This window comes from Bacillus sp. AFS031507 (assembly GCF_002584635.1).
Lineage (GTDB): Bacteria > Bacillota > Bacilli > Bacillales > Cytobacillaceae > Neobacillus.
The window spans coordinates 1-57,671 of the sequence record NZ_NUOW01000018.1 but is presented as its reverse complement, the minus strand read 5'-3'; the positions used below and the strand labels follow the sequence as shown (position 1 = coordinate 57,671).

46 protein-coding genes (1 of these 46 running past the window's edge) are annotated in these 57,671 nt (G+C 38.4%); 30 read left to right on the top strand and 16 right to left on the bottom strand.

All coding sequences use genetic code 11. The features are described 5' to 3' along the window. The 6 genes from COE25_RS18135 to COE25_RS18110 all read right to left on the bottom strand — a co-directional run. Positions 1-1,214 carry the 5' portion of a TRAFAC clade GTPase domain-containing protein gene (locus COE25_RS18135; protein WP_088089666.1) on the bottom strand. Its footprint begins 55 nt before the window's first position, so only the first 1,214 of its 1,269 coding nucleotides appear in the window; it begins with the start codon at positions 1,212-1,214; its stop codon lies off the left edge, out of view. Positions 1,215-1,227: 13 nt separating this feature from the next. Then, positions 1,228-1,866 (bottom strand): beta-mannanase, encoded by a 639-nt coding sequence (locus COE25_RS18130; protein ID WP_088089665.1) that lies wholly within the window; start codon positions 1,864-1,866, stop codon positions 1,228-1,230. A 66-nt stretch (positions 1,867-1,932) separates the two neighbouring features. Then, positions 1,933-3,207: a vWA domain-containing protein gene (locus tag COE25_RS18125; RefSeq protein WP_098933597.1), complete on the bottom strand. Its 1,275-nt coding sequence runs from the start codon at positions 3,205-3,207 to the stop codon at positions 1,933-1,935. Positions 3,208-3,398: 191 nt separating this feature from the next. After that, entirely contained in the window at positions 3,399-5,744 is a 2,346-nt protein-coding gene (locus COE25_RS18120) for a hypothetical protein (RefSeq protein ID WP_098933596.1), read from the bottom strand. A 265-nt stretch (positions 5,745-6,009) separates the two neighbouring features. After that, positions 6,010-9,402: a tubulin-like doman-containing protein gene (locus tag COE25_RS18115; protein ID WP_098933595.1), complete on the bottom strand. Its 3,393-nt coding sequence runs from the start codon at positions 9,400-9,402 to the stop codon at positions 6,010-6,012. Positions 9,403-9,657: 255 nt separating this feature from the next. Further along, positions 9,658-11,421 (bottom strand): VWA domain-containing protein, encoded by a 1,764-nt coding sequence (locus COE25_RS18110; RefSeq protein ID WP_098933594.1) that lies wholly within the window; start codon positions 11,419-11,421, stop codon positions 9,658-9,660. Positions 11,422-11,646: 225 nt separating this feature from the next. Between COE25_RS18110 and COE25_RS30840 the strand changes: the two genes are divergently transcribed. From COE25_RS30840 to COE25_RS18100, 3 genes are read left to right on the top strand one after another with little or no spacing between them, the layout of a single operon-like run. Beyond that, positions 11,647-11,796, top strand: a complete 150-nt coding sequence (locus COE25_RS30840) for a hypothetical protein (protein WP_168245755.1) — start codon at positions 11,647-11,649, stop codon at positions 11,794-11,796. Further along, positions 11,789-12,721, top strand: coding sequence for a hypothetical protein (locus COE25_RS18105; RefSeq protein ID WP_088089660.1), 933 nt, complete (start codon positions 11,789-11,791; stop codon positions 12,719-12,721). The genes COE25_RS30840 and COE25_RS18105 overlap by 8 nt, the downstream gene beginning before the upstream one ends. Before the next feature lie 17 nt (positions 12,722-12,738). Next, the gene (locus COE25_RS18100; RefSeq protein ID WP_142354485.1) at positions 12,739-14,520 is read left to right on the top strand and encodes a hypothetical protein; all 1,782 of its coding nucleotides are present in this window, start codon (positions 12,739-12,741) and stop codon (positions 14,518-14,520) included. 92 nt (positions 14,521-14,612) lie between these two features. Here the strand turns inward: COE25_RS18100 and COE25_RS18095 are convergent, their stop codons facing one another. Beyond that, positions 14,613-14,912: a DUF4359 domain-containing protein gene (locus COE25_RS18095; RefSeq protein ID WP_088089658.1), complete on the bottom strand. Its 300-nt coding sequence runs from the start codon at positions 14,910-14,912 to the stop codon at positions 14,613-14,615. Between the two features lie 428 nt (positions 14,913-15,340). Between COE25_RS18095 and COE25_RS18090 the strand changes: the two genes are divergently transcribed. Then, complete coding sequence (locus COE25_RS18090) at positions 15,341-16,267, top strand: CPBP family intramembrane glutamic endopeptidase (protein WP_180247539.1); 927 nt, start codon at positions 15,341-15,343, stop codon at positions 16,265-16,267. A 40-nt stretch (positions 16,268-16,307) separates the two neighbouring features. On the opposite strand, the gene COE25_RS18085 is transcribed toward COE25_RS18090, so the two are convergent. Then, a complete protein-coding gene (locus tag COE25_RS18085) occupies positions 16,308-16,916 on the bottom strand; it encodes a hypothetical protein (RefSeq protein WP_098933591.1) in 609 nt (202 codons plus the stop codon). 355 nt (positions 16,917-17,271) lie between these two features. Between COE25_RS18085 and COE25_RS18080 the strand changes: the two genes are divergently transcribed. Further along, positions 17,272-18,675, top strand: a complete 1,404-nt coding sequence (locus COE25_RS18080; RefSeq protein WP_180247538.1) for a L,D-transpeptidase family protein — start codon at positions 17,272-17,274, stop codon at positions 18,673-18,675. A 46-nt stretch (positions 18,676-18,721) separates the two neighbouring features. Here COE25_RS18080 and COE25_RS18075 read toward each other — a convergent pair whose 3' ends face one another. From COE25_RS18075 to COE25_RS18065, 3 genes are all read right to left on the bottom strand, one after another. Then, complete coding sequence (locus COE25_RS18075) at positions 18,722-19,297, bottom strand: 3D domain-containing protein (RefSeq protein WP_088089655.1); 576 nt, start codon at positions 19,295-19,297, stop codon at positions 18,722-18,724. 269 nt (positions 19,298-19,566) lie between these two features. Then, on the bottom strand, positions 19,567-20,496 hold the full coding sequence (gene tagU / locus COE25_RS18070; RefSeq protein WP_098933590.1) for a polyisoprenyl-teichoic acid--peptidoglycan teichoic acid transferase TagU: 930 nt from the start codon (positions 20,494-20,496) through the stop codon (positions 19,567-19,569). A gap of 109 nt (positions 20,497-20,605) precedes the next feature. Continuing rightward, positions 20,606-21,676: a HupE/UreJ family protein gene (locus COE25_RS18065; RefSeq protein ID WP_098933602.1), complete on the bottom strand. Its 1,071-nt coding sequence runs from the start codon at positions 21,674-21,676 to the stop codon at positions 20,606-20,608. Positions 21,677-21,738: 62 nt separating this feature from the next. Between COE25_RS18065 and COE25_RS18060 the strand changes: the two genes are divergently transcribed. From COE25_RS18060 to COE25_RS18035, 6 genes are all read left to right on the top strand, one after another. Beyond that, positions 21,739-24,558 (top strand): Ig-like domain-containing protein, encoded by a 2,820-nt coding sequence (locus COE25_RS18060; RefSeq protein WP_098933589.1) that lies wholly within the window; start codon positions 21,739-21,741, stop codon positions 24,556-24,558. A 199-nt stretch (positions 24,559-24,757) separates the two neighbouring features. Continuing rightward, entirely contained in the window at positions 24,758-26,029 is a 1,272-nt protein-coding gene (locus tag COE25_RS18055; protein WP_180247537.1) for a serine hydrolase, read from the top strand. Between the two features lie 371 nt (positions 26,030-26,400). Then, complete coding sequence (locus COE25_RS18050; RefSeq protein ID WP_098933587.1) at positions 26,401-27,819, top strand: MBOAT family O-acyltransferase; 1,419 nt, start codon at positions 26,401-26,403, stop codon at positions 27,817-27,819. Positions 27,820-27,836: 17 nt separating this feature from the next. Then, positions 27,837-29,039: a DHHW family protein gene (locus COE25_RS18045; RefSeq protein WP_180247536.1), complete on the top strand. Its 1,203-nt coding sequence runs from the start codon at positions 27,837-27,839 to the stop codon at positions 29,037-29,039. 212 nt (positions 29,040-29,251) lie between these two features. After that, positions 29,252-30,430: a C39 family peptidase gene (locus tag COE25_RS32295; protein WP_098933585.1), complete on the top strand. Its 1,179-nt coding sequence runs from the start codon at positions 29,252-29,254 to the stop codon at positions 30,428-30,430. A gap of 273 nt (positions 30,431-30,703) precedes the next feature. After that, entirely contained in the window at positions 30,704-31,675 is a 972-nt protein-coding gene (locus COE25_RS18035; RefSeq protein ID WP_180247535.1) for a glycosyltransferase family 2 protein, read from the top strand. 403 nt (positions 31,676-32,078) lie between these two features. Here the strand turns inward: COE25_RS18035 and COE25_RS18025 are convergent, their stop codons facing one another. Beyond that, positions 32,079-32,273 (bottom strand): hypothetical protein, encoded by a 195-nt coding sequence (locus tag COE25_RS18025; protein ID WP_098933582.1) that lies wholly within the window; start codon positions 32,271-32,273, stop codon positions 32,079-32,081. Positions 32,274-32,346: 73 nt separating this feature from the next. Next, the gene (locus COE25_RS18020; protein WP_098933581.1) at positions 32,347-32,595 is read right to left on the bottom strand and encodes a hypothetical protein; all 249 of its coding nucleotides are present in this window, start codon (positions 32,593-32,595) and stop codon (positions 32,347-32,349) included. A gap of 251 nt (positions 32,596-32,846) precedes the next feature. On the opposite strand from COE25_RS18020, the gene COE25_RS18015 reads away from it, so the two are divergent. From COE25_RS18015 to COE25_RS17960, 12 genes are all read left to right on the top strand, one after another. Continuing rightward, a complete protein-coding gene (locus COE25_RS18015; protein ID WP_180247534.1) occupies positions 32,847-35,822 on the top strand; it encodes a PA14 domain-containing protein in 2,976 nt (991 codons plus the stop codon). A gap of 241 nt (positions 35,823-36,063) precedes the next feature. Further along, positions 36,064-36,777 (top strand): IspD/TarI family cytidylyltransferase, encoded by a 714-nt coding sequence (locus COE25_RS18010; RefSeq protein WP_098933579.1) that lies wholly within the window; start codon positions 36,064-36,066, stop codon positions 36,775-36,777. Beyond that, positions 36,774-37,799: a ribitol-5-phosphate dehydrogenase gene (locus COE25_RS18005; RefSeq protein ID WP_098933578.1), complete on the top strand. Its 1,026-nt coding sequence runs from the start codon at positions 36,774-36,776 to the stop codon at positions 37,797-37,799. Before COE25_RS18010 ends, COE25_RS18005 begins: the two co-directional genes overlap by 4 nt. A gap of 22 nt (positions 37,800-37,821) precedes the next feature. Next, on the top strand, positions 37,822-38,988 hold the full coding sequence (locus COE25_RS18000; RefSeq protein WP_180247533.1) for a CDP-glycerol glycerophosphotransferase family protein: 1,167 nt from the start codon (positions 37,822-37,824) through the stop codon (positions 38,986-38,988). Between the two features lie 31 nt (positions 38,989-39,019). Next, positions 39,020-40,216 (top strand): CDP-glycerol glycerophosphotransferase family protein, encoded by a 1,197-nt coding sequence (locus COE25_RS17995; protein WP_098933576.1) that lies wholly within the window; start codon positions 39,020-39,022, stop codon positions 40,214-40,216. Between the two features lie 126 nt (positions 40,217-40,342). Beyond that, positions 40,343-42,649: a bifunctional glycosyltransferase/CDP-glycerol:glycerophosphate glycerophosphotransferase gene (locus COE25_RS17990; protein ID WP_098933575.1), complete on the top strand. Its 2,307-nt coding sequence runs from the start codon at positions 40,343-40,345 to the stop codon at positions 42,647-42,649. Positions 42,650-42,817: 168 nt separating this feature from the next. Continuing rightward, positions 42,818-43,216, top strand: coding sequence for a glycerol-3-phosphate cytidylyltransferase (tagD, locus tag COE25_RS17985; RefSeq protein WP_098933574.1), 399 nt, complete (start codon positions 42,818-42,820; stop codon positions 43,214-43,216). A 46-nt stretch (positions 43,217-43,262) separates the two neighbouring features. Continuing rightward, complete coding sequence (locus COE25_RS17980; RefSeq protein ID WP_257208874.1) at positions 43,263-44,411, top strand: CDP-glycerol glycerophosphotransferase family protein; 1,149 nt, start codon at positions 43,263-43,265, stop codon at positions 44,409-44,411. 136 nt (positions 44,412-44,547) lie between these two features. Continuing rightward, positions 44,548-45,351 (top strand): ABC transporter permease, encoded by an 804-nt coding sequence (locus tag COE25_RS17975; protein WP_246869604.1) that lies wholly within the window; start codon positions 44,548-44,550, stop codon positions 45,349-45,351. A gap of 16 nt (positions 45,352-45,367) precedes the next feature. Further along, on the top strand, positions 45,368-46,177 hold the full coding sequence (gene tagH / locus COE25_RS17970) for a teichoic acids export ABC transporter ATP-binding subunit TagH (RefSeq protein ID WP_088089635.1): 810 nt from the start codon (positions 45,368-45,370) through the stop codon (positions 46,175-46,177). Between the two features lie 86 nt (positions 46,178-46,263). Further along, positions 46,264-46,995, top strand: coding sequence for a WecB/TagA/CpsF family glycosyltransferase (locus COE25_RS17965; RefSeq protein WP_098933572.1), 732 nt, complete (start codon positions 46,264-46,266; stop codon positions 46,993-46,995). Between the two features lie 235 nt (positions 46,996-47,230). Then, positions 47,231-48,280, top strand: coding sequence for a glycosyltransferase family 4 protein (locus COE25_RS17960; RefSeq protein WP_098933571.1), 1,050 nt, complete (start codon positions 47,231-47,233; stop codon positions 48,278-48,280). A 114-nt stretch (positions 48,281-48,394) separates the two neighbouring features. Here COE25_RS17960 and COE25_RS17955 read toward each other — a convergent pair whose 3' ends face one another. Then, positions 48,395-49,405, bottom strand: a complete 1,011-nt coding sequence (locus tag COE25_RS17955; RefSeq protein ID WP_098933570.1) for an LCP family protein — start codon at positions 49,403-49,405, stop codon at positions 48,395-48,397. Positions 49,406-49,551: 146 nt separating this feature from the next. Continuing rightward, entirely contained in the window at positions 49,552-50,184 is a 633-nt protein-coding gene (locus COE25_RS17950; protein ID WP_098933569.1) for a YigZ family protein, read from the bottom strand. A gap of 329 nt (positions 50,185-50,513) precedes the next feature. Here COE25_RS17950 and COE25_RS17945 point away from each other — a divergent pair, with 329 nt between their 5' ends. The 4 genes from COE25_RS17945 to COE25_RS30835 all read left to right on the top strand — a co-directional run bounded on the left by COE25_RS17945 (position 50,514) and on the right by COE25_RS30835 (position 53,711). Continuing rightward, on the top strand, positions 50,514-51,656 hold the full coding sequence (locus COE25_RS17945; RefSeq protein ID WP_088089629.1) for a sensor histidine kinase: 1,143 nt from the start codon (positions 50,514-50,516) through the stop codon (positions 51,654-51,656). A 69-nt stretch (positions 51,657-51,725) separates the two neighbouring features. Further along, positions 51,726-52,409: a response regulator gene (locus COE25_RS17940; protein WP_180247540.1), complete on the top strand. Its 684-nt coding sequence runs from the start codon at positions 51,726-51,728 to the stop codon at positions 52,407-52,409. Between the two features lie 243 nt (positions 52,410-52,652). Beyond that, complete coding sequence (locus COE25_RS17935) at positions 52,653-53,501, top strand: DegV family protein (RefSeq protein WP_098933567.1); 849 nt, start codon at positions 52,653-52,655, stop codon at positions 53,499-53,501. Between the two features lie 63 nt (positions 53,502-53,564). Further along, positions 53,565-53,711, top strand: a complete 147-nt coding sequence (locus tag COE25_RS30835; protein WP_180247532.1) for a hypothetical protein — start codon at positions 53,565-53,567, stop codon at positions 53,709-53,711. Between the two features lie 181 nt (positions 53,712-53,892). Here the strand turns inward: COE25_RS30835 and COE25_RS17925 are convergent, their stop codons facing one another. Continuing rightward, entirely contained in the window at positions 53,893-54,273 is a 381-nt protein-coding gene (locus COE25_RS17925; protein WP_142354484.1) for a hypothetical protein, read from the bottom strand. Positions 54,274-54,399: 126 nt separating this feature from the next. Between COE25_RS17925 and COE25_RS17920 the strand changes: the two genes are divergently transcribed. The 3 genes from COE25_RS17920 to COE25_RS17910 are packed head-to-tail and all read left to right on the top strand — an operon-like array spanning position 54,400 to position 57,601. After that, positions 54,400-55,392 carry a nuclease-related domain-containing protein gene (locus COE25_RS17920; protein WP_257208875.1) on the top strand — a complete coding sequence of 331 codons (993 nt, stop codon included), beginning with the start codon at positions 54,400-54,402 and terminating at the stop codon, positions 55,390-55,392. After that, positions 55,377-56,864 carry an ATP-dependent helicase ComFA gene (locus tag COE25_RS17915; RefSeq protein WP_098933563.1) on the top strand — a complete coding sequence of 496 codons (1,488 nt, stop codon included), beginning with the start codon at positions 55,377-55,379 and terminating at the stop codon, positions 56,862-56,864. The genes COE25_RS17920 and COE25_RS17915 overlap by 16 nt, the downstream gene beginning before the upstream one ends. 20 nt (positions 56,865-56,884) lie before the next feature. Beyond that, positions 56,885-57,601 (top strand): ComFC family protein, encoded by a 717-nt coding sequence (locus tag COE25_RS17910; protein WP_098933562.1) that lies wholly within the window; start codon positions 56,885-56,887, stop codon positions 57,599-57,601. Positions 57,602-57,671: the final 70 nt, after the last annotated feature.

Genomic DNA, 57,671 nt, shown 5'->3' with positions numbered 1-57,671 from the left:
GGTTCATCCACACGAATCGGACTAATTATTCCACTAACTTGTCGATCGACTGGATTGCTTCCGAGGGCAGACACGGCAAAATAGGAAGCTTCGTTAAAAAAAACATCAATGGAACCGACGAACGGAGTATCTACCTTTGATAGAAACCTTCTAATCTCTCCATTGATATTCTCGTATTCATCCAGGTTAAGGTATCCACTATGTGTAACATTGTGGAACACATTGCTATTAGAACGAATATATTCACCCTCGTCGGAACTTAGGGTATACAATAAATCACTTTTTGTCAGCACGACTGCAGTCGGAATATTCGTTTTGTTGTTTTCCTGTTGAGAAATGAAATCCTCAAATAATGCGACAACAACTTCGCGGGGTTCACGAGCAAGTCCAACTATCTCCCCCGGATTTTCACCCATTTGATGAAGCATTTTCTGACGGATTGCTCGAATTTGCATTGGGTCGACTAAGAATAAAATTCCCGCTGAATTTTTGATATGGGGAGCATGAAGTTGAAGATATTCTTGTTCAGTCATACCCTCACCAGCTACATCAAAAAATACGAGTGTCAGTGGTGCTTTGTTTTCATCTTTAAACACAAATTGGAAAATAAACGGTTCTTGGCGCTTTGTCGTAGCGGTAGCATCAAGCAAATTTCCATTTTCAAATAAAGGAATTTCATAGTCATCCCTGAATCTTCTGCTAATCGCGTTATTAAGCGGAATACATGCCGCATTAAAATTATTAGCTGTTACATGTTGCAAGGTATGAATGAGAGACGTAATATAAACAGATTTCCCGACTGAAGTGGCACCGACAATAGAAAGAATATTACTTGGATATTTACCTGCTGTAACGGGAAGTTCGTTATGGCACCCTGGGCAAAGTCGCTTTCTCGTCACAACCGCGTATTTATCAGAAACACCCATAAGCACACCGTTGGAGTAAATCTTATTATCATCTGGAATCGTCGAAGGATAAACAATTGCCTCAATTTCATCAATTTCGGCAAGCCCAAATTTCTTCCGATAATCGTTCAATTTATCATCTTCCTGAAGGTTGAAGGCCTCATCATCATCACGATAGTGTGCAGCACGGAAGACGACATCTTCATGATGAAATTTTGAGAAGCAGTAGGGACAGACAATATCGTAAAATTGCGGTCTTGGAGCTTCCGGCTGTGTTGTTCCAAACATTCTTTTTAGTAGTCCAAACATGTAATGTCTCTCCTTATTCTGGAATCAGTTCAAAAATTTCAGCTGATTTCCTACCATTACTAAAAAAGATTCTAATAAATTCATCCTTACCGATTTCCTTTTCAAGCAGCTCCGTTTTTCCGGGTGGGAAATCACGAATAAATGGGAAGACGGTTCCATCTTCAATGGACATGGGAGGACTGCCCGTTTTTTTAACATAGACTAACAGATCTTTATCAAGCACGATTTCTGACATGATGGACATGCGAACTCTTTTTTTCGGCTGAAGGAATTTATTTTTATAGGTAATTGAAAAATAAATCTTTGCCTTCGATCCCGTTATAAAAATGAGATTATTATCGTTTTCCTGACTAAAAACAGCCAGCTTTCTGTCACGTTTTTTGCAGGGGAAGATGCGATAGGCGTAGCGGCCAATCGCATCCAGTCTGCCAACATATCCATGATTGGCTTTATATTCCTCGCGGGTATAGAGTTTCAAATCCTGCTCATTGATTTCGCTGATTGGTTTTACATTGTCTGAGGACGCTTTATAAATATAGACAAAGTCGATATCTTTAGACCAGAACCAAGTTAAGTGAACCTCTGAATCTCTTATTGTCTTTCGTAAATCCTTTATTTCATAGTCAGGGGAAGCAAGGGTTTCCCAGTTCACCAGAAATCACCCACCATCTTTTCTAATTGATACGGAGAGGTCCAAGCCGCTCCTGAACGCTGTCCATCAAAATCCCTTTTTAAAATGATCCCTTTTTGATGAATTTCTTTTTACGGAAAAATCGGACCCACTGGTGTTACGCTGCGCACTGCCCGAAAACTTTTCACGAATCGGAATAATCAGCGTTCCAAGACCAGTTAACGCAGTTAAGAGAATATCGGCAGCGAGGCGGTAAGAAAATCCTGATTGCAGGCTATCTTGCAAACCAAGTTCGAGTACCAATCCTGCTAATAGTCCAGCAAACACCCCAGTAATAGCATAGCTTTTCGCTAAATAACGGTTGTCGAAAATTATTCCAAGCGCGAGACCAAACAATCCGCCGATTAACGTGATTAAGACCACTCGGAGAATGGCGAGATAGGTGCTGTCTTGAAACAATCCGTGTCTTTGGGTCACAAGCAAACGGTCCTGGTTTTCTAAGTAAATTTTTTCAAATACGTTCGTTAATTCATTGGCATTTTTTACATCATAGAAGGAACCACCGGTCCGCGAAGCAATTAATTTAAGTAATTGGGCTCCTCCTTTATCAATCTTGCTCATCCCAATCGTATTTATGACAATGTCCTTATTCTGGTATGGCTCTACCACTGTATCAAGGTCAAGTTCGCTATAACCATCTGAGAACAGAATGACCATTGGTTTTCGTCCATTTTTTTTGTGGTCATCAATCTCTTGAATAGCTGTGTCCAAGGCGTTGCCAATATCGGTGCTTCCTGTAGCTTGTAAACGATTGATTTGCTCAATCGCATCGGTGCGTTCTTGTTTATCACTGACCTTAAACATCGATTTTGTAATATTAGCATCTTCGTTAAAAGAAATAACGGAGGCACGGTGGGTCGGCTTCATATTGGATATGAGCTTTCCGGCAGCCTTCAAGCTTTCGTGTCCAGGATCCGTTTCATTCATGCTGTCTGAGATATCCATGACCATCACGATATCGTCTGGCGGTTTGATATTTGAGAAATTAAGAGAATATAAGAATTGAAATAAAAGGCCGGCAGCAAATAGCATGACGAGCGTGGCAGGTACCAGCATCTTCCAAGAAAGGCCCGAATATTCCAAGCGCCAACTGCGTCCATTAATAATGGGACTAATTAACTCAGCACCTAAGCAGAAGAGACCTGCGATCAGGGCTAACTGGCCAAAATAGGCGCCCATTAATAGGATATTAGGCCATACACCATAATAGGACTCGATTAACCATTCACCAAGGATAGCACCTAGAAGCCCGGCAATGATACTAAAAACAAAAAACAGGATACTAAATTTTCGAACAGGCATGTTCAAATCTCCTTACTAAAAGAGTTCGTTTTCAATGATTAAAGGTAATTCCTTGAAATTTGATTACCGTCTAGCTCCAACGCCCAACGGCTAGTGGACTTCGCCCTTCTCCCTACGATAAGTCAACATCGAATCGCTATCGCTCTCCATGTTTCCTTTATCTCAGTCGAAGTGCTCCAGTCCATACGCCGCTAAGCGGGCGTTTCCGCTTTGGAGTGGAATTCGTATCCTTTTTCTGTGTAGGCCTTGTAGTATTTTTCCCCTCTTTGGTAGTACATTAAGTCACTCAGCTTAAAGCCGCCCATCAGGGTAAGCTTTTCGATTCCGCTGCTATTCTTCTCATGGGCACAGCCCACCTTAAAATGGCGTGTTTCTTGTTCCTTTTCCAAAGCGAACTTCATGAATTTGCTGTGAAAGTCACCAAAGAAGTATTTTTCTTCATAGCGGTGTTCCTGTTTGTAGTTAAAAACTTCAATATGAATCGAGGAATTTTCGCTTAAGCGCGTGTTTAATTGCTTGAACAAATCCTCTTTGGTTAGGACGTCTTGATTATCATAGTGCGTCATAACATTCGCCCGTTCTAACAGTTCATCTTCAAAGCTGCGCTGAAATTCCTCTTGGGTCAATACCTCACGATTACAGACAAACAGCAATCTTTCAATCAGGTCGGTCGCTCCGTTTTCAAGGAATGATAGCAGGTTTCCAAAAAAGCGCTCATCAGAAAAGAAATGAGGACCGCGTTTTTCCTTTAGCTTTGCTGTTACGCTGCTAATTATTTGTCCATAATACTGCGCGATATTTTTATCTAAATACTCATCCGAATCATACAGACTCTCCGCAGCTGCTTGTTTCAATAAAGATTCCACCTGATCGACAATCTCTATTTTCGCGCGCAGATACTGGTGGTTTTCCTGTAACACTACATGATATTGCTTTAAGATGGCTTGCTTTACCTCAAGTTTGATCATTTGATACTTTAAGCCGTAAGCTTCTTCAAAAAAATACTGTAAAAAGCTAGTTAGGTTTTTCTTGTCTGAAAATGGGAGATAGCTTTTTTTAAAATCACAGCTATCCACGATTCGATGATAGAGCTGCTCGAGCTGTGCTTCAGCTTCCGCTCGTTCATTTTTGGCTTCACGAATCATTTTATGAATTTCATCCAGTATGCTAATATTTGAGCCTGTGGAATCAGAGGTCCATAAATAAGCGCAATATAACCCGTATTTTTCATTATTAATCACGTTTTCATGGAGGCATCGCTCAATATGTGCTTTCAAGTTCATGGTTTGTAAATGCTCACTGACTGGCTCTTTAAAGTTAGTATGGAAAAATCGTTCCGTACCACCTTCATACAGATGCTCTTCTGCCTCCTTGACAGACAATCTTTTTACCGTTTGATAGGAATTGGACACTCCCATCATGTCATTCATATCCACGAGCTTTTCATCCGAAGGAATGATGTCATGATAATATTTCTGGAAAGAAGCCTCGGTCAACTCAAATAAGCCGAGTACATTTTCGCGTTTCTCGGAGCTGGATGCTTTTAATGATGTCAGCAGTTCATGGAAAAAATGGCTGGCCGCATGAAGCGCAATCGCTTTATTGGGGCGGTTCACCTTGGAAAAGCCAGCTGAGGCGAATACTGGTTCCTCAGAGTTTCCTCTGAAACTACGTTTAAAGTCCTGATGATTATAGCTGTCCATCTTTTCATGATAATCGGTAATCATTTTTCGGTTTTTTAAGAGATTTAGATTGCTAATAATTTCGTAGTTTTGCTTCCCGGCATCACTTGAAATTAAGCCATCTTCATTTTTATCACTTAACAAATACACCATGTCAAAGAGTGGAGAAGGAGGGTGAACGACTGGAAGCCGCAGATCTTCTTCTAACTGAAGTTCTTTTTCAAAGGTGTATTTATCGTGTTGAAACTGATTTAACTCATTAAAAAAACTAATCCCCAGTGAAGTGGAGAGAGCAAAATTTTCGCCATCCTGCTTTTCCTTTATTAATCCATATAAATCTACTTCCACTTGTCGAAAAGACTCTTGTAAAATACTTTTTAACAGCAAAGTAAATTCTTGAATCAGGATATTTGCAGGGTCGTCGACGGCCGTCACCACACATAAGTTTAGTTTAACTAGTGAGGAATAGACCTTTCCGTACTCAGCAATTTTGGAAGAAAGTTTACGGAAGGTTTTATTTAGTTCAATCAGCAAATTCTCATCCCGATAAAAGGACTCGTAAATGCTTCTACGAATGGTTTTGGGATCAAAATGATGATCTGGAAGTTGAATGGATAACACGTTATCGTGGCTGATTGTATTGGTTTGAAAGGCATGGAAATATAACACACCCGTGCTGTTATGCCATTTTTCTTCATTAATAGTCATGATGGATGTCATGGCTTCCTTGACAGAGTCGCCTAGAAATAAAAAGACAATGGGATGGTTCACACTGCGCTGTTCATTTTCCTCTAATGTCATTTTTTCCAGCTGGTTTGAAAAGGTGTTTGCGTATTTTTGTAAGAGTTCTTTCAAAGCTGTTTCCCCCTAAGAGAAGAAAGTAGTAGTTTTCTACTTTGAGAATTGTCCAGCTCCAGCGCCCTAGCGACTAGAGTGCTTCCCTCACCTCGCTTCGATAAGTCAAGCACGAATGCGCTAACGCTCTTCGTGTTTCCTTTATCTTGGCCGGCTCAGTCCAGCCCTTACGTCGCTGACCAGGGCACTTTCGCTTTTCTAGATTAGAGGCGGCCACATGCAAAAGCTGCAAATGGCCTAAGTAAAAGTATCTGTTATTATTTTCTTATGATTTCAATTGACGAAGCATGTCATTAACCTTAAGCATCATTTCTTTATAGAAACTGTATATTTCTTCACCATTGACTAAATCCTGGTAATCGTAATCAAGGGCTTCTTTTTCCCTTGAATAGGTTGCAGCCATTTCCTCTAAAGCAGTAACAAGTTCGGTCGTGTTTTCTTGGTTAATCATGTCATTGCTGCGACGATCTGATTTCTTTTGCAGTTGATCCATTTTCTTTTGGCTCAATGCTTTAAAGGCATGATAAAGTTCATAATCAACAAACTTCGTTGTCTTCATTAAATTCACAAATGGTTCCCATGCATCTTCTTCAATCTCTTTATCGTACACGTATAAGGCGCCGCGTTTCCGAATCGTTTTTGTATAAACGGCTTGAATGAATTGAGTTAAAGAAACCTCTTTTTCCTCTTGTGAGGCAATATATTGCTCAATCTCAGAGATTTTCTCTTTAATTAAGTGGTACTTTCTAACTTCTAGTTTTACTTTTTCGATGAGTTTAGGTGTACGGATGAGATTTTCTTTTGCCAATTCCAAGTTGGTGCTGTCAAAGATATCACTCACACCGCTGGACTCCATGCCGCCGTTAAACATGTCTTTAAGCTGTCGAAGGATTTGCTTCAGGCTGCCAAGGGTTGCTTTGTTTAACTGTTTTGGATCTATTTCGTACTGAGCAAATAAGTCTGAAAAGTTCATCTCTTTTGTAAAATGGCATTCGTAGCGAGCACTAGTGCTGTGATCGGAATTTTTCTCCGTAATGACTTTAAATTCCATCGCTTGTTCAAACATCGAACGGATGCTGGCATTGTATTGCTGTACGCGCTTGTTGCGGTACGTATCTCCCCATGATTCTTCAGGAATCGGTGAAGGGAGGTAGGCCCAGTTTTCTTTATCTGTTTGGACAAGGTGGCGGCCAACGCCTTCTCTTTCTAAAATCGTTTTTTCATAGGACTCCTCATAAATGGAGAGTGGGGAGTACGAGAACAATGGAATACCATTTTTTGTGTTTAACCAGAAGATCCGATTCTTCAGTTCACTCTCTTTAATGGTGAAATGAGATTCACTAATCGAATGCTTTTGGTATTCCTTAACTCCTTTTAAAATATTAGGAGCCTTTACTGGAACGGATACAAATCCCCATTCTGGGAAATGAAGGGCACCCCGACCGTTATCTAAATGGAACACTGGTGTTGCATCACCATCAAGTCGGGCAGCAATTTTGTCTTGGATGATTCGATCAATTGGCATATCTTCGCCGTGTTTAAGCCTTAAAAAGTCTTCCATTGATTTCGTAATCAACTCGCCAAACTGGTCGCTTAGGAATTCTGAAACGGTACCTACGATATCGATATCTGATTCATTGACCCAATAGGATGACTTTTCGAGAAGCATTTCTGACCATTGCTGGACAAGTTGTTCTCCATCCTTTGAATTGAACATACTCTCAATTTCACGGGCCACATCCGGTACACTGACTAAATGCCAGTAATAGGTGACATTATCTTGTTGTTTGACTTCCTCACCATTCACAAGAATATTAGCGTTCTGTTCAAATATCCCTCTAAGTGCATCGAGGATTTCTTTATAGACCACATAAATCTTGTTGTTTTGACTATTGATTAGCTGATATAGATCTTCATAGAATTCAATCATTTCTTCCATTCGTTCTTTTTCGGCGCGAAGATCATACTCATTCAACTTGGACTCGATATAGGCATTCTTTTTCTTTTCCTTAGATATAAATGCACTTCTGGCATCTTCAAGTTTATTGTGGGTATACTCCTCAGCCGATTGAATGGCTTTAGGCATACGTTCTAGACGTTCGCGTAAGCTTTCTACATAGGTTTGCAGGGTCGTTAATAAGCAAAACCCGTCCTTCTGGTAGATTAAACGTGATGCGTAGATAGGGCCTTTTTTGGAATGTAAAAACATTTTCTCAATTTGCCGGCGGAATTCTTCCATGATTTCGCCTGGATGCTGCTTTTTGCATTTACGATACTGATCTTTTGCTTTTAAAAGAAACTCTCTGTCTAATTCATCATTGATATTGGTTACCGATGTTTTGATGACATTGTTGTAGGAGAAACGGTCACTATTCTCATAGCCTGAAAGCGGTTCTGGTACACGTTCATTAAAGCGTTGGTGAACGGAATCAGGGTCAATCCGCAGTTTTTCAGCAAATTGCTCCACATCTGATTGCTCAGGACCTGCTTCAAACATATTATCCATTTTTTCAAACAGCTTGTAGGCGATGTAGGTTGTCATTTCTTCCAGTGGAATTTCTGCCATGGAAGCGCCAATAATGTTGTATTGATAGTTAGCTGGATACGGCTTATGCATGCCGGCAATATTGGATCTGATATTGCTGATATAGTCATGGATGGCAAATTCCTCGCCGGATCCTTTATCTTCACTAGCCATAAAGTTTGTAATATTTTCAGCTGTTACATTCATGCAGTAATCGTAGGCATTCTCAAGCCATTTACCCTCAGTATTCGTACCTGATATTAAATGGCAGAGATTAAACGGCGGCACTTGTGAGTTCACGGTTAATAAATTGCCGTACTTCTGAATAAACCGTTCATTTCTTTCATCACAGTTCATCCAGTAGTCGAGTTCTTTTAAGGCAGCATAGCCGTTTTTCTGGATGTATTCAGCCGTATGGTGGTTGATTCCTTTTTTAGATAAATTCACGTCAGGTGTGAAAAGGTAGCCAAGGATGCTCAAACGGTCGACACCTTTTGCCCCAAATTTTTTATCCATGATACCTCTAATAATGTAGGCAATATCCAGGTAACAGCCACTGCCAGTCCCACCAGAAAGACCGGTAAGTAGGAAGACGTATAATCGTTTTCCAGACCCTTCAAGTACGGCATCCATTTTGTTTTGGATGATCGTTACTACCTGATTGATTTTTGTAAACATGAGCAGTCTGCCCGCTTGGCGTACGCCTGAAGCCCCGCTGATTCCATCCGTTATTGACAATTCGGGTGATAACCAGTCTTTGATATAAGGTTCAATCGTGCTGCGATTTGAAAGAACGCTGCCGATTTCTGGGTTGGAAAGCAGGACGAATTCTTTATGAGGGTCAAGGCCAATCCCATTATATTTTTTATTACGATCATGCTCATTCGTTTCAAATGCTAAAAACTCAATGTTACTTGGTTTATCTTTCTTCTTTTTCGATAAGGGATCTTCTGGAAGTTTAAAACGGCGATTTACTTGGTATTTGAGTCTTAATAGGGCATCAATTCCTGTACCGCCAAGCCCAATGACAAGCATCGGATTGTCAATCGTATCAACGCGGATCTTCTCTGATATAATCCCGCCGCCATGGGCGACTTCCAACTGTGATATATGCTCTTTAACACTTGCTTTCATGCAACTATTCCTCCCTAGCTGTGGACTACTAATATATAAAGACGAAAAATAATTTGAATAGGATTCAGTTATCGGTGCCTGACACCGTAGACTTGGCCAAGGCGTGTCCAGCTACAGCGCCCAGCGGCTAGTGGACTTCGCTCTCCGCCCTACGATAAGTCAAGCACGAATGCGCTAACGCTCTCCGTGTTTCCTTTATCTCAGTTGGAGCGCTCCAGTCCATACGCCGCTAAACGGGCGCTTCCGCTTTTCTTGTTAGCTTATATATTCAATATAAATGGACTTATTTACCTTCTTTAACACAATGCGCAGACGGTCATTTCGTTTGATCTGCTGACCTTTCTTGGCATCGATTGCCCGGCCGCTTTTTTCAATCGTACAGTCCGAGTTGTTGATCAGCAGGAGCAAATCACCGGCATGCGGCTTGAAGATAATTTGATTGGTTTCAGCGAATTCAGGATGCAATCCCAGCAGCTGATGCAGCTGAAACTTCCCTTTAAAACCTTTTAATGGCTTGTATTGCGGATTTGAGCGTTCACCAGTATCCTCGTCTTTTACTTCCACAACGATTTGACCACTAAAACCTTGCTTTTTCCTTAACTTGTTGTAAGCAAATAGGGCAAGAAGAATGAGCCCAATCACCCCAACAAGAACATAAAGCCATGGAAACGGCGTGTCCTCTTTTGGTTGAGTGGTTTTAGCTGCTACAGGTGTCTTGGCTGTGTTTTGCACCGTTATTTTTTGCGGCTGTGTTTCACGGAAAAAGCTATTATCTTCCGCTTTTACCACTACTTCATAACTGCTTGAGTTTCCTAACTTAAATTGACCCGAAAAGCCTTGGTCATCCGCTGTTAAGCTTACTTCCTCGGTTTTCCCTTGATCGAGATCTTTCACATATAGAGTCGATTTCATTGATTGATAAATGCTTTTATCAGCGATAGGTGTACCATTATCTTCAAAAAAGGAATGGATCTTAACTGTTTCGCCCGCCTTGTAACTTTGCTTAGCAAGCTTATCTAGCTTCAACTGTAAATCATAATTGAAAACAAGGTTGATATCGATTTTGTCCTTTGCTACCCCTTTAACCTTCAGTGTCCAATCTCCCTGAACTGGTTTCAACAGTTTGACCATAGAATAGGTCTTCGATTTTGAAAGTAGGACTTGGTCTGAAGGGATGGCGAGCTCTTTACCGGAAGGATCAACGAGCTTAACCTCGACCGGATGGTTTGACATTAATGAGATGTTGGCTTCTAATACATTTTCATTGGGAACATTTATTTTGATATCTTGAAAATCACCATTACCTACTATTTGATTAATCGGAACGATTTTTAATTTTAAATGGTTGGCGAAAATTTCACTAAGGATGCCTGGCAATTTATCGGCAGAACTTGCTTCGAAGAATTCCCCATTCGTGCTCTTGGCTATATTTGTGAGAACCTGTTTATTTAGCTTGCCATTAGCGTTTAAGCCAATCGTATAGATTGGATATCCTTTAGCTTTAGCGGCGGCGACTGCTTGGTCTAGGTCTTTTTCCGCTTGTTTTTCGGTTTTGTACTTCTTTGGGTCTAGTTCGTTATTCCCGTCGGCAAGCAGAACGATCAGTGGATAATAACCTTGCTCGTGACTACTATCTAATACGTTGACGGCTTCCTTAACCCCAGTTGATAAATCGGTGTACATATATTTTTGAACGGAGTCGATGAACGACTTTAGGTCCTTCTTATCCTGTTCGGACTTGATTTTGACAAGCGCTTTTTCACGCATGACTTCGTCAGCGTAAGCGATGGCACCAATTTTATCGCCATTAAAGGAGGCCATATCAATGAACATCTTCATCGCTTCGTTACTGATATTCTTCGGGTCACTGCTCTTCATGGAATTACTGACATCAACGACAAGCATTCCCTCTATTCGAGAAGTGGAATTTAACGGACTTGCAGCGTGTACATTATATAAGGAAATATTCCAGAATAGACACGCAACTACGATTAAACTACTGATACATTTTCTTAACATCTGTGTGCAACCCCCACTGCATTTTTCCTATTTCGGGTAATAATTACAATTTTTGCATTGTACAACTATTTTACCACTTTCCTATTATATACCGAAACAATTATTCCCTAGATATATTATAATTCTACTATTATAATATAAGATAATGTATTTATTGGAAACTATCTGGGATTATTTGTGGATAATTGGTTTTCATATAAAATGATCTCAGGAAGGAGAAGTAAAATGTACGGTGTGGTATTCACTAGTCTTCTAGTTTTAATCCTTTGTTGGAAAACCTATAAATTAATGAAAAATAAGCGAAATAGCGGTGATTTTGAAGGTATTGATGATGAATTAGTCATCATGCTAAATGAAGGTGATTCGATTGGCTAAACAGGCCGTCCAGCTCTCCAAGAAAAAAAGAACAAAATATCGATTTCAAAAGCTAAAGATGTGTAAAAAATGCAACCGTTATTCTGTTTTAGGGGATGAAAAATGCCAGAATTGCGGTTCAGATTTTATCGGAATTGAAACGCTTGTGAAGTCGATTTTTAAAAACCGTTTATTTACGGAAGCGATATGGATCTTAATGTTTGTTTGTGTAGGTATTTTGGCTGCTCCAACGGTAAAAATGTTATATTACTCGTTAATTGCCGGGGTAGTGTTTGTAATTGGATATGTCATTCTTACCTCCATTTTCATGAAAAGTGAGTATTTCATGCAACTGAAAAAACTACTTCGAATCGACCTAAGAAAAATTGCCGCAGGTATTCAATATGACAGTGAACTTGCCAAAGAGGATGTTCATGCTGAGAGACTAGCCCCAGCATATGAAAAGCTCCGTGATATTGGCGATTTTATAGCGAGTGATCAGGTAAAAATCCGCCGTATCATGGTCTTGAATGAAATCGTTCTAAGGAGTGATATGGAGCTTGAACTAGAACCCCTTATTCCTTCATCCTATGATTCGAATTTTGTAAAATATGCACTTGAGGTGTTAAAAATTAATCGGACGCTTTTTACGAAAAAGTGTATTGCCTACTTTATTAAGTATCGTGAGGCCATTGTCAGCGATTTTGGAATGGATTCACTCATTTCTGTGGCCGGCTCAGCGTTACGAATGAAATTGTACATCCTAGAATTTTCAGAGTTCATCGAGGAATTCCTTGAATATTTCCCAAAGGACCGGTTCTTGCGACTGTGCAGTATCATCTATTCCAACCCGGAAGTTGATTGGGGCAGTCTAGAGGAAAAAACCAAGCGTGTAGTTATGGTGAGGTATCATTACGATCCTGATTTCAAGCAGTTCGTATCGTAGAAAGGATCTTACTCAATATGTTTAAATTTACCGTTTATCGAAAAGTGAATATGTCTAGGAATTTTTTCTTGTTAATGCTGGTTATCTTGCTCGGGCTGGTTAGCACAAAAATCGTTTTGGCACATGAAAAAATTGACACCTACAATGAAGCAGTAAAATTATTTAAGTCAGGTGAATTAGTCGCTGCAGAGGAAAAGTTCCATGCTGCAAAGCTAAATGTTTCTGTCACTGACCATAACAAAGACATCAATTTCATGCTATCCATTCTGTCACCGATTCGTGAAGTCATGGAAGATCTAGATGAAAAAGCGGCTGATTATAATGAAGGAAATGACCTCGACAACCTCATTAAAATATACGATCGTTGGAAGGAAAGCGAGAAAAAGTGGGTGTCAGGAACGAATGTTCAAAAGGATATGTACGGGGAAATGGTGGCGTTGACGAAGCTAGATACGGATATGAAGGGTTATTTTTCCACAATTAAAAAGGAAAATCTTGATAAATTAATGAATGAAACGGCTAATGACGTTTCCGAAGAGGAGGAGATTTTTACCGTCCTCAATAAGATTCCAGCAGAATATTACGGCAGTCGTTTGTCAGCTAAGACAGAAGCGATCCAATCTTCATTCAAAAACTATTACGCGGCAAAGATAAATAAAATGGTTGAAACTGGCACTGTCTCATCGATTATTGACGAGGGGAGCAGGCAGTTTAGTGCACTAAGAATATTGTCGTTGGATTCTAGCTGGCTTGAGCAAACCCTTGATTCGAACTTGTTAAGGATTGTAAAGGCTGCGATCGATAAAAAGGATTATGGCGCATTTGCCGAAGCAGCAAATTCAATCAAAAAGTTAGAAGCGAATATGAATGGTGCCGATGTATTTGCTTATATTGAAAAAACAACATCTGATCTATTCGTTAAAGCGGAGAATCTCACAGAGGCTAATAAATACGAGGATGCAATTAGTATCTTTGAAGCATTAAAACCACTAAAGGACACGACTGAATCTATTGCGAGTGCCAATCTTGCTTGGGATAAATATGAACCCATTCGCGTTTTAAAACGTCTGTATCCAGGAAAAGAGTTTCCGAACGTTATAAATGCAAAAAACAAATGGGGCGCAGACAGCGTCGTTGCAGCAATCTCCAAGGACGGCGGCATATATTTTGGAAAGCTTACCGGAGAGGAAGCAATGGTTGTAACCGAGGGGTCGATCGAAGGGGCAGCGTCCATTAATAAGTTGGCTTTTAATAGTAACTTCAGCACTTCTAACAATCCAGTCCTTTATATTGAGGCAAAGTCAACCGAACGGAAGCATCATTATATAGCCTATGAAGTCAGCGGCGGTTCGATGGGTAAGATTCTCGATGTGGAAGCGGATAAGCTAACTTTCGAATCAGAGCAAGTATTGGTTGTAGATAATCCTGTTGGACAGGGTGAAGGGGAGCTCGCTTACTTTGAACCCGATGGTAGCGGGGAATATCAGTTTTCTAGTATAAAGGTAGACTATGTTGATATACAAGTCACAGATATAGCCAACTATTATGGGGAGAAGGTTCGCTTCACTGCTTTCGCAGATACAGTCCAAAATGGAGGGGCCTTGGTAACCTTATCGGAAACCTATAACAATAGCACGGGACTATGGGAGAAAACGTATTTGTTATTAAAGGGAGATTCCGATTTCACAATCTATGAGAATTATACCGTTATTGGTACCTTCAATAGTTATGAGGATATTACCGACGAAAACGGCGAATCGGTTCGCGTCCCCGTTTTTCATGTGGAAAAAGTTGAATAAATGAAAGAGGACCAAACAAGGGCTTTTGCTGATGTTTGGTCCTTTTAAAAAAAATGAGCCAGTCCCTAAAGAGACCGGCTTTTGACTATCCATTATTCTTTACTCGAGATTGTAATGAATTTATTGAAGATGCCAATCGATGTGACTTTTCCCAGGCCTACTTTGGAAAAATCGGTTTTGTAGATGGAGAAAATAAAATAATCCTTTTGCGTTGTTCCTGCATCAAAAATGGATTTCCCAGCTACAGATAATAATCCCTTTTCTATCAGACTCGATGATTTATCCATTGTTTTGTGATTGGCCCAGTCGATATAGGCAGAGCGCTCAGGATTTGTGGCTGATAGAATAAAAATCACAGCGATTAAAACAAGGATCGAAAAAAGACGTCTCATAGTAACAATCTCCTATCTCGTAATTATTAATTGTAAATTTTTATATAAATGGGTATAAATTGGAAATAGCTTTTTGTAAATTTTAAAAGGAAAAGCTTGATTGGTTTTTGAGACTCTATCAAACTCTTTATTTTTATTAAATATATGTTTCGACCGTTTGGAATAGAAGACTATCGGTAAATTATTTATGGTAATAAAAAGGAATCATTATTTTCGTGATATTTACCTACCAATATGTTAAATTATTACTAATATATTTTTTTTGAAAAAGAGGGGATCATTTCGTGACGAGAAAATGGAAGTGGACGATTGCTTGTTTCTTTTTCCTGCTTTTTTTTAATGCGTTCGGGATCATTGCAGTAAAGATATTAGGCAGGTAAGGGGAAACGGATTTCTCCGCCAAATTTTTCAGGTAGGGGATGATGAGAATGATAACGAATTTAACAAAACCGATTTCAAAAAAGCTGCTATTTTCAATGATCATTGTAACCATCGGGGCAGAGGTTCTTCTTTATCTTACTCGTTACAGTTCTATGGCCAGTACCTTATATGATGCCGTCATGGTGTCCTCCTTTTTTATCGGTTGGAAGATTTACCGGAGACTGGGGAGTCAGCAGGGTCATCAGAAAAGTCCGCGCCAGATCATGCTTCAATTCACGGGTGCTTTTCTCATTTTCTTCTTTGGAAGTACGATTGTTAATGTGTACTCTAGTATCACATTTGAGGATTTTAATAAGGATTATGATCAATATGTTCAAGACTACACGGAGTCACAATCCTTTGATGTGGAAGATGGAGTGGATGCTAGCCTTCCGGACAATCCAAACTGGTCCATTTTTGAAAAGGTAGATACAATTGGATATGATTTATTTAACGACACACTAGCTGGCCTGGAAGAGGTTTGGCGGCTGGCTTATATAATTCTACTGCTTGTGGTATGTAAAAAGTTGTTTCCGCGGCGTTGGGAGAGTGGCTCAAGAGATGTTTTTCTAATGGCGGCGCTGTTTATCACCTCTATTCTTTTCGGCATAGACCATACGCTCGATACGGAGCAGCCATGGGCAATCCGAATTGGGGCGATCGTAACCTTCGCAAATATGGGATTGATGTTTGGAATTATCCTATTATGGACCCGGAGCCTTTGGCTAACAGTTATTGTCCATGCTTTATACGATATCACAGCAACTCTTTCATGGTACTATATCGATTATGCGGTCGAATATTTCACCCTTGGTGTTTTAATTATTCACTTGAGTCTCTTTATTTTAGAAAAAATACACCAAAAACGATTAATGAGCCAGTTGGCGATGGTTCAGGAAGGTCAAATCGCAGAATTGACGCAAAGCGTAGAATAAAAGGAAAGAGGTTGCCGGGTGAGCCCGCAACCTCTTTTTGTCATTTTTCAACATCATAAGATTTTGATTTTATCCAGTACTGGATGGTTCCATTTTCTCTTAGTATGTACTTAATCTTTTCTTTCTCAAAACCTTTGGTAAGACTTTCTGCAGCTAATTCCTGCTTCACACTGAGTTCGATTAAATATTTATTTAATTGTTGTTCTGAATGTTGTGGGTCCTCAAGGTTCGTCATCATGTCTAGACGGTGTTCGATGACAGAAATTAAATCTTGTTGGTGTTCATGAAAGCTAGTTGAGGTCTTTAAGTTTGTTACTTTAGATATAAGATCTATTTGCTTTGCTTTCCCTTGCTCTATATTGTCAATCTTTTCATTGAGGAAGTCATTAAGTATTTTTTCACTTTGTTCATTATAGTCATTCACTGTCGTCAAATAGGAGACTAGTTGTGTCTGTTCTTGAGTCCAATAGCCTTTTATTAATAGAGAACAGGCTACAATCAACACGAGAATTGAGATGATCATAAACATCCACTTTTTAAGAGAATGGCTTTTACGGGGAATTACAGTTTTCTCGTTGTGTTGGACAAGGGCGTTAATCTGCAGCTCTTCAAGCTCCTGCTTCACTTTTTGTTGGGCGGTAGTCAGCATCTTGCGGCCCTCCAATGATCTAGAATGATTTGAAACTATTAATATCCTACTACAAAATGCGACAATGAATCCATGTTTTCTCCAATTTTTCTACATAAAGTAAACAATGCCCGTTAATCCCAAAATAATTGATGGTATTTCCCGAGAAATGACGATATTTGGGTTATTGGTGTCGCTGTGGTGTCAGGCACCATGATTCAATGGATCTTCTTATTTTTTTATGTTGAATTTTGTTTTTTGATGATGTGAGAAGTTTGTAATAAATTGCCGAAATATATTTCTAGTTAATCTTTCCTATTAAAACATTAATTATGGTATCGTAGTAATTAATGGAAATTGCAGGAGGGATGTACTTGTGTTTAAACGTTTTCTGATTGGATTTATTATTTTATGCTTAGGATTTTCAGTTTTTCCCAATGCCCAAGGGGCTGAAGCTAGTACAACCAAGAAACAACTAATTATTATTAACAAAAAGGTCAATAAACTCGCATTTTACGAGAATGGTAAATTAATAAAAACATACAGGGTGGCAACAGGAAGAACTTCAAGACTCACCCCGGAAGGAACTTTTTACATAAGAGAAAAAATTGTAAACAGACCTTACTATAAAAAACATATTGCTGGCGGCGATCCGCGTAATCCATTAGGAAACCGCTGGATGGGTTTAAGTAAAAAAGAGAATGGCGGATATCCGTACGCAATACATGGTAATAATAATGAAAGTTCGATTGGAAAATATGTCTCCGGTGGATGTATCCGGATGCATAATAAAGAGGTAAGAGAATTGTTCAGTAAGGTAAAGACGGGGACGAAAGTAATGATTGTTTCCTCGAAAAAAAGCTTTAATCAGTTAGCCGCACCATATTACAAAAATATTGACATCAAAGCTCCTGCCGTTCCAACGGTTTATACTGTTTCAGACAAAACAATTGAAGTATCTGGTAAAACAGAAATAGGAGCAACAGTCACTGTTGCGATTGGGTCAAAAAGGTATACAGCAAAACCTGCGGATTCCAAAGGAACATTTAAGGTCAAGATTCCGAAACAAAAGGCTGGCCTAAAATTATCTTTTACTGCTAAAGATAAATCTGGAAATATAAGCAAAGCTAAAACGGTAGTTGTGCTGGACAGAACAGCGCCAGTGGTTAGCGGAGTAAGTAATAACCGAGTTTACAACAAGGATGTTACGATCTCCTTTAAAGAAGGAAAAGCGACAATTGATAAAAAGTCAGTGAAAACAAAAACCGTTGTGAAAGCAGAAGGAAAACACACAGTCGTGTTAACTGATGCGGCTGGCAACAAGACAACTGTTGTGTTTACGATTGACAAAACAGCGCCAGTAGTGAGCGGAGTAAGTAATAACGCATTCTACAACAAGGATGTTACCATCGCCTTTAAAGAAGGAACCGCGTGGTTAGATGGAAGTCGAGTAAAAACAGGAAAGGCTGTTACTTCAGAAGGAATACACAGAGTTACGATAGCTGATGCTGTTGGCAATAAGAGAACTGTTGTGTTTACAATTGATAAAACAGCACCAGTGGTTAGCGGAGTAAGTAATAACGAAAGCTACAGCCAAGATGTGAATATCTCTTTTAATGAAGGAACAGCAACATTGGATGGAGTAGCAGTGAAAACAGGAACAGTTGTTAGTGCTGAGGGAACACATACATTAGTGGTAACTGATGCGGCCGGCAACAAGACAACTGTAGTGTTTATTATTGAAATAGCAGAACCAATAACAGAACCAATATTGCCTTAAGTTCTAACATTTAAATTAAAATAAGCAAAGTCCCNNGGGACTTTGCTTATTTTAATATTTGTACTTTCACTGTTTTCCTACCCCATTGAATCGCACTTTTATGAGAAGGAACGAAAATATCAATTTTTTTCCCTTTAATGGCGCCGCCAGTGTCGCCGGCAACTGCATAACCATAACCTTCAACATAGACCTTTGTTCCGAGCTTAATTACTTTCGGGTCTACAGAGATTACCTTTTGGTTTGGATTTTTCTTTAGATTTAATCCGATAGCTGTGATGCCAGAGCATCGTTTACAATTCGCTGTATAGGCAGTTGCACTAACTGTTAAAGTCTTAACTACCTTTAACTTCGGTGCTTTACTTGCACTAGTGCTGGCTTTCTTAACAACCGGTTTACTAGCTGGTACATTAGTAATCTTTAATATTTGATTCGGGTGAATAGTATTTGATTTAAGTTTATTCCATTGTTTTAATGTGTTCACGGAGATTTTATATGTTTTTGCAATACGATAAAGCGAATCGCCACTCTTAACTTTATATGTATTGGATGCTGCTGATGCGCCGTTGCTACTTCCGAATAATAATATACCTGCCAAACTACACATGACTAGGAATTTCTTCATAACTGAAAACCCCTTCCTTCTGTTATATAAAAGTTACCACAATAATATTACACAAATATTTCAATAGCTTACTAGTTTCATGACAAAACCGTGATAATAAGGTGTCAGGCACCACTCGTGGACAAAACCCCTAATTTGTCCACGAGTGACGGACTCTGAAGGCAAGGAAGTTCATTTTAATATAATTTGTGCCTTTGTGTTTCTATTCGGGTGAATTATTAAATAGCAAAAAAACCTCTGCCAATTATTATCTCGGCAGAGGTTTTTTGCTATTTTATATCTAGTTGTGTTTTTAGTTCACTTTGAATCCGTTGTTTTTCTTCTTGCGGAACGATGTAGTAATAGATTCCGTTAATTTTCGTCCCGCCGCCTTTTATTGTCATTTGCTGAACGTTACCAGCCGCACTACGGTAATTCTTTTGAATATCCATCATTTGATCAAATGTAAGATTTGTTCTCACATTATTGCCAAGGGCTGTAAAAATACTTTGATATTTAGTAAGCGATGAGAGGCTCGCACCTTCTCTTAAAACACCTTGAATGATTTCACGCTGACGTAATTGGCGCCCAAAATCACCACGAGGGTCTTCATGTCTCATCCGAGTAAAGGCTAACGCTTTTTTGCCATCTAAAGTTACTTGACCTTTAGGAAAATGGTAACCGCCTTGAGAAAAGTCTAAATCATTGTTTACCGTGATGCCGCCAACCGCATCGACAATATCCTCAAAGCCTTCCATGTTTATTTTTAAAAAGTAATCAATGGGAATGTCCAAGAAATTTTCAACCGTGTTCATCGCCATTTCTTCGTTGCCGAATGCGTAAGCATGGTTGATTTTATCCTCGGTGCCTTTACCAACTATTTCTGTTCGGGTATCACGTGGAATACTTAACATCTTTACAGAATTTAGTTTTGGATTCACTGACAAAACAATCATGGTGTCAGAACGACCTTTATCACCTTTACGCTGGTCCACACCTAAGAGCAATACCGAGAAAGGCTCCTTTTCTTGTAATGATACTTCCTCGGTGCGTTTGTCGGATTTTCGATCGACAGGGTGATGCATCGTTTCGACAGCAGTTGTTAATGAGCTATATACTGAATAGGCGTAAACACCGATTCCAATTATTAGTAGTAATAAAACAATTCCAGTTACGCGGAGCCATGTTTTCTTTTTCTTTTTATTCTTTTCAGCTCTCATCTAGTTTTCCTCCACAACGATATTTTGAACCATAGTATAGAATAGCAGATATTATCGAAATTTAATACATTTATTTGAAGAACTTACATATTTTTAACTGGATAAAGTACTAAGAAAATATTCGTTCCACCAACCAAATGGCTCCTAAAATAAATATGACAAGGGAGCCAATTTGGACTATTTTGCGAGAGATTTTCATTTTAAAAAGATACGTAAGTAATGGTAGCAGCAAGAGGACGATGGCCAACTGCACAGTTTCGATCCCAAGGTTAAAATTAATTAACGCAATGGCCAGATGACTTTTAGCAATCGCCATTTCCTTTAAGATACTTGCAAAGCCAAGACCATGGATTAAGCCGAACAGAAACGTGATACTCCAACGGTGCTTAATTTCCTTGCGAAGGATATTTTCTAAAGCGACGTAACAAATACTAAACGCGATAGTTGCTTCGACAAATCGAGAAGGTAACGTAATCCACCCTAACACGGCAAGGGTAAGGGTAATGCTGTGTGCTAGTGTAAAGGACGTTACTATTGATATATACTGTTTAACGGTTTGTTTTCTTAATAATAAGGCAAATAAAAATAATAAATGATCGTAGCCTGTAATAATATGAAGCATTCCTAGTTTAAAAAATGAAAACCAAGATGAGGTTGATGATTTCTGAATGGGATTTGGCGCCTCGGGCTGGTTTTGGTCCGTACCAGGTTGAATTGTTTGACCTTGACCTTGACCTTGACCTTGCTCTTGCTCTTGCTGCACCTCGGTTAACAAGATTGTCCAAGACCGTTCCGTCCCTTGTAAAACCGCCTCGCTGGTTTGACCCATAAAAGATGCGGAAATGAGATCGACATAATTGGTTCCCGTATCATTAAAATAAAAGCCGTCATTATAGACAATTGTGTCACCAGGTGAAAAGGCTGGAAAGATGATTGTGGTTGAAAGGAATTCTTTATTCTCCTTTTTAATAAGCTTCATTTCCTCGACCGTTGGGGTTTGTTCCGTATTGCCCTTGTCCAACGTGAGACCTTCCGTAATTAATTCCTCGATATGATGCTTCCCTTTGTTAATTTCTGATTTTTCGAGCACCCAGTTTTTATTTCGATCAATATCTGGTAGTAATTCGATAACCGATAAAGTATCAAGGGTAAATACCAGTTCCGTTTTCTGTTGATCCATCGTTATTTTTGTATAGCTTGCACTATATGCGTGTGCATCGGCAAGCTTAGGAAAAGAACTATATGGGTTCAACTGTTGATAGTAAGAAACTAAGCTTTACGATTTCTGGAAGTGACTCTCTTGCAGAAGCACGAAATAGTACAGATTATGACTATCTTCCAGCATCATATAAATCTGATGATAGAATTGCTAAAGTTGAATTAATCTCAAATGGCAGCAAAGTAGTTGATTCGATTACACCAATGGAAAAAGATTTTACTTGGTCACCAGAATATACGGTAACAGGCGGTCAGCAATGGTTTGTCGTGAAAGTTACCCAAATGGATGGCGAAAGAATTTATTCTTCACCTATCTGGTCAAAAGAAGAATCTGTTGATGTAAAAGTGAACAGTATTGATATTGACGGCGGAGTCATCGTTGGCGGCAACCCTGCCACATTAAAAGCAGCAGTTGCGAACAATGGTACAGAAGTTGTGAAAAACCTAAAAGTAGATTTCTATTATGATGAAGTAAAAACTGAGAATTTTATTGGCACAAACAATATCTCTTCAATTTTATCAAAAGCTTCTGCAACAGCAACTGCAACATGGGAGAGCCCAATTAAAGGGGACCATAAGCTAATAGCTGTAGTAACTTCCCTGGATGGTCTTGATCTTGGTGATGTTCAATTCTCATTACCTGTTAAAATCAAAGAGCCACTAGGAATGAAAGTGTTAATCGATGCTAACCATGGCAACGAAAATACAAGTGCTGATGGCGGAACTTATAAAGATAACTTAAAAGCCTTTACGCTTATGCTTCAAAAAGAAGGATACACAGTTGCTGAAAATAAAACAGCCTTAACGGATGAAGTGTTAAGCACAACGGAAGTATTAGTGCTTACACATGGAAGAACAGCTTTAACAGCGGATGAAAAAGCAGCCGTTGCTAAATTTGTGAAAAATGGCGGTTCCTTATTAATGGCTGGTAAGAGCAATAACAGCATAGACCCTACCATTAATAACGGATTACTAAGTGATATTGGTTCAGCAATCCGAATGGGTAATGATGGCATATTTGACGATAGCAAGAGCGGAAACTTCTGGAGTGATCCAAAGGTTAGCCCATATGCAGTCAGAGTCCATCCAGGATTAGTGTCTAATCTAATCACTGACCGCGTATCGTTCGTTGATTATTACAGCGGCACAAGTTTATCTGGCGCTGATAATAAAGCACTAACAGATTCAGATAAAGTAACCATTCTTGCAAAAGGAAATGAAACAACGTACCAAGGAAATATTAAAGGTGAATTCACATACGATGCAGTTTCTGATGCAACCGGCGGATCAGCGATTCCGTTAATCGCTTCAGAAGAAATTGGCGAAAATGGCCGTGTAATTGTATCAGGGATGAACATCTTTAATGATAAACAGATGGATGAATCTTATGAACCAAAAGGCAATGACGAATTAATCTTTAATGCGATCAATTGGTTAGCTCATCGTGAAGCGAGGGTTGCCAAGATTGCTGATGTTCGGAAACTAGCGGATGATACAGAAGTAGTAGTGGAAGGAACAGTTACAACTGGAGCAGGCGTTTTCTTTGATGCTTTCAATCTTCAAGATGAGACTGGCGGTATCATGGCCTACTTGGAAGTTCCAGATGGTTCTTTAAAACCAGGCGATAAAGTACGTGTTTATGGACACATGAAGCGATTTGATAACAATATTGAATTAGAGTTTACTAGCTTTGCTAAGGATGTTATTAAACTTGGTTCAGGAGATCCTGTCCAACCGAAACTTGTAGCCACTGGGGAAGCAACATCTGCTGCAAACCAAGGATTCCTTGTAAAGGTAAAGGGTAAGATTGTTTCTAAGTTTGAAGAAAATTCTTATGTCGTCAATGATGGTTCGGGTGATGTGTTAGTATTCACGGATGGATACATTGTGAACCAAAGTGGACCAGTACCAGTTCTTAAAGTTGGGGATACATTAGAGGCAGTTGGACTTTCCGGTTCATTTGCACAAGGTGAGCGAATCCGTGTAAGAGATACGAAAGAATTAATAGGAACAGCAGATACAACTGCGCCAGAAGCACCGTTTATAAATGGGGTGAATGATGCTGATGAAGTAATCAATGGAACAGCAGAATCGGGCGCTAAGGTTGTAGCAAAAATAGAAGGCCAAGAAATAGGTACAGCAACAGTTAATGCTGAGGGTAAATTTACAATGACCATTGCTAAACAAGTAGCAGGCGTGAAGATTGCTGTAACAGCTACTGACGAAGCGGGTAATGTAAGTGCAGCGGCTGAAATAACTGTAAGTGACGTAACTGCACCAGCAGCACCTGTAGTAAACGGTGATGTGAACGATAACGATGTACTTATTAAAGGAACAGCAGAAGTAGGGGCAACCATTTTTGCTCAAGTAAGCAACCAAGAGATTGGCAAAGCAACAGCTGATGCTGAAGGTGAATTTACAATGACTATAGCTAAACAAGTAGCAGGCGTGAAAATTGTTGTAACTGCTACCGACAAAGCGGGCAATGTAAGTTTAGCGGCTGAAAAAACAGTCCAAGACGAAAAAGTTACTAGTGTGAGTGTATCAACAGACAAGCCTGGTACACAGGTCTTTAAAGATCCAATTCAGTTTACTGCATCCTCAGAAGGAAGTAGGAGTCCAGAATATCGCTTCTATATCCTTGATAAAAAGGGAAACCTAATATTCTTGCAAGAATATGGGGTCAGCAATACTTTGAAATGGACTGCAAAAAATCCAGGCACCTATTCCATTTTCGTTGAAGCAAAGGACAAGTATAATTTCGGATTATCCTCATATTATTATGAAGCACGGACGGAATTAACCTTTGATGTAGAAGTTGGTAAGGGTAATGTGAATAAATAAAAATATTTTTAACAATAGGTGATTAGGTGGAAAGAGTAGGAACATGACTCTTTCCACCTTTTTTTACAGGAACCATTAAACCCCACGAGTACTTAAGGCATAGATTCCTTCCAGTTTTCTAATAAAAACCTATATTGATATATTGCTAATTTTGGTAAAATTTAAGAAAAAACAAATTTGGGTAAGGATGGGGAAAGCGTTGAAGGCAGGACATTTTTTAAAGGGAATTTTTATTGCATTTATTTTGTTTTCCGTAATCATGCCGAGCAAACATGCGAGTGCAGCAGAATTAACGGCACATCAGGATTTTTCAAATAAGTTATCTGTTGAACTAACTAATTACATAAAAAAATCTGGCGGGACAGTTACGCTGCAGTACCAGGATCTAGTGACGGGGGAAGTGTTCCAAATGAAGGGGAAAACCTCCGGACGGGCAGCTAGTACGATTAAACTGCCTCTCGCCCTTTATATCATGGAGCAGGCTTCTCAAGGAAAGATCAATCTAAATCAGAAACTAAAGTATAAAAGCTATCATTATTATGGCGGCAGCGGCGTCATCCAAAAACAAAAGGTAGGAACCTATTATACAATCAGAGATCTTGTCAAAAAAGCGATGATTTATAGTGATAATATTGCCTTCATTATGTTAAAGGAACGAGTGGGCCAGGGGAATTTTATCAAGTATATGAAAAGCGTTGGCGGTCAGTATGCTTATCCAAATGGACGAAATTTAACCTCTGCCAATGATTTAACGATTTATGCGAAAAGACTTTATCAATTTTCTGAGAAGAGTCCTCTTGGCAAAGAACTCGTTGGTTATTTGAAACAGACAGTCTATAATACTACTATACCACGTGGGATTAAGGGAGTTGCCGTCGCACACAAGGTGGGGATGATCCCGAATGAAAGAATCTATAATGACGCGGCCATCGTTTATGACAAAACTCCCTTTGTTTTAGCGATTATGACAAAAGGTATTTCCTATGAGAAATCACAGATGGTAATTGCTGATCTGGCAGCCATTGTGAATAAAAATCATAAAGCTAAGGCGTCAGCCAAGTATTTTAAGAGTAAAGCAGATGTGACAATCTATCAAAGTATGTCAAAAACAGCTACAATTGGAACCTTGACGAAATACCAAATCCTTTATATTATTTCGAATCAAGGCACGTGGTATGGGATCAAATTTGGTAAAGGAACAGGTTATATCGAAAAGAAATCGGTGATCGTGCTGATCAAGCAAGCACAAAGCGGCTGGGTCACGAATCAGCCGAAAACCGGTATGATTAAAATGAGAGAAAAGGCACCTATTGTCGACAAATCCACTGCAGGTAAGGTAATTGGCTATATTAATAAATATCAAGAATACTATTTTTTCAAAAAGGAAAAAGACTACTATGTTGTTGACATAGGTGGAAGAGTTGGTTATGTAGCTAGTAAATATATTACGGCTCTTAGTGTTGGCAAGTAAGTTTACCGTTTTAGCAAGAGCGAATTGGATATCTGTCAAAAGGGCTTCCGTAATGGGAGCCCTTTTAGGTTAAAAATTTATAGAAAAAACGCTAATCATATAGTTTTAGAAGTAGTGTATTCCTTTAGTGGTATATTTTTTATAAGTTAACAAATTCTATACATATCAACTAATCATTGATAAAATCTTATATGAATATTGTCAAAATTTCAGGGAGTGTGACAGAATTTGTATGAAAACTAAACAAGTCTAGACGGCATCAATCAAAACCTGACTTACAACGAAACAGTTATTAATCAAGCAAGAAACTTGTAAAATGCAGTTAAAAGCCCCAAAAGGCTTAAAAGGTACATATACGGAGGATAAGAATCGTGCTATTTAGTTCAACAGTATTTTTATTTTTATTTTTGCCTCTTACACTAACTATATATTTTTTTTCACCCAGAAAGTTAAGGAACACGGTCTTACTATTGGCAAGTTTGTTTTTTTACGCATGGGGCGAACCAAAGTTTGTGTTGTTTTTATTTCTTTCCATTCTTCTTAATTATGTTTTTGCCCTGCTAGTTGATCAAAATAGAGAGAAACGTGTATTGGTAAAGTGGGTGTTAGGCGTTACTGTCTTTGCTAATCTTTCCATTCTGATTATTTTCAAATATGCCAACTTTATTGTAGATAACATAAATAACGTGTTTGGAACGACGATTGAATTAGGCAACATCCCGTTTCCGTTAGGGATTTCCTTTTTTACGTTTCAGGGACTAAGCTATGTTATTGATGTGTACAGGAAAGACGGGAAGGCGCAAAAAAATCTGATTAACATGGCGATGTATAAAGCATTGTTTCCACAACTTATTGCAGGACCAATTGTTCGCTATGTAACGGTGGCTGACCAAATTACCGACAGAAAAGAATCGTTACCGAAATTTGCTGAAGGTACCAAAAGATTTATCATAGGGTTAGCGAAAAAAATGATTATAGCCAATAATTGCGGCTGGGTGGCAGATCAAATTTTCTCAATGCCTGCAAGTGAGTTATCTGTTGGTCTGGCGTGGATTGGTATTATTGCTTATTCCTTACAAATCTATTTTGACTTTTCGGGTTATTCCGATATGGCGATAGGTTTAGGAAAAATGTTTGGCTTTGATTTTCTTGAAAACTTTAACTATCCCTATATTTCTCGTTCGGCCACGGAATTTTGGAGAAGGTGGCATATTTCACTAAGTACGTGGTTTAAGGATTATTTATATATTCCGTTAGGCGGGAACCGCGGCGGAACCTTTAAGACCTATCGGAATTTGTTCATTGTCTGGCTGGCTACAGGGATTTGGCATGGCGCCGCATGGACATTTATTGCCTGGGGTGTTTATTACGGTGTATTGATTATGTTAGAAAAAGCCTTTTTGCTGAAATTTATAAAAAGCATTCCGCGGGTATTCCAACATCTTTATGCACTATTAGCCGTTATGATTGGCTGGGTGTTCTTCCGTGCAGAGACATTTACTTATGGGTTTAATTATCTGAAGGTTATGTTCGGTGCCAATGGAAACCCTGTCTGGGACCGCCAAGCTAGTTTTTATTTTTCACAATATGGAATCATCCTTTTGATTGCGATCATCGCTTCTATGCCTGTTATCCCTTTCATCAAAGACAGATTCTTAAAGCAGGGAACAGTCGGTGTCACAAGCAGCAGAGATCTCATTGTCACAGCAAGTTACGCTGTTATTTTCTTTTTAACGCTTGTAAGCGTGGTTTCATCCACCTTCAATCCATTTATTTATTTTCGGTTTTAATAAGTATGGAGGATATTATGAAAAAAGCTAATATACAAGGTCTCACCTTAATTACAATTTTCCTACTAACGATCTTTGGTTTCTTTATCTTTACTTTTGTAACGCCATCAAAGTCAATGTCGCTTTTAGAAAATAGAAATTTAGCACAAAGACCTGATTTAAACTCTGAAAATCTACTTACCGGTGAGTACTCCAAGCGATTTGAGCAGTATTACAATGATCAATTTCCGATGCGTGATACGTTTATCGAAACCAACAGTAGAATTAATAAGAATTTTCTTAGACAAAATATTATTGATGATGTCTATGTGTCGGATGACGGTTATTTGTTATCCAAAATAGCAGAGGGAACGTCGGCTGATGCCAAAAAAATTGCTAGTGGAATCAATGAGTTGGCCGATCGTTTAGCTAAAAAGAACATTGGTGTTTATACCGCATTAATGCCAAATAAACCGACGATGATGGAGAATAAATTTCCCTCTTATTTTCCAAGCTATGGTCAAAAAAATATGGACCTCTTATATAAGGAGCTAGATGAGAATACCCATCCGATTGACTCGCGTGCTACTTTAGAAAAACATATGAATGAGGACTATATGTTTTTCTATTCAGACCATCACTGGCAAGCTAAGGCCGCTTTTTACGCGTATCAGAACGTAATGTCTGAAATTATTGATAAGGAAAACATGAAGGATCCAATTTCGCAGTATAACGATTATTCTTGGGAATTAAAAGGCAAACCGTTCTATGGTTCAGATGCGAGGAAAACAACAAGTGCAAATGCAAAAAAGGCGGATAAAATCCTTGTTGCGGAGCTTAAGGAAAACCACAAGCCGTACGTAATGAAGTGGGGAATAAAATCACGCAGTGGCTTATACAATACGGACTTTTTAACCATGGAGGATCTGTATACAAATCGTTACCAGGCCTATTTAGGCGGAGATTTTGCGCAACTGACGATTACTAATCCGAATCAAACGAATAATAAAAAACTTTTAGTCATTAAAGATTCCTATGCCAATGCATTTGTTCAATTTTTAGTTCCTCACTATAAAGAGATACATGTATTGGATTTACGCCATTATAATAAAATGCCAATCGAGAAATATGTAGATGAAAATAAAATTGATCAAATTGTCCTGTTAAATAATATTAACTCGATTTTTGTCACTCCTGCTTTAACAAACTTTAACCATCCAGGGCAGGGTGAAAATCAATAAACAACTTTGAAAAAAAGCCCTCCATCTTAGCCTTTTGCTGAAATGGAGGGCTTTTTTCGTTGACAGGTTTTGATCAGGATGTTGTTCTTAGGCAAACTTCACCCGTATGGTATGCTTTTAACTTTTTGAATTTTGGTAAATTTATAGAAAGCCTTATAAGTGTATAATGCTATAATAATAGTATCTAAGTTTTTTTTAGGAAGGGGAAAATAATGAGTAAAAAATTATCTGTTTCTTTACTGATCCTTGTGCTTTTATTCCCTGCTTTAGGGAATTATGCTCACGCAATAAGCACGACGACACCCAATAAGTCCACTCAAAAATATGTGTATTACCCAGACACTGTAAATGGAACAAAAGGAAATAATATTAAATATATCTTGTATTTTGATACCTCCGGGTATTTGTCCCATGCTGTTTTAAAAGAAAAGGGAACGCAGCGAATTCTTGCTAGATATGTTTATTATCCCAGAACTGTTTACGGGAACCATGGGGAAAATATCAAGTATGTTTTGAACTTTAATGCCTCTGGATATGTAACCAATGCGGTTTTAAGAGAAAAACAGACGCAGCGAATTTTTTCGAGGTATGTGTATTACCCAAACACTGTGTATGGTACCCATGGGAAAAATATCAAATATGTCCTGAACTTTAATGCCTCCGGTTATGTGTCAAATGCTATATTACGAGAAAAAGGAACCCAGCGAAATCTTGCTAGATACGAGTATTATCCTAATACGGTGTATGGCACCCACGGGAAAAATATCAAGTTTAGCTATACCCTAAATAATTTAGGGTATGTAACCCAGGCTACGCAAAGAGAAAAAGGAACTCAACGCGTTCTTTCATGGTATCAATATCAAGCAAAAACGGTTTACGGGAACCATGCATCTAAGGTCAGTAGCCTTAAATTAAATGTACCCTTGATCAATCAAAGGCCAGAGCTGCCAACAGGTTGTGAAATTACGGCAGTTACAATGATGCTCCAGTATAAAGGCGTGCGTGTCGATAAAGTCACCTTAGCGAAAAAAATGCCTAGGCATTCAAGTAATCCAAACCTAGGTTATGTTGGGAATCCATTTACAAAATCAGGATGGACTATTTATCCTCCTGCCTTAATGGGATTAGTAAAGAATTATGCTGGAAGTGCCAAAAACCTAACAGGTGCTAGTAATGGAACAATAGAAAAACAATTAGTAAATAACAAACCAGTTGTTGTTTTGGTTTCACGTATGCATGGTTTTTCAGTGCATGCATTGGTGCTAACAGGATTTGATCAATCTAATTATTACTATAATGATTGCTGGACAGGGGAAAAGAATGTCAAAATCAGCAAAGCGGAATTTAATAGATTATGGGGCAACCAAAGTAAGAGGGCCATATCTTATTAATTAACAATTGCTTTATCCGGTTGTCATCCTATTCTCGTCCTTTCCAGGAATTTATGGTATTAAATACGTGAATACAAAACATAAGGCTGCCTTTTGGCGGCCTTTTTTGCGTTATAACACGGACAATCAAGATTAATACGAGATTAATACGGGAATAATACATGTAAACCGAAGTTAGGTTCTTATTGTGTTCCTTCTATTATCATGTGATACATAAAGTGAAAAAGTAATACATATAAATTTATTTTGGACTACCTTGTTGGAGGAATGGAAATGTTAAAGGTTACCGTAGCTATACCTGTTTATAACGCGGCAAGACATTTGAATGTAACACTGGATTCCTTAATGCACCAAACGATGGATGCGTCAGATTTTGAGGTCATTTGTGTGAATGATTGCTCTACAGATAATAGTAAGGAAGTTATTGAGAACTTTAGTAATTTAATGAGTAACATTGTTCTCATTGATCGGGAGAATAATTCAGGAGGCCCAATGATTCCACGAAACGATGCGATAGATGCTGCTCGTGGTGAATATATTCTTTTCCTGGACAATGACGATTTCCTAGGAGAAGAAGCGCTTGAACGCCTTTATATAGAAGCAAAAAAAAATCAGTCCGATGTCATTTATGGCAAGTATGTTGGTATCAATGGGCGTAAAGTACCTGGGTCTATGTTTAAAAAAGGGAACCGTCCGAAGGCTGATATTATCAAAGATAATTTAGTTAACTCTTTAGCACCTCACAAGATGTTTAAGCTCTCTTTTCTGAGACAAAATGATTTTAGATTCCATCCAAAGGCTGTAGTGGGTGAAGATCAGCTTTTTGTCATGCAATGCTATGTGACAGCTAAGGTTATTACCGTACTCGCAGATTATCATTATTACTTCGTTGTATCGCGTGGGAAGGAGAATCTGAGTGTAAAGTATTTCCCTGCAGAGCAATTCTTTTTTTCCTTTAATCGTCTCATGGAATTTTTACATGAATGTAACCATGATGAATCATATAAAACAACATTAAAGATTGCTTTCTTAAACCGATTTCTACATGCCAGCCGTTTACGCGGGCATCTATTAACATCTCGGTTAACACACGAACAAAAAATAGACTGGTTAAGTGAAACCAAAAGGTTTATTGACAACCATGTGGATGACAGCTTACTTACTTCTCTAGAACCTCGGTTCCATTACTTTATGGAAGTGGCAAAAGAAAATGATATTCATAAACTGGCTTCAGTCCAAATATAGAATCCTTATTCTGGACATGAGAGGAATACAGAAAAAATATAGAGGTGACCACCATGTGGAAAATGAAAACAAAACGGGCAAATGTAATCACTTATACTAGACCTTCCATTAAATCTATACCAGCCAATCACTATGAAATACCTGGGCAGGAGCACATTGTTTATCCATGTATAAAAGGTTGGTTTGAGATCAGGCGAGTCGATAAAGATAATATAAAGACCGTAGAATTTATTCGGAAAGAAGATATCCGGTACAGTACGGAATATTTGATCTTTGTTATGAAAGAAAAAGCCAGACGTCTAATGAGAATTAAACCTCTAACAATAAAATTTCTTAGAAGTGCAATGATAAAAAGCAAAAGGTGAGGAATACTATACTCCTCACCGACTTCAAAAAACTCAACTCAAATTTCATCTGTTTGTAATAAATGAAGGACAGGATCTAAGGGCATTATATTGCCAGTATCTCCATTTTCATCTCCATCGTCATCCTCATCATTCCATTCAGAAATACTATTATATTCAATACAATCCTCACAAAAACCATTTATTAAGTAGTATGAAATATCCTCCCGTCCGCAATCAGCACATAGTGCCATAGTACCACCTTCTATTTCAGTTTACTTTGTATAATATTTTGTCCTAAAATTTATTAATCATACTAAGTAGACATTATTTATTAACTTGGGAATCCTTTTCCATAGCCCTTAACATCCAGTCATCAGCCCTTTTTCTTAGCCAGTGTAGATCTTCATTGGCCTCAAGCCATTTATCTTTGAGGAGCTGATTTTGTTGTATCATTTCATCAATAATGGATATCAAACTTAGTCCCATTGCTCTTATTTTTTCGACGGAAGTATCCTGATCAACAGTTTCAAAAAAAATTCTTATTCTTTGAATTTCCAACATTTGATTACTCATACCTTCCACCTCTTTCTAGGATTATCTATAACTTATTCGATAGTAATTAATAAATGTACATAAAATTTACCATTTTAACTGAACATTCCCCAGCTGGGACATATCTCCAGTTGTTATGATAGGCCTTTTTTACTATATTTATATTATGTATTAACATTTCTATGAAACTTTAAGATAATAGTTTATATATCTACAAAAAAATTATTTAGGAGGGCTTAAAAATCAAATTTCGACAATTGAATATTCCATTAGTGATATTCTTTCTTGGATTCTTCGGATTATTTTTTATAAATGATGAAACCGCTAAGGCCGAGGATGGAGCGTGGAAAGCTACTTTCTACCCCAGAATTGATTTTACAGGAACTGGGATAACTAAAACATATACAAATGTAAAATTCGATTGGAAGGCGAATTCGCCTGATCCAAAAATTCCAACAGACAATTTCTCGGCAGTATTTGAGAAAACGGTAACCATCTCAAGTCCAGGGAAATATCGCCTAACAGGAAAAGCTGATGATGGGGTATGGATTTATGTAGATGGGAAGAAAAGGATAGATTTTTGGAGTGACGGCGTACATTCTATTAATAAAGAAATCTATTTAACAGCAGGTACTCATACGCTAAAGGTTCAATATTATGAAAAAAAGTGGAGCGCTGCGCTAGCCATTGATTTGGTAAAACTTCCTGAAAGTATTGGGTCAGATTCGTGGTCAGCAGAATTTTATCCGTCAGCTGATTTTTCTGGGAGTCCAGTAAAGAAATTTTATCCAACCTTAAACTTTCAATGGGGGAGCGGACCACCAATTTCGGGTATTCCATCTGACCATTTTACTGCTGTATTTAAAAAACAAGTAAAGGTAGCTAAATCTGGCAATTACAGATTAGCAGGCAAGGCAGATGATGGAGTGCGTGTCTACGTCGATGGTACCAAAAAAGTTGATAAGTGGAAGTCGGGAATTAATCCATTTAGTCAAGATGTTTATCTAACAGCTGGTAACCATACTATATTAATAGAATATCTTGAAGACAAATATAGTTCTTCTTTTGCATTTAACATTGAAGAAGTAGTGGATACAATCCCACCAGAAGAAGTCGATACAATCCCAGTTGATAAATGGAGTGCCAGATTTTATCCGTCCAGGGATTTTACAGGGACACCTATAAAGAAAGAATATAATGAATTACAATTTTCTTGGGGTGGCGGTTCACCAGATTCCAAGATCCCAACGGATAATTTCTCAGGTATTTTTGAAAGAAATTATGTTGTGGATGAAACAGGGGATTATAAAATCGTAGGAAAAGCCGACGATGGTGCAAGAGTGTATATTGACGGAATCCGTTATGTGGATAAATGGACAGATGGCGTGAATTACATTGATGTTCCGATTACGCTAGTGCCTGGGACCCATACCGTTAAAGTCGAGTATTATGATTCAAAATATAGCGCTTCATTGAATTTAAATTTAGAACCAATTAAACAAGAGAATGAAACGATTGATCCAACTAAGTGGAAAGCAACTTATTATCCATCAAAGGATTTTACAGGTACCCCATTAATAAAAGTTTATGATGAATTACAATTTTCTTGGGGAAATGGCTCGCCAGATCCTATGCTCCCAACTGATGGTTTCTCTGGAACCTTTGAAAAACAATATGTTGTGACGAAACCTGGAAAATATAGATTCATAGGAAAAGCAGATGATGGTGTACGAGTTTATGTAGACGGAGTACTCAATGTCGATAAATGGAAAGATGGCGTGAATATCATCGATGATCCAGTAACTCTAACGACGGGTACCCATACCATTAAGGTTGAGTATTATGATTCTAAATATAGTGCCACGATAAAATTAGATCTCATTGAAGATTTTTGGGAAGCGAAATTCTATCCTAGCAATAGTTTTATAGGGACTCCTGTTCAAAAAACGTTTGATGATCTGGATTTTTATTGGAGTGGATCTCCTATAACCAATATCCCAGCAGATAATTTTTCCGCTGTTTTTGAAAAAAAGGTGTATATCGCAAAATTAAGTAATTATAAACTTTCAGGTAAAGCCGATGATGGCATACGTATTTATGTTGATGGTGTACGTAAAGTGGATAGCTGGAAGGACGGGGTTAATAATTATAGTTCTTCCCCCCAACAATTGTCGGAAGGGATTCACACCATTAAGGTTGAGTATTATGACAGTAAGTATAGTGCCTCATTAGTAGTGAACTTAAGTGAGGTTATTAAGAAAACCACTACTCAATATACCAATTATGATATTTCATTAGGAGAACTTCTTAATAAACAAATTGGTGTATCACAAACTGATAAAAAATATGATGCTTATGTAAGAAGTGACTTGCTAACAGTCAATGCCTCGACGCCAAATGTGGGTGTTGTAAACACTGATAGTACAAATGTGAGAGGTATACCAGTTAATGGCTGGATCCTTGGAGAATTAGATAAAAATGAACAAGTGACAATCTATTCCAAAACCATGCAAAGCGATGGATATTATTGGTATAAGATTAATTATAATGAAACATGGGTTAATCCAAGTCCAACGGATATTAGCTACTATATTAACCCTACCAATTTTGGAATTGGCACTTCAAGTTATTATCAATTTCTTAAGCTTTCCGAAATGGCTGGAGCAGATGCGTACGAAGTGAATCAAAAAATATTGACCAATAAAGGAATTCTTACAGGAAAAGGACAAGTTTTTGTTAATGCAGGAGCACTGTATAACATCAATGAAATTTACTTGATTTCCCATGCGCTGCTTGAAACAGGCAATGGCAGTTCTTCGTTAGCAAAAGGGGTTAAGGTCAAGAAAAAGCTGGATAGTAATGGGAATCCTGTCATTGATCCTGCTACAGGAGAAGAAGAGATTACCGAAATAGCAAGTGATGCAGCCTCCTATGATGCGATCGTTTATAATATGTATGGTGTTGGTGCTTTTGATAAGTGTCCGCTTCATTGTGGAGCAAGAAGGGCATTTAATCAGGGCTGGACTACACCGGATAAAGCGATTGTGGGTGGGGCAAAATTCGTTGCCTTGAATTATATTGATCAAGGGCAGGACACGCTTTATAAAATGAAATGGAATCCTGCAGCTCCAGGTACACATCAATATGCAACTGACATTGGCTGGGCTGTGAAACAAACACCTAACATTTTTAATCTTTATAGTTTACTAGATAGCTATACTTTAGTTTTTGATGTACCTAAGTATTAAGTCCTAAAAAATGAAGTGGAAGATTTCTTCCCTTCTTTTTTTTTGCAATAAAGACACGGATCTAGAATCTTACCTCGCTTGAAAATGTATTTGAAAGAGTGTATAGTTTTAATTGAGTTTTTGTCAAGAAATTTGTCGTTTTTTGTTAATTAGGATGAAGAGTGGTACGGTTAATTATGTATCTTTTAATAATAAAGTTACTTTAAATTAAGCATGTTAAGTATGATAAGGAGTGTGGACCATGATTTTTGCAGAAATTCTTGCCGGAGGAAAAGGAACAAGAATGGGTAATATTAATATGCCCAAGCAGTTTTTAACTTTAAATAGTAAACCTATCATTATACATACAATTGAAAAGTTTATCCTGAATGATCGTTTTGAGAAGATCCTAGTCGTTACGCCGAAAGAATGGGTTAATCATGCCAAAGATATTATTAATAAATATATTGGAAAAGACGCCAGGATTGTTGTGATTGAAGGCGGAAAAGATCGCAATGAATCCATCATGAGCGGCATCCGCTATATCGAAAAAAACTTTGGAATTAACGATGATGATGTGATTATTACCCATGATTCTGTAAGACCATTTCTAACTCATCGAATTATTGAAGAGAATATTGAAGCGGCCATTAAGTTTGGGGCTGTTGATACAGTGATCGAGGCGATTGATACGATTATCCAATCTGAGGATGGAGAATTTATCTCAAACATTCCGGTAAGGGATACTATGTATCAGGGACAAACTCCACAAAGCTTTAATATCAAGAAATTGGTTACTTATTATAATGCACTAACCGAGGAACAAAAAATGATTCTTACGGATGCATGTAAAATTTGCGCGCTTGCAGGTGAAAAGGTTAAGCTTGTCAAGGGTGAATTATTTAATATAAAGGTAACAACCCCATATGATTTGAAGGTAGCTAATGCAATCCTACAAGAGAGGGTTTCACGATGATTAATCAAGTGTATCGCTTAGTGTCGCCACGACAGTTTGAAGTGACTTATAAAGATCGTTCCATTCAGTCCGATAAAATTGTAGTGCGTCCCACTCATCTCTCCATATGTGCGGCTGACCAAAGGTATTACACCGGCACACGTGGAAAAGAAGCAATGGCAAAGAAACTGCCAATGGCACTAATTCATGAGGGGATTGGTAAAGTGGTTTATGATCCAAATAATGAGTTTGCACCTGGAACCCGGGTCGTGATGGTGCCGAATACCCCAACTGAAAATGATGAAGTCATTGCAGAAAATTACTTGCGATCGAGTAAATTTCGTTCAAGTGGTTACGACGGATTTATGCAGGACTATGTTTTTCTTCACAGGGATCGGATTGTTCCATTACCAGAAGAAATTGATCCATCGGTTGCGGCTTTTATGGAATTAATCACCATCAGTATGCATGCCTTGGTGCGCTTTGAGGCAAAAGCCCATGCTCGAAAAAATACGTTCGGGGTATGGGGAGATGGGAATTTAGGTTATATAACCACGCTGATTTTAAAGAAACGCTATCCTGATAGCAAGGTGTATATTTTTGGAAAAACAAAATATAAAATGGATCATTTTTCGTTTGTTGATGAAGCGTATCAAATTGATGAAATTCCGGATGATTTACGGATTGATCATGGATTTGAATGTGTTGGCGGGCATGGCAGCCAATCTGCGATTAATCAAATGATTGATTATATTAATCCAGAGGGATCTATTTGTATACTCGGTGTCTCTGAATATCCTGTTGAAATAAACACTAGAATGATTCTAGAAAAAGGTCTTACGATGATTGGCAGCAGTCGAAGTGGACGAACTGATTTTGTCAACACTGTAAATTTCATGGTTGAGCACCCGGAAGTGGTCGAGTATTTTGGCATGCTGATTGGAGAAGTTCACCAAATAAAGAACATCCAAGATATTATTGATGCATTTGAAAAAGACCTGACAAACTCTTGGGGAAAAACCATTCTCGAATGGAAAATATAAAATAAAAAAGGCAGGCATGGCGATGTATCTACTGAGAATTTTTCCAACAATTATGGTGAAGGGATTCATTCAGATGATCTTTTACCTGTCATGCCTTCTTTTTAAAGTAAATAATGAAAAGGTCACCTTTGCTTCCTATCGGGCCACGGAGATTCAGGGAAATCTCTATTATATTTATAAGGAATTACACGGAAGATATCCCAATTGGACATGTAATTTTCTTTTTAAAAAGTATAGCAGCTCATTACTAGGCAAATTCCACTATGTTCTACATATGGTTAAAGCGAGTTATCATTTAGCAACATCCCGTTATTTTATCATCGACGACTATTATTTCCCCGTTTATGTGATAAAACCTCGACAGGGAATGGACATTATTCAGCTTTGGCATGCAGCAGGTGCATTCAAGAAATTTGGCTTAAGCACCGTAGATAAAGAATTTGGTCCCAGTTCAGATTATTTAAAACATGTTAAGGTTCATTCAAATTATTCTAAAGTATTTGTGAGTTCCTCGGAAGTCATTCCTTTTTATGCTGAAGCCTTCGATATGCCATCCTCAAGGATATTCCCATTAGGTGTACCGAGAACAGATTATTTTTTTAATAAACGAGAGCAGTTCAGATTGATGGGCGAATTACAGAGTGAATTTCCTGAGATTCAGGGGAGAAAGATTATCTTATATGCTCCTACCTTTAGAGGGAAAAGTCATTATCAAGAATCATTTCACTGTCCTATCGATTTTTCAGCTATGAGGGAAACTCTCGGAGATGAATATGTACTACTGATTCATTTACATCCATATATGCGTTCGGACATCACTATTAAGGATGAAGATAAAGGTTTTGTCTTTCATGTAAAGGAAAAATTCAACATCGAACAATTACTAGTTCTAGCGGATATTCTTTTAACAGATTATTCATCGGTTATTTTTGATTATAGTTTATTAGTCAGGCCAATTGCTTTTATTGCTGATGACCTTGAAGAGTATATAAGGGAACGAGATTTTTATTTTCCTTTCCTGTCATTTATTCCAGGGCCGTTCTTTCATCAAACTCAAGATCTGATTGAATGGATCCAACAAGATGAATTTGATCTGAAAAAAATTGAGCAATTTAGAAATCGTTTTTTTACATACTTTGATGGAAAAACAAGTAAAAGAATCGTAGATAATTTAATTGAAAAAAGCTAGATCGCATAAATTTTCCAGTAGGAGATTAATAATGTTAAAAAATAAAATGGAAAACCAAGCGGAAAGTAAAGGAAACAGCTCTCAATATAGTCTTGTTTACCGTTTTTTCCGTAAAGTTATTTTTCGTTTGCTTTACCTATTTTTTTGCCTATTTCCGTTAAATAAAAAAAAAATATTATTTGCATCAGATAGCCGAACCGATTTAAGTGGTAACTTTGAATTTGTTTATCAGACATTAAAAAGAAAAAATGTAAATTACCAATACCATTTTTTTTTAAAAGAGAGTACGCGGGCTTATAAAACCTATTGGGAAATGGTTCGTTTAGCTTTTCATCTGGCAACGGCAAAATTTATTTTGTTGGATGATTTTTATCCGATGGTCTATCCATTAAAGATACGGAAAGGTGCCGATCTTATCCAGTTATGGCATGCAGTCGGTGCGTTTAAAACCTTTGGATACAGCCGTGTAGGTCTTCCAGGCGGTCCAGACCCTCATTCTTTGAGTCACCGCAATTACACGAAGGTAATCGTAAGTTCGGAGAATGTGGCAAAGCATTATGCTGAAGGCTTTGGGATTAGTGAAAATCGGGTCTTTGCAACTGGGATACCAAGAACGGATGTCTTTTTTGATCAAGCTTACCAAGTGAAGGTTAAAGAAGAATTATACAGAAAGTATCCCATTTTATCGAAAAAAAAAGTCATTATGTTTGCACCGACCTTTCGAGGGGCCGGCCAGCAGTCTGCCTATTATCCGAAGGATTATCTTCATTTAGAAAAACTTTATCATGCCTTACATGATGAGTATGTTTTTCTATTTAAAATGCATCCATTTGTAAAAGACTATTGGCAAATCCCTGAAGAATATAAAGATTTTTTCTACGACATTTCACATTATCGGGAAATTAATGATTTATTATTTATCTCAGATCTATTAATAACCGATTACTCCTCTGTTTGCTTTGAGTTTGCATTATTAAATAAACCGATGATTTTCTATTCTCCAGATGTAGAGGAATATATAGCAACACGAGATTTTTATTATAAATATGATTCATTTATCCCTGGCCCATTAGCAAGGACATTAGATGAATTAATTGAAACCATTCAAAATAAAGACTTCAAAATGGAAAAAATCGAGACATTTGTTGATTACTTTTTTGATCATACGGATGGAAAATCAAGCGATCGTGTTGTAGACCAACTCATCGTAGATACTGATTCCAAATAAAGTGGAATTTTATCCCTATTCTTTTATTTAAATCATAAAAGAGGAAAATGATGTTAATAATAGTTAAAAAAGATGAGCGTTTTAAAAAATGGTGCTTTGTTTTTTTTACAACAGAGGAGATATTATATGAGTAAACTTCAATATATCATTCATCCTGAATTAGAAGATGTGAAGGTAAGTATAATTACCCCAGTTTTTAATGTGGAAGAATATATTACGGAGACATTGGAGTCTCTTGTCAACCAGACGTTAGATCACATTGAAATTATTATGGTTGATGATGGGTCAAGTGACCGAAGTCCAGAAATCATTGAGGAATTTGCAAATAAATACGGAAATATTGTCTTTATTAAACAAGAAAATTCAGGACCAGGGGTAGCGCGGAACAATGGTTTAGAAGTAGCAAGAGGTGAATTCATTAGTTTTGTTGATTCAGATGACCTCTTACCACTTGATGCCTTAGAAACCATGTATAATAGTGGGTTAAAAGAAAAGGCAGATATCGTTTTAGGAACTTCTTTAAGCTTCAATAGTACAGAAACATGGTTTATCGCTAGTCACGTGAATAATGGTGTATACGTTCCAGGTGAAAAGAGCCTCGTCTCCAATCCAGGGTTACTATTCTCACTGGGACCGTGCAATAAGCTTTACCATTCTAAAATCGTAAAAGGAATACGGTTTCCTGCTGATATTCATGTAACTGAGGATCAGCCATTTGTGATTGAAGCCTATATGAAGGCAAATAAAATATATACAGTTGATAAAATCATTTATAAATATCGGTCTAGGGAAGCGGAGGAGAATTTATCCTTATCACAAACTGTGCGCGTGAATTCTGTAAAGGTTTTAACCGATATTTTTAAAAGTTTACGTATTTCTGATCAATTATGGGATAAATATATTTCAAATCAACATACCCGATTTGCTTTAAAGAAAAGTTATTATACCAGAATTATTTCAGCAGACATTTGGCCTGCTATTCGAAGTGCGCTTGTAAGCAAGGATCAAAAAACTCAAATAGAATCATTTACCCTGGTTTTGGAGTGGGTGAAAACTTTAGATTATCATTTATTTAATCAGATTCCGTCGTTACATAGAGTGATGACCTATGAAATTGCAGATCGGTATAAACTGGTTAGTCCAGCTGCCAAAAAACTGTATCTACAATGGTTAAAGGTTTGTTTCTCAAAACTGGATCCAGGTTCTTTACATGCATTAGAGACTTCGAAAAAACAAAAAGTGTTCATGGCGGTTAAGAAAGCATGGAAAAGAAATAATCTTTCCCCGATCTTTTTCTATCTAGTAAAAGTTAAATTTAAAAAAATAAAAACCAAGGTAAAAACGGCCCTTGTCCGGCGGGTGGCTTTTCCATTTTTTAGCACCCTGCCTGTACAAAAGAAAATTACGATGGCGACCAACAAATTTCCGAGATTAACGGATTCGTTTGAGCATATTTATGATGAATTAATTAGTCAGCGCCCAGATTACAAAATTAGAGGTCATTTCAAGAAAAAGCGAAATTTCAGGGATTTCTGTAGACTGTATTATGATATCGCGACTTCCCGTTATTTAATCTTAGATGATTATTATCGTCCATTATATAAGCTTCGTGTGCGCAAGCAAACGGAAGTGATTCAAACATGGCATGCAGCTGGTGCTTTTAAGAAATTTGGCCATAGTGCCGTAGGGTATCGTGAAAGTAATTCCACCCAATTTGAACGAAGTGCTCATCAAATTTATACAAAAGCAGTAGTTACAAGTAAAGAGATTATTCCTCACTATGCTGAGGCATTTGAAGTGCCGGAAGAAAATATTTACCCATTAGGATTGCCGCGAACAGATGTCTTTTTTGATAAGGAATTAATGGAATTCGTTCACCAGCGATATCTGGGAACCTATCCACAGCTTAAAAATAAAAAAGTGATTACCTATGCTCCCACGTTTAGAGGTGGTCCAGGTAAGCGGGCTAATTTTAATATTAAATTGGATTTAGTAAAAATGGCTGAAGAACTTTCAGATGAATATGTACTGATATTAAAGCTTCATCCATCTGTTACCAAAAAAGTTCAAATACCAGAGGAAGCAGCAGACTTTGTTATAAATATGAGTTCGAATGAAATAAATAATGTATTAATGAATACGGATATCTTAATTAGTGATTATTCATCTTTAGTTTTTGAATTCTCTTTATTGGAACGACCAATGATTTTCTTCGCATATGACCTTGATGAGTATCTCGAAGATCGTGGTTTTTACTATGAATACTCTGACTTTGTTCCAGGGCCAATTGTAAAAACTACTGACGAGGTTATCAAAACGGTGAAAGAAAACCAGTTTGATTTTAAAAAGATTGAAAGCTTTAAACATCGATTCTTCGATGATCTTGACGGAGAATCTGCAAAAAGATTTGTGGATATACTAATAAAACCATGATAGTAAATATCATGGTTTTATTTTTAAATAGACCGAACGTGAATCCTTTCACTAGTGTTTGAAATAAAAACTAGTGGGATATATAATGGGAAATGGATTGTTTTTCTGCAAGAGTTTTCAGGTGGTGAATAAACGCTGCAATGAAAACTCGGTGAGGAGTTGAAAAGAATGAAAAAGGTATTAACGTACGGGACTTTTGATTTGCTCCATGTTGGTCATATCAATATATTAAGAAAAGCTAAGGAATTAGGAGATTTTCTAATCGTTGGTCTATCAACAGATGAATTTAATATCGAAAAGAATAAAAAAGCCTACTATAGTTATCAGGACCGACAATTAATTTTGGAGTCAATTCGCTATGTTGACCACGTCATTCCGGAATCCTGCTGGGAACAAAAGATCCAGGACGTAATTGACCATAATATTGATGTCTTTGTAATGGGTGATGATTGGAAAGGTCATTTTGATTTTCTAAAAAGGTATTGTGAAGTGGTTTATTTGCCAAGAACTACCGGTATCTCAACCTCCAAAATTAAATCCGATTTAAATTATGTGAAAAATGATTAGAGAAATTGTCATATCCATTTATTTGTTTATATTTAAGTGCTTTTTTATGATTTGTAAGGCATTCCCATTAAAAAATAAGGTCACCTTTCTGGTTTCCTTTGGGGATAATGCCAAATATGTGTACGAGGAAATCCTTCACCAGAATATACAACAAGAAATTGTCTTTTTATGTAAGGGTTCTTCACTTTCACTTTTTAAGAAATATCCTGCTCTTCCTGTCATTCCATTTGAAACATCGTTTATCGATCTATTGCGTTCTATCTATCACCTCGCTACTTCCAAAAAAATTATTATTGATAACTATTTTGGGGTTTTGGCTTCAACTAATTTTAAAACGGGTGTGGAATGTATCCAGCTTTGGCACGCAGCAGGTGCGATTAAAAAGTTTGGACTGGCGGATGAGTCCAATGTCAATCGTAGTAATAGGGCTCATAAGCGATTTCTACGAGTTTACGAAAAATTTCATAAGGTGGTTGTTGGGTCAGACAAAATGGCTGATATTTTTAAACAGGTATTTGCCCTAAAGGATCAAAACATTCTTCGAACAGGAATACCGAGAACTGACTTTTTTTTTGATGAGAACAAACATAAAGCAATTATTTCTAAATTAATAGATGAGAATCCTGAATTAACATCCAAAAAGGTGATCTTGTATGCCCCAACATACAGGGATCATCAATTAGATCAATTTGAATTAAAATTGGATTTAGAAAAAATGTATCAGGAGCTCAGTGATGAATATGTTTTGTTGCTCCGTTTCCATCCTGCGATAAAAAGTTCATTAGAAAACAATGAATTATATTCTAATTTTGTTTATGATTATTCATCCTCAAGTTATGATGTTAATGAACTGTTACTTATCACTGACTTGCTGATTACAGATTATTCTTCCATACCATATGAATTTTCATTATTAAATAAACCCATGATCTTTTTTACTTATGATATAGAACAATACAAAGTGGAAAGAGGATTGTGGGAGGATTTTGAAGAGACCGTTCCAGGTCCGATCACGAAACATACGGATGAAATCATTACGATTATTACAGATAACTTATTTGATTATCAGAAGGTTACCAGTTTTTCTGACATTTGGAATAAATATTCAAACGGGATATCCAGCCAGAAGCTCGTAGATTACATTTTTAAAGAATCACAAAGCGACTCGTATCAAAGGGATAAGAACTCAAACTAACTACATATGTCTAATTGCGTTAGAATTTATCCTTTTTTTATGGTAAAATGTTATGGTCTTTGAGGGGGAATGATTCATTTTATGAAAAGGTCTTATCTTATATCCCCAATTAAATCGTTTAGGAAGGATCAACACGATGTCAATGTTTAAGGTCATAAGGGAACAGATTAGCAGTTTTTATCTCATCAGAAGATTATCCCTTTTTGAATTAAAAAGTGCAAATAACAGTCATTATTTAGGGATATTATGGGAATTAATCAATCCCATGATTCAAATAGGTATCTATTATTTTGTATTCGGATATGGTATCCGTGGTGGACGTGCAGTAGAGGGGATTCCGTATTTCTATTGGATGCTGGCGGGTATTTTAGTTTGGTTCTTTGTTAATCCAGCAATATTGGACGCTTCAAAGTCGATCTATACGAGGATCGCCTTAATCGCAAAAATGAGCTTTCCGATGAGTGTTATTCCAACCTACGTCATTATATCGAAATTTTATCAGCATCTCATGTTAGTTGGAGTCATTGTGGTTATCTTTCAATTTACAGGCTATCCTATATCGATCTATTATTTGTCGTTACCCTATTATATGTTTGCCACCATTATTCTACTGGTAGCTATTTCATTAATTACTTCTACCTTAGCGACGATTGTACGGGATGTCCAAATGATTGTCCAAGCGATTGTCAGAATGCTGCTTTATCTGACACCATTATTATGGACGCCTGAAAGACTTCCACATATCGTTCAAAGTGTTATGAAGTTTAATCCATTATACTATATTGCTGAAGGTTATCGCGCTGCTCTGTTAGGGCATAGCTGGTATCTAATTGAACACATTAAATATACCGCCTACTTTTGGGGACTTGTTTTCGTGTTGTTATTTATAGGCTCTGCACTGCACTTGAAATTTCGAAACCGATTTGTAGACTACTTGTAAAGTGGAAGTGGAAAAAATGACTAAAACAGTTATTATTGATAATGTATCAAAGAAATACAAATTGTATAATAGAACATCTGATAAGCTTCTTGATATTATTTTGCCCAATGGCTATGGTGATGATTTCTACGCATTGCAAAATATAAGTTTCACCGCTGAACAGGGCGATGTGATTGGTTTAATTGGTGTAAATGGCTCCGGGAAATCGACTCTATCCAACATTATTGCAGGCGTAGTTCCACCTACAAATGGAAAGGTCGAAACGATTGGACAAACATCTTTAATTGCGATTGCCTCTGGGTTAAACAATAATTTAACGGGTCGAGAAAATATTGAACTGAAATGTTTAATGCTCGGTTTTAGTAAAAAAGAAATCCGGGAGCTCGAACCTGAAATTATTGATTTCTCCGAACTAGGAAGGTTTATTGATCAGCCTGTAAAAACCTATTCAAGTGGTATGAAATCAAAGCTTGGTTTTGCCATCTCCGTGACTGTAGATCCAGATATATTAATTATCGATGAGGCGCTCTCCGTTGGGGACCAAGCATTTGCAGAAAAATCCAAGAAAAAAATGTACAGCTTTAAAGAGAAAGGGAAAACCATCTTTTTTGTAAGCCATGCGATTGGCCAGATTAAAGATTTTTGCCAAAAAGCTTTATGGTTAGAATTTGGTCAAATCAAAGCATATGGGACGACTGCAGAAGTGGTTCCGCAATATGAAGCGTTTCTCAAAGAATTTAAGGCCATGTCTAAAGAGGAACAGCGAAAGTTTAGAGAAACAGCCTTAGAAAAGCAGAGCAGATTAGTTTTAAATACAGCTAGATAATAAAAAGAGGCACAAAAATAATTGGCTAGATCCATTTTTTTGAGCCTCTTTTTATAAATATGAAAAAATACAAAAGGATAAAAACCATGCAGAACAACACCGTCGATATATTAGGTATTGATTTTATCAATAAACAATTTAATGAAGTAGCTAACATTCTTAATGAAATGATAAAAAGTAATCGCAAAGCTTTCATTGTCACAGCCAACCCGGAAATTGTAATGTACGCTCATGAACATCCCGACTATAAAAAAATCATTCAATCGGCCGACATGGTGGTTCCTGATGGTTATGGGATTATTCTGGCTTCAAAAATATTAAATACCCCGATTAAGGAGAGGGTCGCAGGTTATGATTTAATGATCCGTCTACTGGAACTTGGGAACGAGAATAAGTTGAAAATTTATCTATTGGGCGGGCGCGAAGAGACCAATCAAAAAGCTGTGGCTAAGATCAACAGTCAATTTCCTCATGTTCAAATAGTGGGCAGTCATCATGGCTTTTTTGATTGGGAAAACAATCCGATCACTGCTGAGATTAAAGCCTCAAGCCCCGATTTGATTTTCGTGGCGTTAGGGTTCCCTAAACAAGAACAATGGATTGCAAGAAATCTGGCTCAATTTCCCAAAGGAGTATGTATGGGGGTTGGAGGCAGCATCGATGTCCTCGCGGGAGAGGTCCAGCGTGCCCCTCGTTTCTGGCAAAAAATGAACCTCGAATGGTTTTATCGCTTGATTTCGCAGCCGTCGAGGTGGAGGAGAATGTTAGCCATCCCCCGGTTTTTACTGAAAATCTTCCAATTAAAGTTCACCAAATAAGCGATTATTATAAAATAAATGTAACTTTTTGGAGTAACCAATCGTCTTACATGGTGTTGGATCGTTACTAATAAATCCTAGTAATGCTAGCTAAATAAGAGGGAATTTTCCGACAATTCAACAAAATATACCAAAATAAAAAATGTGTGCTATAATATGTTCGTTGTGTACTTAGAAATATGTGCCTGTTTCTAAAATTTATTAATGGGGCATTATATTCATAGGGAGGGTCTTCATGTTATATCTGACCTTAATATTATGTTTTTTATGCTCCGTATTAATCACTCCAATCGTAAAAAAATTGGCTTTTAAATTAGGAGCAACGGACAGTCCTAATAAGCGTAAGGTACATGTTAAGATTATGCCTCGTTTAGGCGGCCTAGCGATTTATATTAGTTTTCTCTTCGGTCTTTTAATCCTGCATCCAAGCAGTCCCTACCATGCAGCTATTGTTGCTGGTGGTTTAATCATACTAGTTACCGGTATTTTAGATGATATCTTTGAATTATCGGCCAAAATAAAATTTATCTTACAAATTGTTTCTGCCCTGATCGTTGTGATGTGGGGCGGGGTGGAAGTTGAATTTATTAACTTACCGTTTAATGGGACCTTAGATTTTGGTATCTTTAGTATTCCAATTACAGTCATCTGGATTGTTGGCGTTACCAATGCAATCAATTTAATCGATGGACTTGATGGTTTGGCAGCTGGTGTTTCCTCGATCGCCTTTATCACTATTTCCGGGATGGCGATTGTGATGGGAAATGGTTATGTAGTTGCCATGGGGACAATCCTGCTTGCGAGTACGTTAGGCTTTCTACTATATAATTTTCACCCGGCAAAAATTTTTATGGGAGATTCTGGGGCGCTCTTCCTTGGCTACATGATCTCAGTCCTAGCCTTACTCGGTTTTAAAAATGTTGCCTTGATTTCGTTTATTGTTCCAATCATTATTTTAGGTGTTCCGATTTCAGATACTTTTTTTGCTATCATCCGTCGTATTTACAATAAGAAATCATTATCCGCACCAGATAAGTCCCATTTACATCATTGTTTACTAGAATTAGGTTTTACGCATCGAGAAACGGTTCTGTTAATTTATGCTATGAGCGCCATGTTTGGCCTCGCAGCCTTTATTTTTACGATTACAACCGTATGGGGATCGATCTTAATCATTACCATTATCGTGCTGGCCATTGAATTATTTGTTGAAACGATTGGTTTAATTAATAAGAATTACCGACCGCTTCTCCGAATCATGGGGATATTGAACAAAAATAGATAATAAAAGGGTAAATCACAACACAGGAAGGCGTTGTGATTTACCCTTTTATTGTTTTCTTTTATTTGATATTTATGTAAAAAAAGAACCCGGATACTATCTGATCCGGGTTGCTTCTTATTCAAGTTTCGTTGCACTTGCTGTATTTGTTCTGTTGAGGTGTGTCTTAAGTGTTGATTTTGTTTCCTCTAAGGCCGTTTCATCAAGCTGATAATAGTAAACACGATCAATATATGAATCGGACCCTTTTAGTGATAGTGATTCAACATCGATTCCACTACCAGCCTGAATATAGCTAATAAACGATTTCATTTGGTCAAACGTTAAGTCTGTTGACATATTCTTTCCAACAGCTTCCATCACATCTGTGTAATTAGAAATAGACTTTATGGATGATCCTTTTGAGAGGATGGCTTTAAAGATCTGCTGCTGGCGCTGTCCTCTTTGAATATCACTATCCATTTTCCTTGTCCGTGCAAACGCAAGTGCTTGTTCACCATCTAATTCTTGTACGCCTTTTTTCAAGGTTATTGCTTTCGCATGGTCCTGGGAATCTTGTTCAGAAAATGTGTATGGAACGTCTACTTTCACACCATCTAGCGCATTAATAACGTCAATAAAGGCGTTAAAATTCATTTTAACATAATAATCGACTGGTACATCAAGCAATTCTTCGACTGTTTCAAGCGTAAGTTTCACGCCGCCATAAGCATGGGCATGAGTAATTTTTGTATAAATATCCTTCTCAGGGATGTGAACATATGAATCACGCGGGATACTCAATAGCTTAATAGATTTTTCTTTCTTATTAAAAGTAGCCAGCATCAAGGCATCTGAACGAGAACTGCCATTTGATTTTCTCTTTTCACTATCATCGACACCAATAAATAGTATCGATGTATTTTCAAGTTTTACATTGGCCTTCGCTTTGGTATCACGTTCAATTGGCTTGTAGGATTTATTCATCACTGATTCAGCCTTATTATACAAAAATCCGCCGTAAGCTGTTGCACCTATTATTAATAGTAGAATGGGCATTACGATCCATAGCAAGAATCGTTTTCGTCTTAGTCTTTTCTTTACCTTGCCCTTGTTATTATTTTTATACACCTGTCTATTGATAGACATAGATTGCCTCCTAGTAGTTTAAATAGAAAAATGTCAATTTTTGTTGAAAATCTACTCTATTTTATAATATTTATTGAGATTGGTAAAATGAAATTTTCTTTACAATAGTATTACTATTCTCAATTGGTAGGGAGGAAAGAAATTTCCTAGTTATCTGACTCAAGATAGGTAACATCTCCAGCAGTAATATCGGCTTGTCCATTTGTCATTTCAATCATCCATTCTGTGAAAGCCGGTTGGTTCTCTTCTTCGACAAATACTTCAATTTCGACATTCTCCTGGTACTGGATATTTTTAAGGATATAGATGGACGATCGCAATTCATTTTCAATCTTGCCAAGCCAAGAATAATCAATTTTAACATGGCAGACCCGCATTAGTCTTCTTTCGACAATACCAACCGCATCCAGGCCCTCCGACGCCGCTTTACCATAGGCACGAATCAAACCGCCTGCACCTAATTTTATCCCGCCGAAATAGCGGGTAACGACCACCGCTGTATCCTTCAGTTTTCTTTTTTTCAAAACCTCAAGGATTGGAACGCCGGCTGTACCACTTGGTTCGCCATCATCATTGGCTTTCTGAATTTGATCATTCTCGCCAATCAGATAGGCGGAACAGTTATGCGAGGCATCCCAATATTTTTTCTTCAATGTTTGAATGAATTCCTGGGCTTCCGCTTCGGATTCAGTCCTTTTGATGTGGGCAATAAATCTTGACTTTTGAATAATAATTTCATGTTCACCAGTTTGTTTTACTGTATGGTAACGAGGCAACATATTGCGCACTCCTTCCTTAATTTCATCAGGGTGTAATATAACTTTAATATGGCAGTAAAGTTTCCGTGTTATAATAAATAAGGTAAAAGTAGTGAAAACCTATTTTTATAGACAAAAAGAGATACAACCATTATACTACTTTTTTACTGAAATTAAGGATACAACGTAATTTCATATTCGCATATTGATAAAATTAAAGGTAAAATATGTTAAAAGGTAGTTTGATGAATTTTTGAAATCCAAAGATAATAAAATATCATTCACTGAAATTAGATTATTGTTAGCTTAGCGTACAGGCGCTTATTGCTTTTCTTATCGGAGGAATGTGTATGAAACTTAAGCAGATTAATATGAAATCGATTGATGAAATTCGTGAAGAAATGATTGAAACTGTTACTTGCAGCAAAACCGACATCTTCCAGATAGGCGAGCAATGCCGTCAAGATTACGAAAATATGATCAATGAATTAGACAATATCAAGCAAATGATGAGCAATCTCATAAATGAAGGCGAGAAGCTCGAGAAGCAAGTCCTCGAGGCGCGGAGTATGCTGTCAGAAGTCAGTATGAATTTTAAAAATTACTCTGAAGAAGAGGTCCGAGATGCCTACGAAAAGGCTCATCAACTGCAAATGGATCTTTCGATTAATTGGCAGTACAAAAAGCAGCTTTTGGATAAACGGGCAGATCTCGAAAATCGTCTGGTTGGATTAGAGGAAACGATTGATCGTGCCGACCAGCTTATTTCGCAAATTTCCGTCGTGATGAATTACTTGACGAGTGATTTAAAACAGGTTGGTAAAGTCCTAGAACATGCGAAGGCCAAACAAGATTTTGGCTTAAAGATAATTGAAGCACAGGAAGAGGAACGCAAGCGGCTTTCAAGGGAGATTCACGATGGTCCCGCCCAAATGCTTGCCAATGTCATCATGCGCTCCGACTTAATCGAACGTGTTTATAGGGAAAAGGGCGCGGATGAGGCTTTTTCTGAGGTCAATAGTTTTAAAAAAATGGTCCGATCGGCACTTTATGAGGTCCGGCGAATTATTTATGACCTTCGTCCGATGGCATTGGATGATTTAGGTCTTGTCCCTACCCTCAGAAAATACTTACAAACCATCGAAGAATATCATAACCACTCAAAAATCGAGTTTGTGAATATAGGCCTAGAACGCCGGCTTCCTACTAAGTATGAAGTCGCACTCTTCCGGATGATCCAAGAATCGGTGCAAAATGCACTGAAGCATGCAAATGCCTGTGAAATCAAAGTCCGATTAGAAATAACCAATGCCTCAGTTACCGTCTTGATCAAGGACAATGGGGGCGGTTTTGATATCACGCAAAAGAAACCTGAGTCATTTGGCATGATAGGGATGCGCGAGCGTGTCGACCTGCTTGAAGGCGAAATTACCTTTGATTCAAAAATAGGCAAGGGAACCGCAGTACTCATTCGAGTTCCACTAATTAACTAAAGAACTAATGAACCTACCGCCAATGGAGAAAAATTTCGAAATTAGAAGGATTAGGGGGCGTAACAATTGATTACAAAAATTGTCATTATAGACGATCACCAACTATTTAGAGAAGGCGTTAAGAGAATACTAGAGTTTGAAAAATCGTTCCAAGTTGTTGCTGAAGGCGATGATGGCTGTGAAGCACTAAGATTAGTAGAAGAATTCCAACCCGACGTTGTCATCATGGATATTAACATGCCGCAAAAGAACGGGATCGAAGCAACTCGTGAGTTGGTTGAAAAATATCCGAAAACGAAGGTTATTATCTTATCCATACATGATGATGAAAACTATGTGACTCATGCTTTACAGACGGGTGCACAAGGTTATCTATTAAAAGAAATGGATGCCGATGCCCTGATTGAAGCAGTGCGTGTTGTGGCGGATGGCGGTTCCTATCTACATCCAAAAGTCACCCATAATCTGGTGAATGAATATCGCAAGCTCGCAGCAGGTGTGGCTCGTGGTGGCGGAGGCTATATGCCAACAATGGAAATTCGCCGTCCATTGCACTTATTGACACGTCGCGAGTGCGAAGTGCTTCAAATGCTTGCCGATGGAAAAAGTAACCGTGGTATTGGAGAAGCTTTATTCATCAGTGAAAAAACAGTCAAAAACCATGTCTCAAACATTCTACAAAAAATGAACGTCAACGACCGTACCCAAGCAGTGGTTGTTGCGATTAAAAATGGCTGGGTAGAAGTAAAGTAAGATTTTAATAGAATGGCTGTGAAAAAGTCCATTGTTGATTTTAAAGCCTATGTTGATTGGAGCGGAAGGCGAAGCGCCTGGAGCGGAAATCAACAGCCAAGTTAACAGCACCAATAAAATAGTAAAGGGCATACTTCACGGTATGCTCTTTTTGTTTTTTGCGATGTAATGCAATTTAGCTCTATTTCATATAAAATAGTAAAATCAATATAGTGGTTATATAGATAAGGATGGTATTTTTTTATGAAGACAGCCGTTGTCACGGATAGTACTGCGTATATCCCAAAGGATGTACGAGATAAATGGAATATACATATGATCCCGTTACATGTCATCTTCGGTAACGAGGTTTACCAGGAAGAAATTGATATATCTTGGAGTCAGTTTTACGATGAAATGAAGACAAAAGCGCTGCCGACTACCTCTCAGCCGCCAATTGGCCAATTTGTCGAGCTATTTGAAAACCTTTCAAAGGATTATGATGCCGTCATCTGTGTTCACCTATCAAGTGGGATCAGCGGCACTTTCCAAGGGGCTAACGCTGCGAGTACCATGGTCGAAGGCTTTGCCGTTTACCCATTTGATTCAGAAATCAGCTGCATGGTTCAAGGCTTTTACGCGATCGAGGCAGCAAAGCTGGCATCCCGAGGCGAGGACGCTGCTTCCATTATGGACCGCTTAGAAGAATTGAAAAAAACGGCTCGTGCCTATTTCATGGTAGACGATTTACAGCACCTACAGCGAGGCGGCCGCCTTTCAAGTGCACAGGCCTTTATCGGGAGCCTCCTCCAGGTCAAACCACTGCTTCATTTTGACAACAAGGTGATTGTTCCGTTTGAAAAGATCCGCACCCGGAAAAAAGCAATGAATCGAATGGTCGATTTGCTAAGTGAGGATGTGTCAGGTGGCAGCGAATATCAAGCTGTCATTATTCATGCCAATCGCGAAGAAGACGCCAAGGAGTGGCGCGATGAACTGGCTGCCAGGTATCCAAACGTTGAATTCTCGATAGGCTACTTCGGTGCCGTGATCGGTACCCACCTCGGCGAAGGATCCATGGGCCTAGGCTGGATGAAAAAATTAGAAAAGTAAGCGAGTTACCATTCCGTCCTTTCGGCCGGAATGGTTTTTAATTTTAAGGGGTTTGGTGGGAAATTGCGGTTTGGCGGAATCATCAGGGGAATCGGCGGAAAAGGTTCCGAATTCGGCAGAATCCGTACGAAGATTGGCGGAATAACTCCAAAAGTTGGCGGAAACCCGGCCCAAGTTCGCGGAATCTCCTGGCCGAGGGTCAGCTGTTAAACGAACAGTTGATAGGCTCGAGACCATTTAAAAAAAGGTAATTAAAAGGGGTTTGGCGGAATCATCAGAGGAATCGGCGGAAAAGGTTCCGAATTCGGCGGAATCCGTACGAAGATTGGCGGAATAACTCCAGAAGTTCGCGGAATTCCGGCCCAAGTTGGCGGAATCTCCTGGCAGAGGGTCAGCTGTTAAACGAACAGTTGATAGGCTCGAGACCATTTAAAAAAAAGGTAATTAAAAGGGGTTTGGCGGAATCATCAGGGGAATCGGCGGAAATAGTCCCGAATTCGGCGGAATCCGTACGAAGATTGGCGGAATAACTCCAAAAGTTGGCGGAATCCCGGCCCAAGTCGGCGGAATCCATCTGCAGAGAACCAGCTGATAACGAACACCATATAGGCTCGAGACCATTAAAAAAGGTAATTAAAAGGGGGTTGGCGGAATCATCAGGGGAATCGGCGGAAATAGTCCCGAAGTCGGCGGAATCCGTACGAAGATTGGCGGAATAACTCCAGAAGTTGGCGGAATCCCGGCCCAATTCGGCGGAATCCCCTAGCAACAATAGAAAGACACCAGACCGTCACATATCCATAAAAAATATAAAAACCTTCGACAAATTAGCAGGAATATCTCCATATTTTGAAGAAATCTTCCAAAAAAGAAAAAGGAGCTGACGAATGAATTGATCATGAAAAAATTAACCCCTCCGCAAAGACTATTCTTAACCCAAATCTTAAAAATAAGACTAATACTCGGTCACAGCAAATATCAAGAAATTGAAAGAGACCTTGCCAAACGATGGGCTGGTTACTGGGGCGAAATTGCCTTAGCAAACTACGTTAAAGAACTTCCACATGATAAATACCTTATCTTCCATGACCTCCAATTACAATACAATGGCATACACTTTCAAATCGACACACTTCTCCTCTCACAAAACTACATCCTAATCATCGAAGCAAAAAACATCGCAGGCACATTAACTTTTGAAAATGTCTTCCAGCAGCTAATTCGTACCCATGATGATGGAACTGAAGAATCATTCGAGGACCCGCGCGTTCAATGCCAACGACTGCAATCCCTCTTACGCAATTGGCTGGTCAAAAACGGTTGCAATCTTCTCCCGGTAGACACCCTTGTTTTTTTCAAAAGTACCAGTACGATCTTGAAAACTAACTCCGGAGACAATACAAATTTTAGTAAAGTATGCAAGGGAAGAGACCTTTTTAATAAAATCGAATCAATGGAACAACGATATCATCAAGAAAGGGTAGATACCGATACATTGACTAAGGTTGGAAAATTGCTCTTAAGTCAACACAGTCCAAATCCAATTGATATCTTAAAAGAATACAATCTTACCGAAAAAGATATCAGGAGCGGAGTTTGTTGTCCAGATGATAAATGTAACTATATCCCGATGAATTTCAAAAGAGGAAAATGGATTTGTCCTGCCTGCCAAACCTCTTCAAAAGATGCCATCCTAAAAAGCCTCAGTCACTATTTCTACCTATACAAGCCAACGATGACCAATCTAGAAATGAGAAACTTTCTACATCTCCCAACCCCTGATACCACTCAAAAAGCTGTACATAGATTAAACCTGCAAACAACAGGTAAAACAAAAGATCGTCTCTATTATCTGAATCCAGAGGAGGTGTTCCCATGCGTTTTGTCATAAAAAACAACGTCTTAATTCCAAGCAACACAGCCGTAGACTCACTCCCAATCACACACATCGCCATCATCCCGCAGCCGCAGCTAAATCCAAACTTCCAATACAATCCTGATCTTCAGCAGCTTCTCATAGGCAAACAACACCTCCTAGAAGATTTCCCAATTCCTTTCGAAGAAGTGCAAGCACATTACGAAAATGGCTATGTCACCTACCGTAAAGGAATCGAGTACAACGGAAAAAAGCCCATATGCTCCCGGTGCGGAAATAAGGACCAACAGCATTTTGCATCTTACCCATGCTCACGATGTGGCGAAACCTGTCTCTATTGCCGCCATTGCATCATGATGGGAAGAATTAGCGAATGCACGCCGCTCATTGGCTGGAATGGCCCGGTGCCTGACACCCATCTCCCTGCAAAAATTAAACATTGGCAAGGGACACTCTCACAAGGACAGCAAGAAGCATCAGAGCATGTAATTGAGGCGATTCAACAAAATCAGGAGCATTTAGTTTGGGCCGTTTGCGGGGCAGGGAAAACTGAGGTCCTATTCGCTGGAATTGAAGCCGCACTTGCTGCTAAAAAAAGAATCTGTATTGCCACACCGCGAACGGATGTCGTCTTAGAGCTCACTCCTAGACTAAAAGCCGCCTTCCCGGAAATAAAAGTTGCTTCTCTTTACGGCGGAAGCGAGGACCGTCATCTCTATGCTCCGCTTACGATTGCGACCACCCACCAGCTGCTCCGCTTCTACCATGCCTTTGATGCGATCATTTTAGACGAAGTCGATGCCTTTCCCTATACTGTAGAGGAATCCCTCCAGTACGCCGCCATCCAGGCGCGAAATCGGTCATCGGCCATGATTTACCTGACAGCCACGCCCAATGCAAAATGGCAAAGGGAATGCCGCACAGGAAAACGAGCCTATACTACCATCCCCGCTCGTTTCCATCGCCATCCGCTCCCGGTCCCCGACTTTGTATGGTGTGGCAATTGGCAAAAGCAGTTGCAGAAAAATAAATTGCCACCGAATGTCCTCCGCTGGATTTCGACCCGGATTCAAGCAAATAAACAAGCCTTAGTCTTCTTACCGCATATCCCTTTGATGGAAAAAGCCCTCCCCATCCTGCGCCAATTTGATTCAACTATAGAAGCTGTCTATGCAGAAGACCCTGATCGTAAAGAAAAAGTGCAAAAAATGCGATCCAAAGGAATTACTTTGCTGTTAACGACAACTATTCTTGAGCGAGGAGTAACTTTTCCCAACATTGATGTAGCCGTAGTTGGGGCCGAAGACACTATTTTTTCAGAAAGTGCCCTCGTCCAAATTGCTGGAAGAGCGGGGAGGAGTAAGGATCATCCTGATGGGGTGGTGACCTATTTTCATTATGGAAAAACGGAAGAGATGTTAAAGGCAAGAAAGCAGATCGTCTCGATGAACCGGGAAGGTTTTAAAAGGGGCTTGCTCGATATTTAATATAGAGAGGAGCTATAAAAATGAATATATTCCTCCAAAACCATTGTTTAAACTGCCACGAAGTAATCCTGCCAAGCATCGGCTGGAGAGCCATTTTCTCAGTTGATAAAGAACAGCTTATTTGCCCAGTCTGTGAAGGGAAGTTAGAAAAAATTGAAGGCGAGCAATGCCGAATCTGCAGCAGGCCATTTGGCAACAGAGAGATGAAATTTCGTAGAGGTGATTTGTGCCATGATTGTTTCCGATGGGAGGAAGATCCCGAATGGCAGGGATACCTTGAGAAAAACCATTCCCTGTTCCTCTACAATGATTTTTTAAAAGAAGTGATCGCAAAGTTTAAATTTCGCGGTGATTATGTACTGGCGAGAATCTTTTCGGAATTGCTCAGGCAGAAGTTGACCGAGATCGCTCCCGACCTATTTATACCTATTCCCTTAAGTGAAGAGCGGCTATATGAGCGGGGGTTTAACCAGGCAGCCGCCATCCTAGCAGAAGCAGGCTATCACCCCGAAAATGTGCTCAGCCGAATCCATTCAGAAAAGCAATCCAAAAAATCTAGGTCCGAGCGGATTCATCTCTCACAAGTCTTTCAGGTCAACCCTAATGTTGACTTTGCAGGAAAAAAGGTCATCCTGATTGATGATATCTATACAACTGGCTCAACACTACGGCATGCAGCAAAACTTTTAAAAATAGCCGGTGCTACGAGCATTCAATCGCTGACACTTGCTCGTTAGCTTACATGCGCTTCTCCCAATCGGTGCGCTACCAGGCATGGAGTTAAGGCGGGGACCCCAGTCAAGGGAC

Excerpts from the sequence above, each read along its gene's own strand:
- COE25_RS17950 (WP_098933569.1), bottom strand. The coding sequence starts at position 50,184 with ATGTTGCCTCGTTACCATACAGTAAAACAAACTGGTGAACATGAAATT.
- COE25_RS17960 (WP_098933571.1), top strand. The coding sequence starts at position 47,231 with ATGTTATATCTGACCTTAATATTATGTTTTTTATGCTCCGTATTAATC.
- COE25_RS18065 (WP_098933602.1), bottom strand. The coding sequence starts at position 21,676 with ATGGATCAACAGAAAACGGAACTGGTATTTACCCTTGATACTTTATCG.
- COE25_RS32295 (WP_098933585.1), top strand. The coding sequence starts at position 29,252 with ATGAGTAAAAAATTATCTGTTTCTTTACTGATCCTTGTGCTTTTATTC.
- COE25_RS18060 (WP_098933589.1), top strand. The coding sequence starts at position 21,739 with ATGGGTTCAACTGTTGATAGTAAGAAACTAAGCTTTACGATTTCTGGA.
- COE25_RS18000 (WP_180247533.1), top strand. The coding sequence starts at position 37,822 with ATGTATCTACTGAGAATTTTTCCAACAATTATGGTGAAGGGATTCATT.
- COE25_RS18095 (WP_088089658.1), bottom strand. The coding sequence starts at position 14,912 with ATGAGACGTCTTTTTTCGATCCTTGTTTTAATCGCTGTGATTTTTATT.
- COE25_RS18125 (WP_098933597.1), bottom strand. The coding sequence starts at position 3,207 with ATGCCTGTTCGAAAATTTAGTATCCTGTTTTTTGTTTTTAGTATCATT.
- COE25_RS18005 (WP_098933578.1), top strand. The coding sequence starts at position 36,774 with ATGATTAATCAAGTGTATCGCTTAGTGTCGCCACGACAGTTTGAAGTG.
- COE25_RS18075 (WP_088089655.1), bottom strand. The coding sequence starts at position 19,297 with ATGAAGAAATTCCTAGTCATGTGTAGTTTGGCAGGTATATTATTATTC.
- COE25_RS18025 (WP_098933582.1), bottom strand. The coding sequence starts at position 32,273 with ATGGCACTATGTGCTGATTGCGGACGGGAGGATATTTCATACTACTTA.
- COE25_RS17945 (WP_088089629.1), top strand. The coding sequence starts at position 50,514 with ATGAAACTTAAGCAGATTAATATGAAATCGATTGATGAAATTCGTGAA.
- COE25_RS18010 (WP_098933579.1), top strand. The coding sequence starts at position 36,064 with ATGATTTTTGCAGAAATTCTTGCCGGAGGAAAAGGAACAAGAATGGGT.
- tagU (WP_098933590.1), bottom strand. The coding sequence starts at position 20,496 with ATGAGAGCTGAAAAGAATAAAAAGAAAAAGAAAACATGGCTCCGCGTA.
- tagH (WP_088089635.1), top strand. The coding sequence starts at position 45,368 with ATGACTAAAACAGTTATTATTGATAATGTATCAAAGAAATACAAATTG.
- COE25_RS17935 (WP_098933567.1), top strand. The coding sequence starts at position 52,653 with ATGAAGACAGCCGTTGTCACGGATAGTACTGCGTATATCCCAAAGGAT.
- COE25_RS17955 (WP_098933570.1), bottom strand. The coding sequence starts at position 49,405 with ATGTCTATCAATAGACAGGTGTATAAAAATAATAACAAGGGCAAGGTA.
- COE25_RS17910 (WP_098933562.1), top strand. The coding sequence starts at position 56,885 with ATGAATATATTCCTCCAAAACCATTGTTTAAACTGCCACGAAGTAATC.
- COE25_RS17920 (WP_257208875.1), top strand. The coding sequence starts at position 54,400 with ATGAAAAAATTAACCCCTCCGCAAAGACTATTCTTAACCCAAATCTTA.
- COE25_RS18035 (WP_180247535.1), top strand. The coding sequence starts at position 30,704 with ATGTTAAAGGTTACCGTAGCTATACCTGTTTATAACGCGGCAAGACAT.
- tagD (WP_098933574.1), top strand. The coding sequence starts at position 42,818 with ATGAAAAAGGTATTAACGTACGGGACTTTTGATTTGCTCCATGTTGGT.
- COE25_RS17915 (WP_098933563.1), top strand. The coding sequence starts at position 55,377 with ATGCGTTTTGTCATAAAAAACAACGTCTTAATTCCAAGCAACACAGCC.
- COE25_RS18110 (WP_098933594.1), bottom strand. The coding sequence starts at position 11,421 with ATGTTAAGAAAATGTATCAGTAGTTTAATCGTAGTTGCGTGTCTATTC.
- COE25_RS17995 (WP_098933576.1), top strand. The coding sequence starts at position 39,020 with ATGTTAAAAAATAAAATGGAAAACCAAGCGGAAAGTAAAGGAAACAGC.
- COE25_RS18045 (WP_180247536.1), top strand. The coding sequence starts at position 27,837 with ATGAAAAAAGCTAATATACAAGGTCTCACCTTAATTACAATTTTCCTA.
- COE25_RS17980 (WP_257208874.1), top strand. The coding sequence starts at position 43,263 with ATGATTTGTAAGGCATTCCCATTAAAAAATAAGGTCACCTTTCTGGTT.
- COE25_RS17975 (WP_246869604.1), top strand. The coding sequence starts at position 44,548 with ATGTCAATGTTTAAGGTCATAAGGGAACAGATTAGCAGTTTTTATCTC.
- COE25_RS17965 (WP_098933572.1), top strand. The coding sequence starts at position 46,264 with ATGCAGAACAACACCGTCGATATATTAGGTATTGATTTTATCAATAAA.
- COE25_RS18115 (WP_098933595.1), bottom strand. The coding sequence starts at position 9,402 with ATGAAAGCAAGTGTTAAAGAGCATATATCACAGTTGGAAGTCGCCCAT.
- COE25_RS18090 (WP_180247539.1), top strand. The coding sequence starts at position 15,341 with ATGATAACGAATTTAACAAAACCGATTTCAAAAAAGCTGCTATTTTCA.
- COE25_RS18020 (WP_098933581.1), bottom strand. The coding sequence starts at position 32,595 with ATGAGTAATCAAATGTTGGAAATTCAAAGAATAAGAATTTTTTTTGAA.
- COE25_RS30840 (WP_168245755.1), top strand. The coding sequence starts at position 11,647 with ATGTACGGTGTGGTATTCACTAGTCTTCTAGTTTTAATCCTTTGTTGG.
- COE25_RS17990 (WP_098933575.1), top strand. The coding sequence starts at position 40,343 with ATGAGTAAACTTCAATATATCATTCATCCTGAATTAGAAGATGTGAAG.
- COE25_RS18100 (WP_142354485.1), top strand. The coding sequence starts at position 12,739 with ATGTTTAAATTTACCGTTTATCGAAAAGTGAATATGTCTAGGAATTTT.
- COE25_RS18085 (WP_098933591.1), bottom strand. The coding sequence starts at position 16,916 with ATGCTGACTACCGCCCAACAAAAAGTGAAGCAGGAGCTTGAAGAGCTG.